49 protein-coding genes and 1 tRNA gene are annotated in these 56,929 nt (G+C 61.6%); 20 read left to right on the plus strand and 30 right to left on the minus strand.

Going from position 1 to position 56,929, the window contains the following annotated elements; genetic code table 11:
- Positions 1–46 precede the first annotated feature (46 nt).
- Positions 47–123, plus strand: a tRNA-Met gene (locus LQK83_RS20300).
- Between the two features lie 98 nt (positions 124–221).
- On the opposite strand, the gene LQK83_RS20305 is transcribed toward LQK83_RS20300, so the two are convergent.
- The 4 genes from LQK83_RS20305 to LQK83_RS20320 form a co-directional block, all read right to left on the minus strand.
- On the minus strand, positions 222–1,556 hold the full coding sequence (locus LQK83_RS20305; RefSeq protein WP_230839310.1) for a tetratricopeptide repeat protein: 1,335 nt from the start codon (positions 1,554–1,556) through the stop codon (positions 222–224).
- Between the two features lie 12 nt (positions 1,557–1,568).
- On the minus strand, positions 1,569–2,390 hold the full coding sequence (locus LQK83_RS20310) for an alpha/beta fold hydrolase (protein ID WP_230839311.1): 822 nt from the start codon (positions 2,388–2,390) through the stop codon (positions 1,569–1,571).
- Positions 2,387–3,841, minus strand: coding sequence for an APC family permease (locus tag LQK83_RS20315; RefSeq protein ID WP_230839312.1), 1,455 nt, complete (start codon positions 3,839–3,841; stop codon positions 2,387–2,389). The genes LQK83_RS20310 and LQK83_RS20315 overlap by 4 nt, the downstream gene beginning before the upstream one ends.
- A 574-nt stretch (positions 3,842–4,415) precedes the next feature.
- Complete coding sequence (locus tag LQK83_RS20320; protein ID WP_230839313.1) at positions 4,416–4,934, minus strand: RrF2 family transcriptional regulator; 519 nt, start codon at positions 4,932–4,934, stop codon at positions 4,416–4,418.
- 175 nt (positions 4,935–5,109) lie between these two features.
- On the opposite strand from LQK83_RS20320, the gene cydD reads away from it, so the two are divergent.
- The 5 genes from cydD (at position 5,110) to cydX (ending at position 11,493) form a co-directional block, all read left to right on the plus strand.
- The gene (gene cydD / locus LQK83_RS20325) at positions 5,110–6,807 is read left to right on the plus strand and encodes a thiol reductant ABC exporter subunit CydD (protein WP_230839314.1); all 1,698 of its coding nucleotides are present in this window, start codon (positions 5,110–5,112) and stop codon (positions 6,805–6,807) included.
- A complete protein-coding gene (locus tag LQK83_RS20330; protein ID WP_230839315.1) occupies positions 6,804–8,459 on the plus strand; it encodes an amino acid ABC transporter ATP-binding/permease protein in 1,656 nt (551 codons plus the stop codon). Before cydD ends, LQK83_RS20330 begins: the two co-directional genes overlap by 4 nt.
- Before the next feature lie 122 nt (positions 8,460–8,581).
- Complete coding sequence (locus LQK83_RS20335; RefSeq protein WP_230839316.1) at positions 8,582–10,183, plus strand: cytochrome ubiquinol oxidase subunit I; 1,602 nt, start codon at positions 8,582–8,584, stop codon at positions 10,181–10,183.
- A gap of 5 nt (positions 10,184–10,188) precedes the next feature.
- A complete protein-coding gene (gene cydB / locus LQK83_RS20340; RefSeq protein WP_230839317.1) occupies positions 10,189–11,340 on the plus strand; it encodes a cytochrome d ubiquinol oxidase subunit II in 1,152 nt (383 codons plus the stop codon).
- Between the two features lie 15 nt (positions 11,341–11,355).
- Positions 11,356–11,493 (plus strand): cytochrome bd-I oxidase subunit CydX, encoded by a 138-nt coding sequence (gene cydX, locus LQK83_RS20345; protein ID WP_230839318.1) that lies wholly within the window; start codon positions 11,356–11,358, stop codon positions 11,491–11,493.
- A gap of 101 nt (positions 11,494–11,594) precedes the next feature.
- On the opposite strand, the gene guaA is transcribed toward cydX, so the two are convergent.
- The 11 genes from guaA to LQK83_RS20400 all read right to left on the minus strand — a co-directional run bounded on the left by guaA (position 11,595) and on the right by LQK83_RS20400 (position 23,882).
- Positions 11,595–13,172, minus strand: a complete 1,578-nt coding sequence (guaA, locus tag LQK83_RS20350) for a glutamine-hydrolyzing GMP synthase (protein ID WP_230839319.1) — start codon at positions 13,170–13,172, stop codon at positions 11,595–11,597.
- A gap of 64 nt (positions 13,173–13,236) precedes the next feature.
- Complete coding sequence (locus tag LQK83_RS20355; protein WP_230839320.1) at positions 13,237–13,875, minus strand: 5'-methylthioadenosine/S-adenosylhomocysteine nucleosidase; 639 nt, start codon at positions 13,873–13,875, stop codon at positions 13,237–13,239.
- 60 nt (positions 13,876–13,935) lie between these two features.
- Positions 13,936–15,015, minus strand: coding sequence for a DUF1513 domain-containing protein (locus LQK83_RS20360; RefSeq protein WP_230839321.1), 1,080 nt, complete (start codon positions 15,013–15,015; stop codon positions 13,936–13,938).
- A gap of 1 nt (position 15,016) precedes the next feature.
- Positions 15,017–16,102: an imelysin family protein gene (locus LQK83_RS20365; protein ID WP_230839322.1), complete on the minus strand. Its 1,086-nt coding sequence runs from the start codon at positions 16,100–16,102 to the stop codon at positions 15,017–15,019.
- Positions 16,102–17,544 (minus strand): di-heme oxidoreductase family protein, encoded by a 1,443-nt coding sequence (locus LQK83_RS20370; RefSeq protein WP_230839323.1) that lies wholly within the window; start codon positions 17,542–17,544, stop codon positions 16,102–16,104. Before LQK83_RS20370 ends, LQK83_RS20365 begins: the two co-directional genes overlap by 1 nt.
- 149 nt (positions 17,545–17,693) lie before the next feature.
- On the minus strand, positions 17,694–18,968 hold the full coding sequence (locus LQK83_RS20375; RefSeq protein ID WP_230839324.1) for an imelysin family protein: 1,275 nt from the start codon (positions 18,966–18,968) through the stop codon (positions 17,694–17,696).
- A 110-nt stretch (positions 18,969–19,078) separates the two neighbouring features.
- The gene (locus LQK83_RS20380) at positions 19,079–20,371 is read right to left on the minus strand and encodes an RsmB/NOP family class I SAM-dependent RNA methyltransferase (protein ID WP_230839325.1); all 1,293 of its coding nucleotides are present in this window, start codon (positions 20,369–20,371) and stop codon (positions 19,079–19,081) included.
- Positions 20,372–20,455: 84 nt separating this feature from the next.
- A complete protein-coding gene (locus LQK83_RS20385; RefSeq protein ID WP_230839326.1) occupies positions 20,456–20,818 on the minus strand; it encodes a septal ring lytic transglycosylase RlpA family protein in 363 nt (120 codons plus the stop codon).
- A 338-nt stretch (positions 20,819–21,156) separates the two neighbouring features.
- Positions 21,157–22,029, minus strand: coding sequence for an SDR family oxidoreductase (locus tag LQK83_RS20390; protein WP_230839327.1), 873 nt, complete (start codon positions 22,027–22,029; stop codon positions 21,157–21,159).
- A 1-nt stretch (position 22,030) separates the two neighbouring features.
- A complete protein-coding gene (gene queG / locus LQK83_RS20395) occupies positions 22,031–23,152 on the minus strand; it encodes a tRNA epoxyqueuosine(34) reductase QueG (RefSeq protein ID WP_230839328.1) in 1,122 nt (373 codons plus the stop codon).
- 37 nt (positions 23,153–23,189) lie between these two features.
- On the minus strand, positions 23,190–23,882 hold the full coding sequence (locus LQK83_RS20400; RefSeq protein WP_230839329.1) for a glutathione S-transferase family protein: 693 nt from the start codon (positions 23,880–23,882) through the stop codon (positions 23,190–23,192).
- A 281-nt stretch (positions 23,883–24,163) separates the two neighbouring features.
- On the opposite strand from LQK83_RS20400, the gene LQK83_RS20405 reads away from it, so the two are divergent.
- Both LQK83_RS20405 and LQK83_RS20410 read left to right on the plus strand, forming a co-directional pair.
- The gene (locus LQK83_RS20405; RefSeq protein WP_230839330.1) at positions 24,164–24,970 is read left to right on the plus strand and encodes an undecaprenyl-diphosphate phosphatase; all 807 of its coding nucleotides are present in this window, start codon (positions 24,164–24,166) and stop codon (positions 24,968–24,970) included.
- Positions 24,971–25,067: 97 nt separating this feature from the next.
- Positions 25,068–25,418: a hypothetical protein gene (locus LQK83_RS20410; protein ID WP_230839331.1), complete on the plus strand. Its 351-nt coding sequence runs from the start codon at positions 25,068–25,070 to the stop codon at positions 25,416–25,418.
- A gap of 7 nt (positions 25,419–25,425) precedes the next feature.
- Here the strand turns inward: LQK83_RS20410 and cysK are convergent, their stop codons facing one another.
- Entirely contained in the window at positions 25,426–26,391 is a 966-nt protein-coding gene (cysK, locus tag LQK83_RS20415; RefSeq protein ID WP_230839332.1) for a cysteine synthase A, read from the minus strand.
- 132 nt (positions 26,392–26,523) lie between these two features.
- Positions 26,524–27,141, minus strand: a complete 618-nt coding sequence (locus LQK83_RS20420; protein ID WP_230839333.1) for a LysE family translocator — start codon at positions 27,139–27,141, stop codon at positions 26,524–26,526.
- 175 nt (positions 27,142–27,316) lie between these two features.
- On the opposite strand from LQK83_RS20420, the gene LQK83_RS20425 reads away from it, so the two are divergent.
- Entirely contained in the window at positions 27,317–27,949 is a 633-nt protein-coding gene (locus LQK83_RS20425; RefSeq protein ID WP_230839334.1) for a LysE family translocator, read from the plus strand.
- On the opposite strand, the gene dut is transcribed toward LQK83_RS20425, so the two are convergent.
- Complete coding sequence (gene dut, locus LQK83_RS20430; RefSeq protein WP_230839335.1) at positions 27,950–28,432, minus strand: dUTP diphosphatase; 483 nt, start codon at positions 28,430–28,432, stop codon at positions 27,950–27,952.
- Positions 28,433–28,557: 125 nt separating this feature from the next.
- Here dut and LQK83_RS20435 point away from each other — a divergent pair, with 125 nt between their 5' ends.
- Positions 28,558–30,141 (plus strand): peptide chain release factor 3, encoded by a 1,584-nt coding sequence (locus LQK83_RS20435; protein WP_230839336.1) that lies wholly within the window; start codon positions 28,558–28,560, stop codon positions 30,139–30,141.
- A gap of 10 nt (positions 30,142–30,151) precedes the next feature.
- Here the strand turns inward: LQK83_RS20435 and LQK83_RS20440 are convergent, their stop codons facing one another.
- Positions 30,152–30,556 carry a GFA family protein gene (locus tag LQK83_RS20440; protein WP_230839397.1) on the minus strand — a complete coding sequence of 135 codons (405 nt, stop codon included), beginning with the start codon at positions 30,554–30,556 and terminating at the stop codon, positions 30,152–30,154.
- Between the two features lie 126 nt (positions 30,557–30,682).
- On the opposite strand from LQK83_RS20440, the gene LQK83_RS20445 reads away from it, so the two are divergent.
- Complete coding sequence (locus tag LQK83_RS20445) at positions 30,683–31,660, plus strand: zinc-binding dehydrogenase (protein ID WP_230839337.1); 978 nt, start codon at positions 30,683–30,685, stop codon at positions 31,658–31,660.
- A 74-nt stretch (positions 31,661–31,734) separates the two neighbouring features.
- Here LQK83_RS20445 and LQK83_RS20450 read toward each other — a convergent pair whose 3' ends face one another.
- A complete protein-coding gene (locus tag LQK83_RS20450) occupies positions 31,735–33,555 on the minus strand; it encodes a methyl-accepting chemotaxis protein (protein ID WP_230839338.1) in 1,821 nt (606 codons plus the stop codon).
- 226 nt (positions 33,556–33,781) lie between these two features.
- A complete protein-coding gene (locus LQK83_RS20455; protein ID WP_230839339.1) occupies positions 33,782–35,005 on the minus strand; it encodes an argininosuccinate synthase in 1,224 nt (407 codons plus the stop codon).
- Between the two features lie 207 nt (positions 35,006–35,212).
- On the opposite strand from LQK83_RS20455, the gene LQK83_RS20460 reads away from it, so the two are divergent.
- The 4 genes from LQK83_RS20460 to coaBC all read left to right on the plus strand — a co-directional run bounded on the left by LQK83_RS20460 (position 35,213) and on the right by coaBC (position 38,749).
- The gene (locus LQK83_RS20460) at positions 35,213–35,854 is read left to right on the plus strand and encodes a DUF2272 domain-containing protein (RefSeq protein ID WP_230839340.1); all 642 of its coding nucleotides are present in this window, start codon (positions 35,213–35,215) and stop codon (positions 35,852–35,854) included.
- Between the two features lie 104 nt (positions 35,855–35,958).
- The gene (locus tag LQK83_RS20465) at positions 35,959–36,819 is read left to right on the plus strand and encodes an SDR family NAD(P)-dependent oxidoreductase (protein WP_230839341.1); all 861 of its coding nucleotides are present in this window, start codon (positions 35,959–35,961) and stop codon (positions 36,817–36,819) included.
- Positions 36,820–36,824: 5 nt separating this feature from the next.
- Positions 36,825–37,472 carry a LysE family translocator gene (locus tag LQK83_RS20470; protein ID WP_230839398.1) on the plus strand — a complete coding sequence of 216 codons (648 nt, stop codon included), beginning with the start codon at positions 36,825–36,827 and terminating at the stop codon, positions 37,470–37,472.
- A gap of 65 nt (positions 37,473–37,537) precedes the next feature.
- On the plus strand, positions 37,538–38,749 hold the full coding sequence (gene coaBC / locus LQK83_RS20475; protein ID WP_230839342.1) for a bifunctional phosphopantothenoylcysteine decarboxylase/phosphopantothenate--cysteine ligase CoaBC: 1,212 nt from the start codon (positions 37,538–37,540) through the stop codon (positions 38,747–38,749).
- On the opposite strand, the gene LQK83_RS20480 is transcribed toward coaBC, so the two are convergent.
- Entirely contained in the window at positions 38,731–39,543 is an 813-nt protein-coding gene (locus LQK83_RS20480) for a class II glutamine amidotransferase (protein WP_230839343.1), read from the minus strand. The two genes, coaBC and LQK83_RS20480, sit on opposite strands and share 19 nt — an antisense overlap.
- A 295-nt stretch (positions 39,544–39,838) precedes the next feature.
- Between LQK83_RS20480 and LQK83_RS20485 the strand changes: the two genes are divergently transcribed.
- On the plus strand, positions 39,839–40,759 hold the full coding sequence (locus LQK83_RS20485) for a pirin family protein (RefSeq protein WP_230839344.1): 921 nt from the start codon (positions 39,839–39,841) through the stop codon (positions 40,757–40,759).
- Between the two features lie 238 nt (positions 40,760–40,997).
- Here LQK83_RS20485 and LQK83_RS20490 read toward each other — a convergent pair whose 3' ends face one another.
- The 3 genes from LQK83_RS20490 to LQK83_RS20500 all read right to left on the minus strand — a co-directional run bounded on the left by LQK83_RS20490 (position 40,998) and on the right by LQK83_RS20500 (position 44,128).
- Positions 40,998–41,771: an ATP-binding cassette domain-containing protein gene (locus tag LQK83_RS20490; protein ID WP_230839345.1), complete on the minus strand. Its 774-nt coding sequence runs from the start codon at positions 41,769–41,771 to the stop codon at positions 40,998–41,000.
- Positions 41,771–42,829 carry an ABC transporter permease gene (locus LQK83_RS20495; RefSeq protein ID WP_230839346.1) on the minus strand — a complete coding sequence of 353 codons (1,059 nt, stop codon included), beginning with the start codon at positions 42,827–42,829 and terminating at the stop codon, positions 41,771–41,773. Before LQK83_RS20495 ends, LQK83_RS20490 begins: the two co-directional genes overlap by 1 nt.
- Before the next feature lie 273 nt (positions 42,830–43,102).
- Positions 43,103–44,128 carry a sugar ABC transporter substrate-binding protein gene (locus LQK83_RS20500; protein ID WP_230839347.1) on the minus strand — a complete coding sequence of 342 codons (1,026 nt, stop codon included), beginning with the start codon at positions 44,126–44,128 and terminating at the stop codon, positions 43,103–43,105.
- Between the two features lie 215 nt (positions 44,129–44,343).
- On the opposite strand from LQK83_RS20500, the gene LQK83_RS20505 reads away from it, so the two are divergent.
- Together LQK83_RS20505 and LQK83_RS20510 are read left to right on the plus strand one after the other, a co-directional pair.
- Positions 44,344–45,594, plus strand: a complete 1,251-nt coding sequence (locus LQK83_RS20505; RefSeq protein ID WP_230839348.1) for an ROK family transcriptional regulator — start codon at positions 44,344–44,346, stop codon at positions 45,592–45,594.
- A complete protein-coding gene (locus LQK83_RS20510) occupies positions 45,578–46,006 on the plus strand; it encodes an RbsD/FucU family protein (protein ID WP_230839349.1) in 429 nt (142 codons plus the stop codon). Before LQK83_RS20505 ends, LQK83_RS20510 begins: the two co-directional genes overlap by 17 nt.
- A gap of 79 nt (positions 46,007–46,085) precedes the next feature.
- Here LQK83_RS20510 and LQK83_RS20515 read toward each other — a convergent pair whose 3' ends face one another.
- The 3 genes from LQK83_RS20515 to LQK83_RS20525 all read right to left on the minus strand — a co-directional run bounded on the left by LQK83_RS20515 (position 46,086) and on the right by LQK83_RS20525 (position 49,572).
- On the minus strand, positions 46,086–48,581 hold the full coding sequence (locus LQK83_RS20515; RefSeq protein WP_230839350.1) for a methyl-accepting chemotaxis protein: 2,496 nt from the start codon (positions 48,579–48,581) through the stop codon (positions 46,086–46,088).
- Positions 48,582–48,890: 309 nt separating this feature from the next.
- Positions 48,891–49,130, minus strand: coding sequence for a hypothetical protein (locus LQK83_RS20520; protein WP_230839351.1), 240 nt, complete (start codon positions 49,128–49,130; stop codon positions 48,891–48,893).
- 178 nt (positions 49,131–49,308) lie between these two features.
- Complete coding sequence (locus LQK83_RS20525; RefSeq protein ID WP_230839352.1) at positions 49,309–49,572, minus strand: spike base protein, RCAP_Rcc01079 family; 264 nt, start codon at positions 49,570–49,572, stop codon at positions 49,309–49,311.
- Between the two features lie 253 nt (positions 49,573–49,825).
- Here LQK83_RS20525 and xseA point away from each other — a divergent pair, with 253 nt between their 5' ends.
- Complete coding sequence (gene xseA / locus LQK83_RS20530; RefSeq protein WP_230839399.1) at positions 49,826–51,409, plus strand: exodeoxyribonuclease VII large subunit; 1,584 nt, start codon at positions 49,826–49,828, stop codon at positions 51,407–51,409.
- A 23-nt stretch (positions 51,410–51,432) separates the two neighbouring features.
- On the opposite strand, the gene LQK83_RS20535 is transcribed toward xseA, so the two are convergent.
- Together LQK83_RS20535 and LQK83_RS20540 are read right to left on the minus strand one after the other, a co-directional pair.
- The gene (locus tag LQK83_RS20535) at positions 51,433–51,585 is read right to left on the minus strand and encodes a DUF3309 family protein (RefSeq protein ID WP_230839353.1); all 153 of its coding nucleotides are present in this window, start codon (positions 51,583–51,585) and stop codon (positions 51,433–51,435) included.
- Between the two features lie 160 nt (positions 51,586–51,745).
- A complete protein-coding gene (locus tag LQK83_RS20540) occupies positions 51,746–54,043 on the minus strand; it encodes an NADP-dependent malic enzyme (RefSeq protein WP_230839354.1) in 2,298 nt (765 codons plus the stop codon).
- Positions 54,044–54,144: 101 nt separating this feature from the next.
- Here LQK83_RS20540 and mutS point away from each other — a divergent pair, with 101 nt between their 5' ends.
- On the plus strand, positions 54,145–56,886 hold the full coding sequence (gene mutS / locus LQK83_RS20545; protein WP_230839355.1) for a DNA mismatch repair protein MutS: 2,742 nt from the start codon (positions 54,145–54,147) through the stop codon (positions 56,884–56,886).
- Positions 56,887–56,929: the final 43 nt, after the last annotated feature.

The raw sequence follows: 56,929 nt of genomic DNA on the forward strand, positions 1-56,929 counted from the left end.
ACATAAAGGGCCGCATCAGATGCGGCCGTTTCTTTTTAAAACATAACGCGGGGTGGAGCAGCCCGGTAGCTCGTCAGGCTCATAACCTGAAGGCCGCAGGTTCAAATCCTGCCCCCGCAACCAACCTCTCAACCACCAAAAAAAGCCCGCCATGGAAAAATCCAGCGGGCTTTTGCGCGTGCAGGGGCGCGTCTTGATAGCGGGTGTCCGGCGAAGTCCCTTTAGCTATGCAATACGGTCCCCCCTGAAACGCGGGCAAGCTCGGTCTCGGTCCGAGCCGTCGGACGCACGGCCAGGCGTTCCGTCAGCAGCGCACGGGCCAGGGTCCGCTGGCCTGCACGGTCCGCAGCAACAATCAGCGTCTGCGTCAACAGATCACGCTGCGCGTGGCTGCCGCCGATGCGGACGATCTTGTAGCGGATGGGAAGCAGCCGCTCGACCGTGCGGGCATAATCACCTTCCGCGAAGGCGAGCACCCCGTCGATGATCCGCCGGCCGACATCAACCGTAATCTCGTGATTGTCGCCCTGTCCATCTCGGGCATAGGCATCCAGAGACTGCTGCAGCCGTTCGACGCCTGCAGGATCGCCGGCGCGCGAGATGGCCAGCGCAATATGCAGGTCGTTGAAGACTAGCACATGGTCATCGACATGGGTGAGCCATTGCGCCGCGACCGGCGCCCAGCGATTGCCCACATCGCCGCCGGCCAGTTCGATGCGCCAGAGAAGGGCCGAGGCATCGACGAGATCAAGCAGGGAGTCCTCCGCGAGCCGCGGTGCGATGAAGCGATCGTAATCCGCCAGCACGTCCGCGATCTGTCCTTCCTCGATCAGGTAGAGCGCCAGGTGCCAGCCATTGTGGATGGACAGCGCATGCGCCTTGCTCCATGCGGGCTGCGACGCTTTCAGAAATTTGATGCCTTCGCTTTGCCGGCTCTCAGTCTCGAGCACATGGGCGACGGCATGCACGGCCCATCCATCCTCGGCGTTGCGGCTGATCGCCTCCAGACCGACCTGTTCCGCGCGCTTCGTTTCTCCCGCCTCTTCAAGGCCGAAGGCATATTGGCCGAGCACATAGCCATAGGTGTCGCTCTGGCGGTCCCACGCGGGCAGAACGCGCGCAACTGAATCGCGGATGTTCAGGGAATGGCCAAGGTAGAAATAGGTGTCATGGGCAAAGCGCAGCGCCAGGGCATCCGTCGGATGATCGAGAAGGATGTCTTCCCAAAGCCCGGCGGCATCAATGATACGGCCCTCTGACCAGGCCTTGGCGGCGGCGAGATGGCGCCGCTCGCGGCTGGTCGCGCCGCCAATGCTTGCTTCCGCCGCAGCGATCGCCCCGGTCACCGCGGGGTTGTCGCCGCGAAACCCGTTGAGTGTCAGCAGCGATGCGACGGCGCTGTGTCCGAGGCTGAAGCCTGGATCGCGATCGGTCGCCTCTCGGAGCGTGGCGACCGGGTCACCCTTCCAGGCGTAATAGTCGGCGATCGCCAGATTGAGCAGATCCGCCGAAGCGGTTGTTCCCGTTATTGCAAGTCCCTGTGCGTCCTTTGGCATCTTCTCAGCTCCTTATTCGGCGTTTGCTGGCCGGTGATGCAACGAAACGAAGCCCCTGATGTCATGGGCAACGCGTGACGGAATTTCCCAATGCGGCGCATGGCCCACATCGGTGTAATTGATGGCTGTATGCCGGGTTGCCGCGTGCGACAGCGCCAGTTGGGCCTCGCGGTCGAAGATCGTGTCCTCTTCTCCCCATAGGGTGAGAATGGCCAAATCGGCAGGCAAATCCGGCAAGCCAGCGGGTTCATCGATCAGCCCGTCGAGCGCGCCCGTCCATGTGTGGAGATCGAGCTTTGCGCTTTCCGCGACAAAGACCGCCAGTTGCGCGTCGGGCAAGGGCACTTTTGTGGTCCCGGCCTGGAACTGTTCGATGAAATCGACCGGGACGCTATTCCCCAGTTGCTTCAGTTCTTCGCGGAACTCGAGGAGGCCCGGATGTGCCCGGGCTGTGCGGGCCGGGCCGATCAGGATGAGGCTTTGCAGGAGATCGGGACGTTGTTCCGCGACGCGCTGGGCGACAATGGTGCCCAGCGAATGTCCTACCAGATGGACGGGGCCGGCAGCCAGCTGCTCGATGAAGCCGATCGCATCCGCCGCAAAATCCGCGATGCGGTAACGCTCCGCGCGCGGCGTTTCTCCGTGCCCTCGCTGGTCGAGCGCGATCAGGCGAAAGGAAGGGGCGAGCAGAGGAAAGAGGAGCTCGAAGCTTCGCCAGCTGTCGGTGTAGCCGTGCAGAAAGACGATTGCCGGGCCGGCCGCACCGTTGTCGACATAGTGAAGTGTCTGACCATTCGGCAGCGTGGCCTGATGGCTGTTGATCGGCGTGCTCATTTCTGTGCCTCCTCGCCCGTGGCCAGCAGATCGGCTTCAAGAGCGGCCAGTTCCCGTGGCGCGGTGGTCTTGATGAAGAGAAACCATGCCACGCCAAGAGCCAGCAGCACCAGGAAAACATAAGGCAGCAACGAGGTCGGCCAGGCCGGGACGGGATAGACGCTGCCGATCAGCGGTATCAGCAGAAGCAGGATGGTGAAGATGCTGACAACCGTGTGCCAAGGCTTCAGCGCGTTCAGGCGCTTGAGGAAGAAGGTCGTTCCGGCCGCAACGAGAATATAGGCAAAGAGGAAGCCGAAGGTGGCGATGGTGCCGAGCAGGCCGAACGTATCGAGCAGACCATAGCCCGATTGCGTCAGCGCCAGAGACAGAGCCGCAGCAATAATGGCCAGCAGGGTGACGGCGATATGCGGTGTCGCATTGACCGCGTGGGCCGTACTTGCGGACTTGTGAAAGAGGCCATGACGGGACAGGGCGAAGAGAACGCGCGCGCCCGCATTGAGGCTGCCCAGTGTGCAGGCAAAGAAGCTCAGTGCGACGCCGAGATCGATTAGACTGCCCACAAAGCCGATGCCAAGCTGGCCGGCGGCGGTGGTCAGCGGCGCCTCGGCTTTATCGAGCGTAACCGGAAGGCCGTGAAAGGCTTTCGTCAATCCGTAGGAGCTGATGACGAAGAGCAAGCCGATCGAGACGACGCTGATGATCACGGCGCGTGGTATGGCCCGGTAGGGCGACTTAGCCTCTGCGCCGAGCGTGGTGGCGCTTTCAAAGCCGACGAAGCTGAAAAAGGCCAGCACCAGGCCGAGGCGCAATGTGTCGGCGCTGACGCCTTCGAAATGGGTCTGCGCGGGATCGACCACCGGCCCGACGGTGAAGATCGAGCCGATCGCGACGATCAGGATCAGCACCACTGTTGCCAGTTCGATGACCAGAATGGCGCGCGTCGAGAGCAGGATGTCGCGATAAGCCAGCCACCAGGCGCCAAAGATTACCGCCAGGCTGATGACGAGTGTCAGCGGCCCGTCGAGGCCGGTCACGCCAAATGTATGAGCCAGCACGAGCAAGGAATTGACCGATCCGCCGATCACTGCGCCGGCGGTAAAGAGATAGGCGATCAGGAGCGACCAGCCCGCGATGACACCCCAGAAACCACCAAGACCCTGACCGGCGAAGACATAGAGAGCGCCCGGACTGGCAGTGCGGCGGGCGAACTGGTTGATGTTCCAGGACACGAATAGGAGAGCGATCGTGGCAAACAGATAGGCGACCCAGGTCGCATTGCCCGCCACCGCAAAAACAACCGGGATCACCAATGCAGGTGTTCCAGAGGGAGCGACGGTGCCGATGGACTGGGCAATCACCTCCGGCAAGGACAGGCGTCCCCGGGCGAGATCGCCGCGGGTATGTGCGCTGCCTTCTATTCCTGTTGTTTCCGTCCCTGAAACCGTCATCTTCTCATCTCCTGAAATAGCCATGATTGCGATGAAGAAGAGGCCTCTTCTTTTTATCTATAATATTTATGGATTTTAAGTACGAAAGGAATACGTTTTCAACATTGCCGTTCGGTCTGGAAATTCATATCGGCGAATGAATACCTTTGAGCCTGCGCTTTCGGGTGGTTCGAGAGGAATCTCTCTGATTTCTTCGCCAACAGTCTCTTCGACCGCGCACCAATCTGAAATCGATATGCGGGTGCGAAAGTCGCCTAATGGACGTCGGGCTCGGCATTTTGGTTTGATGCCGCTGTACGCAAGATGCGCAGCCGCGCTCCAGTAAGTGTCGGCGGCCAGCTTATTCTGGATCTGTTCGGTGGGTACTTCAGGCCACGTTTGATATTCTAGGCTATTGGAAGGCCGTTTCCCCTGTCGTCGTGATCCGACATTTCTCGCCTTTGAACGGAGGTCGTTTCTGCTCGACATTGGTCAGCGTGAAACAGACGGAAAACAGCCTCTTTGAGCTCGTCGGTGCGCTTCACGCCCGCAGAAGGTTAACCGCACACCCCCACCCGTACCGTCGTTCGGCGTCCTATAGCACCGTCGCCGCCTCGGAGATCACGGTCGCTCCGCCGCTCGTACTTCCGCAACCTTCGCCGAAGAAGCCGTCTGCCATGTCGCGGTCGAGGCGCAGCATATTCTCTAGCCCTTTATTTCCCTCAACAAGATCAGACAGAAAAACGCCGTCCAGAGAGCGATAAAAGGCAGCAACCGCGTCACAGATTGCGCCCCGAAGCCGGCAGACCGAGACGAGAGGGCAGTTGTTCGATCCGCCGAAACATTCCGCAAACGGTAGATCGGCCTCGAACAGCCGGAAGACGTTTCCGATGGATATGCGGGATGCTGGGCGCAACAACTGTACGCCTCCGCCTCGTCCCCGTGTGGCATCGACGAAACCGTGCTGCCCCAACAGTCGAATGACCTGACCAAGATGGTTCTCGGAGGCGTTGCATGCCTCCGCAATGTCCCGTTTGCGCACGTTGACTTGCGCATTGACGGCGCAGAACATCAGCGTTCTGATCGCCAGATTGGTTCGCATCGTGATGCGCATGGTGCCCCGTCCCCCCGGATGGACAATCTATATCTCCTTTCATGACATGACATTTGTGCGTCGGATTTGATCTACATCACGCTGCCCATCCCCCAAACTTGATCCATGTCATTTCCCGCCAGCGCGTTTCGGCTAAAGACGCATCTGAGATACATGAATTCCAGGGATGGCTGTGGTGACCTCGAGAACGAAAAGGGCTGACGACCCGGCTGCCGCGCGGCTGAAGGCCATTGAAAGGCGCGCCCTGCGGCCCTTGCGGACGGCGGGGCTTGCGGGTGTGCTCGCAACGGCGATGGTTTTGCCGCAAAGCTTCATCGTCGGAGATAGCCTTGGAGCGCTTGTGACAGGGCAAAGCGCGTTGCTGGGTCCCTTGCCGGCGGCGATTGCCTATGCGGCCCTTGGTCTTTTCCGCCATGGGCTGGATGGGCTTGGCGGGCGCATCGCCTTTCGTGCAGCACAGGAACTTGTCGCCGGCGAACGCGCCGATCTGGCCACCTCGCAAAGCCTGATTTCGCCGTTTGGCGCGGGCTCGATCCTGTCGGGCGAGGGCGCAGCCCTCATCGGCGACAAGCTGGATTTCCTCCTTGTCTATCTCACGCGCTATCACACCGCCGCCTTCAGGGCCCGGTATCTTCCATTGGCTATCCTGCTGGCGACCGCCTGGTTTTCCTGGGCTGCCGCCCTGATCCTCGTGATGTCGGGGCCGCTCATCCCGCTCTTCATGGCGCTGATCGGTTATGCGGCGCGGGATGCCAGCGCCCGCCATCTCAAGGAGACCGGAACGCTCAATGCGCTGCTTCTCGAGCGGTTGAATGCGCTGGTCGATATCAAGCTTCTCGATGGTCGAGACGTCATGCTGCGCCAGTTCTTCGCCAGTGCGGATGACCTGAAGCAGCGGACCATGGCGGTGCTGCGGATCGCCTTCCTGTCATCCACGGTGCTTGAACTTTTTTCAGCGCTCGGCGTGGCCATGGTGGCCGTCTATGTCGGCTTCAGCCTGCTGGGCACGTTCGGTTTCGGGACCTATGGGAGCGCCATGACGCTGTTGCAGGGGATTTTCCTGTTGCTGCTGGCACCGGAATTTTTCGCACCGCTGCGCGAACTCGCAGCCGCCTGGCATGACCGCGCCGCCGCCCTTGCTCTGGCCGGCGAATTGGCGGAGATCGACACCCGGCCCTCGACGGCGATCCTGGGCAAGGGACGCCGCGTGATGCCGCTCTCCGGCGCGGTGCAGATCAAGACACATGACTTGCGCTATTGCCCCGCCCCGGGCGCCATCATTTCCTATCCCGACATCGAGATCCGCGCCGGCGACACGGTGGCGGTCACCGGTCCGAGCGGCGTCGGGAAGAGCACTTTGCTTGCGCTCTTTGCCGGGCTTGCGCGCGCCCATCAGGGCAGCATTCAGGTCTGTGGGGCCGATCTGGCCGATCCTGTCGCAGATGCCTGGCGGCGGCGGATTGCCTGGGTGTCGCAGACGCCGCATTTCGCCAAGGCGAGTCTTCTCGCCAACATCGTGGGTTCCGACGAGCAGCGCGACGAGCCACGTCTGGCGGCGGCCATCAGCGCCGCCGGTCTTGAGCCGGTTGTCGCGGCCTTGCCGCGCGGCATGCTGACAACGCTCGGTGAAACCGGCAGCGGCCTGTCGGGCGGTGAAGCAAGACGGGTCATGCTGGCGCGCGCCTTCTATGCGCGGGCCGATGTCATTCTGGCTGACGAGCCGACGGCAGATCTCGATCCCGCCAATGCGGCGCGCATCACGCAGAGCCTGCTGGCCGTCGCCGGCGCCGGCAAGACGCTCATCATCGCCACGCATGATCCAGAGTTGACGGCAAAGCTCGGACGGGAGCTCCGACTGGGATGTCAGGTATGAAAAGGCTTCTGCGCATCTTCGTTCGGGTCTGGCGTCCGCATGCGCGTCAGCTGGCGCTCGGCAGCCTGTTTTCCATTCTCGTCTTTGCGGCCGGAACGGCACTGCTCGCCGTGTCCGGCTGGTTCATCACGGCAACCGGGATCGCCGGCCTTGCGGGCTTCGGACTTGCCTTCGACGTCTTCGGTCCCAGCGCCGCCATTCGCTTTCTTGCCCTTGGCCGGGCGGGTGCGCGCTATGGCGAGCGCCTGATGACGCACGAGGCCACATTGAAGGGGCTGGCGGAACTGCGCGGGCAACTGCTGGCCGCCATGACGCGCGCGCCCTTGCGCAAGCTCGCGGCGCTGAACGGTTCGGAGCGGCTCAATCATCTGACCCTCGATGTCGATGCGCTTGATGGTCTGGCGCTGCGGCTCAGCATCCCGTTTCTGGCGGCTTTCGTTGTTTCGGCCGGCTTCCTGCTTCTGATCTGGCACATCGAGAGCGGGCTTGTCGCTCTCTGGCAGGCAGCAAGCCTTGCCCTCGGATTCCTGCTGGCTGTCACGCTAATGCTGAAATGGGCGCTGCGGCCGTCCCGGCTGGCGCACAAGGCCCTGCAGGCCGTGCGGCTGAGATTGATTGATCTGTTGCGTGCGCGGCCGGAACTTGCCGTCGCCGGAACGCTGGCTGCACAGACCTCTGCCTTGCTTGATGCGCAGGCACGGCTTCAGCAGGCGCAGGCGCGTGTCGATCTGGCGGAACGACTTTCGGGCCTGCTGCTGAGCTTTGCCACAACACTGGCGGCGGCCGGCAGCCTTTATCTCGGCCTTCATCTTGCTGAGGCAAAAGCCATCGATCCTGCTCTCGCCGCGCTCGGTTTCTTCGGCGCTCTGGGTGCCGGAGAAATCATCGCGCCGGCCCATCGCGGCATCGCTGAACTCGGCCGCATCCTCAACGCTGCGCGGCGTGTCGATGCGCAAATGCAGGAGACAGGCGCAGTCAGGAGAGGCGGAGCTGCGGATGATTCTGAGACACCTGGCGATCACCCGGTTCTGTCTCTGGAAAAAGTGACATTCCGTCAGGGCGGCAGGGTCCTTGTGAAGGAGATGGACCTTGCCCTTCGATCGGGGGAAACCGTCGCTCTGGCTGGACCGAGCGGCGTGGGCAAGTCCACTCTGCTGCTTCTGGCCATGGGCCAGCTTGCGCCGGATGGCGGCCGGATCCGGCTCCAGGGGCGCGATATAGCGACCTATCACGAGAAGGACCTTTTCGCGTTGGCGACCCTGTTGCCGCAGCGAAGCGCACTGATCAGCGGCACGATCATGGATGCACTCAGACTGGCGCGGTCTGATGTCGATACGCAACAGGCCTGGGCTGTGCTGCAGGCCGTTGCGCTCGATCAGGTGGTGGCGGCAAAGGGCGGTCTGGATTTCACGCTGGGCGAAGCCGGAGCAGGCCTCTCCGGCGGCGAACGACGACGGCTGGCGCTGGCGCGCGTGCTGCTGCGCCGGCCCGCCCTGCTGTTGCTCGACGAGCCGACTGAAGGCCTCGATCCGCCAATGGCGACTGCGGTGCTTGCCGGGATACGTAGTTTCCTGCCAGACGCCGCCATTCTGATGGCGTCCCATCGCAAACCGGAACTCGCCTTTGCCGATCGCGTCGTATCGCTCGGCTGAGCCTGCGACCGATCAGCGCAAAGGTGCATTTAGAATACATCTATTTGACCTCGATCAACTCGCCGGCCGGCCGATGGCGGTAAGTATTCCCCAGACACTATGTTTCGATAGGCGAGAGCATTATGGATATCGACGTCGTCGAGCTGTCACGACTGCAATTTGCAATGACAGCGCTCTATCATTTTCTTTTTGTGCCTCTGACACTGGGACTTTCGGTCATCGTTGCCATCATGGAGACGGTCTATGTCATGACCGATCGTCCGATATGGCGGCAGATGACCAAGTTCTGGGGCACGTTGTTCGGCATCAACTTCGTTCTTGGCGTCGCGACCGGCATCACCATGGAATTCCAGTTCGGCATGAACTGGAGCTATTACAGTCACTATGTCGGCGATATCTTCGGCGCGCCACTGGCGGTCGAGGGCCTGATGGCCTTCTTTCTCGAGGCGACTTTTGTCGGTCTCTTTTTCTTCGGCTGGGACCGGCTGTCCAAGCGCGCGCATCTCATCGTCGCCTGGCTTGTCGCCATCGGCTCGAATTTCTCGGCACTTTGGATCCTCATCGCCAATGGCTGGATGCAGAACCCGGTGGGGGCGGCCTTCAACCCGCTGACGATGCGCATGGAGATGACCTCGTTCTTCGATGTCGTCTTCAATGAGGTGGCACAGGCCAAGTTCGTGCATACGGTTTCGGCAGGCTACGTCACGGCTTCGGTCTTCGTGCTCGGCGTTTCGGCCTGGTATCTGCTCAAAGGCCGCCACACCGATCTCGCCCGCCGCTCGATTGCGGTGGCCGCCTCTTTCGGTCTCGCCTCGGCCCTCTCGGTCGTCGTGCTGGGCGATGAGTCCGGCTATTCTGTCACCCTGTCGCAGAAGATGAAGCTCGCGGCCATCGAGGGCATGTGGGAGACCCAACCTGCACCGGCCTCCTTCACGCTTCTCGGCTTCCCCGACCAGAAGGCCCGCGAGACGCATTATGCGATCCATGTTCCCTATGTCATGGGTCTCATCGGTACGCGTTCGCTCACCCGCGAAATCCCCGGCATTGCCGATCTGGTGAAGCAGGCGGAAACCCGCATTCGCTCAGGAATCATTGCCTATAACGCGCTGATGGACTACCGCGCCAACAAGGGCAAGGTCGCAGACGACGTCGCCAGGACCTTTGAAGAGCACAGCAAGGATCTCGGCTTTGCCCTGCTGCTCAAGCGCTATGTCGACGATCCGCGTCAGGCAACCGATACACAGATCGCGCAGGCCGCCAATGATACGGTGCCAACCGTCTGGCCGCTCTTCTGGGCCTTCCGGCTCATGGTGGCGCTGGGCTTCTCCTTCATTGGTCTCATGGTCTGGTTCTTCTGGATGTCGTCCTTCCGCAACATGCGCTTCCCGCGCGTGGCGCTGCGGCTCGCCGTCATTCTCATCCCGGCGCCCTGGATTGCTGCTGAACTCGGCTGGTTCGTCGCCGAATTCGGCCGCCAGCCCTGGACGGTGGACGGCGTTCTGCCGACCGCGCTTTCAGCTTCGAGCCTGTCGGTGGCAGACCTCGCCATCACGCTCGCCGGCTTCGTTCTGTTCTACAGCGTGCTCTTCATCATCGAGATGGGCCTGATGGTGAAATATATCCGCAAGGGTCCGTATATCGACGTGTCCGAGACCAACCGCTGGCAATCGGACCATCGCGACCGGTTGAGCGCACCCGCACCCCTTGCCCAACCTGCGGAGTAACGATCATGATCCTCAATGAACTTGTTCCTTTCGAATTCCTGCGGGTGATCTGGTGGGCCCTGCTCGGTGTTCTTCTCACCGGCTTTGCACTGACTGACGGTTTCGATCTCGGCGTCGGCGCACTGCTTCCCTTTGTCGGCAAGACCGACAGCGAGCGGCGCGTCGCCATCAACACGATCGGCCCGGTCTGGGAAGGTAACCAGGTGTGGTTCATCCTGGGTGGCGGCGCGATCTTCGCCGCCTGGCCGCCGCTCTATGCCGTCAGCTTTTCGGGCTTCTATCTCGCCATGTTCGCGGTTCTCGCAGCCCTCATCCTGCGCCCGGTCGGCTTCAAGTATCGCTCGAAGCGGGAAAGCGCGCTCTGGCGCAACGGCTGGGATTGGGCGCTCTTCGTCGGCGGCTTCGTACCGGCACTCATCTTCGGCGTCGCCATGGGCAATGTCCTGCAGGGCGTACCCTTCCGTCTCAACGAGGACCTGAAGATTTTCTACGACGGCACATTCTTCGGCCTGCTCAATCCCTTTGCGCTGCTGACCGGCATCGTCTCTCTCTCCATGCTGATCACGCATGGCGCGGCATGGCTCCAGCTCAAGGCGGAGGGGCCGGTGCGTGATCGCGCCCGGGCCATCGGTTCGGTAGCAGCTCTCGTCACGATCGTGACCTATGTCCTGGCCGGTCTCTGGCTTGCCGGCGGCATCGGCGGCTACAGTCTCGTCGGTCAGATCGTCAGTGACGGTCCTTCGAACCCGACATTCAGCGAGACAGCGCGCACGGCCAGCTGGTTTGGCGCTTTCGCCGAACGGCCCTGGATCGCTGTTGCGCCCGTTCTGGGCCTGCTCGGCTCGCTGCTCGCCTTCTTCGGTCTGCGCGCCGGCAAGGACGTAGCGACGCTGCTTTATTCGAAGCTCGCGATCATCGGCATCATCTCGTCGGTGGGTCTGACGATGTTCCCCTACATCCTGCCCTCCTCGATCGACGCCCGGTCGTCGCTGACGGTGTGGAATGCCTCGTCGTCGCAGCAGACCCTCTTCGTCATGCTGGTTGCTGCGGTCATCTTCGTGCCGATCATTCTGGCCTACACCGCCTGGGTCTACAAGGTTCTGTGGGGCAAGGTGACAGAAGCCGACATCAACCGCGATCACGAAACCGTCTATTGAGAGGAGACCTCGATCATGTGGTATTTTGCCTGGCTTCTCGGCCTGCCGCTCGCCGCGCTGTTCGCCGTCGTCAACGCCATGTGGCTGGAAATGCAGCAGGACCGGCAGATGATGAACGGAACGCATGACAAGCGCGACGACCCGCGAAGGTAATTTGCGCCGAACAAAAACCGAGCCGTCCGTCATCCTGAAAGCAAGACGCCCGCAAACATATCGTTGCGGGCGTTTTCAGTCTGGGATCTTTCAGAACCCGATCATTCCCACTCGATCGTTCCCGGCGGCTTGGATGTCACGTCGTAGACCACGCGGTTGACGCCCTTGACCTCGTTGATGATGCGGGTCGCGGTGCGGCCGAGGAAGGCCATGTCGTAGGGGAAGAAGTCGGCGGTCATGCCGTCGACGGAGGTGACGGCGCGCAGTGCCAGAACCCGGTCATAGGTGCGGCCATCGCCCATGACGCCGACCGTCTGGACCGGCAGCAGGACCGAGAAGGCCTGCCAGATCTTGTCGTAGAGGCCGGCCTTGCGGATTTCCTCGATATAGATCGCATCCGCCTTGCGCAGGATGTCCAGCTTTTCGCGGGTCACGCCACCGGGGAGACGAATGGCAAGGCCCGGACCCGGGAACGGGTGGCGGCCGATGAAGCTTTCCGGCAGGCCGAGTTCGCGGCCGAGCGCGCGGACTTCGTCCTTGAACAGCTCGCGCAGCGGCTCGACCAGCCGCATGTTCATGCGGTCGGGCAGGCCGCCGACATTGTGGTGGCTCTTGATGGTGACGGAGGGGCCGCCCGAGAAGGAGACGCTTTCGATGACGTCCGGATAGAGCGTGCCCTGCGCCAGGAAGCGCACCGGGCCCTTGCCGTCGGTGGCGATCTTGCGGGCTTCTTCCTCGAAGACTTCGATGAAGAGGCGGCCGATGGTCTTGCGCTTCTTTTCAGGGTCCGCCTCGCCTTCGAGCTGGCCGATGAAGAGATCGGAAGCGTCCACATGGACAAGCGGGATGTTGTAGTGGTCGCGGAACATGCCGACGACCTGCTCGGTCTCGCCCTGACGCATGAGGCCGTGATCGACATAGATGCAGGTCAGCTGATCGCCGATGGCTTCGTGGATCAGCACGGCCGCCACGGAGCTATCCACGCCGCCGGACAGGCCGCAGATGACGCGTTCCTTGCCGACCTGATCGCGGATCTTCTGGACCATCTCGGCGCGGTAGGCCGACATGGTCCAGTCGGCATGCAGGCCGACGATCTTGTGCACGAAATTGGCAATCAGCTTGCCGCCATCCGGCGTGTGAACCACTTCCGGGTGGAACATGGTCGTGTAGTAGCGCTTCGCCTCGTTGACGCAGATAGCGAAGGGGGCGTTTTCGGACACGCCGATGATTTCGAAGCCTTCCGGCGCCTGCGTGACGCGGTCGCCATGGCTCATCCAGACCGGATATTCGCCGCCGACTTCCCAGAGGCCGTCGAAGAGCGGGGAGTTCTTGAGGATTTTCACATCCGCACGGCCGAATTCGGCGGCATGACCACCTTCAACGACACCGCCCAGCTGCACGGCCATGGTCTGCTGGCCGTAGCAGATCGCCATGATCGGAATGCCGGCGTCGAACACGTCCTGCGGCGCGCGGGGACTTCCCTCGCGGGTGACGGAGTCAGGGCCGCCGGAGAAGATCACGCCCTTGGGCTTCAGCTTCTGAAATCCTTCGCCCGCCTTCTGATACGGCCAGATTTCGCAATAGACGCCCGTCTCGCGAATGCGCCGGGCAATCAGCTGCGTGACCTGGCTGCCGAAATCGATGATGAGGATGGATTCAGAATGGGCGTCGTGTGACATGAACAGCCTTTGCTAAGAGGCCGCGGAGGCGTGCGCCACCGGGCAGGGGCTCCAAAACCCGCCCTTACAGCATCAGGCTCCCATTGTCCAAGGCCTCTTCGATGGTGCGGACGGCTTTTGCGAGTTTTTCATCGATGACATGGAGATATTCCGTCCAGTCGCCGACATGTTTCAGCTCTTCCTTGCCGTCCGAAATCCCGCGAAGCCCGATCAGCGGAATCCCGAAATGCTGAGCAGCCCGCAGAATTGCAAAGCTTTCCATGTCCACCATGTCTGCATCAATTGCGTCATAGGCAGCGCCCGACACGATATTCGCACCCGTGGAAAGCCGCGCCGAGGGAATGCCCGCGACCGAAAGCGGCAGCGGTACAGCCTTCGGCAGATCGAGGAACGGCGTCAGGCCCTTCTCGAAGCCGAGTGCAGAAGCGTCCATGTCGCGATAGCTCACGGATGAGGCCTGATAGACTTCCGTCTGTCCAAGCGTCGCCGAGCCTGCCGAGCCAAGCGAGACAATGAGGTTCGGCTTGTGACCGGTTGCTTCCAGCGTCGCAAGGGCCGCCGTGAGCACCACAGCGGCCTCGACGGGGCCGACGCCCGTCATCAGCGGCGCGATATGCCCCCGCAGATGGATGCCATATTCGGCATCCACCGCCATGACGTAAAGAATGCGCTTGTTCGCAACGGTCTTGAGTTCGAAATCCATGAAGCCTGCCGCCTGTTGAAATCGCGTGGACCGTGCCACGTGAACGTGACGCCGGCAAGATCAACCGACGCGAACGACGTGCTGGTCCCAATTGACCGGCGACTGCCGGCCGTTGAAAAGGCCGCCCTCCGTCGAAATGCCGAAGCCGCGGGGGCCGGCGGCGACGCCCGAGGCCCCGGCCAGCTTGACCTCCTGAACCAGCGTGCCCGAAACCGCATCAAGCACGACATAGGATCCACCCCGCGGCGAGGTCGCAGCGACAATGCCTTCCTTGCGGTTGATGGCGATGGCGCCGACATAGTTGTCCAGATTGCGCGCCGTCTGTTCCGGCAGGTAGATGAATTCAAGGGCCTCGCCGGGGCGGAACCGGCCGATCAGCGGCGGCAGGTCGTCGCGCGCGCCTTCATACTGGCAGGCGAACCAGATTTCGTGATGGCCGGCCAGCGCGATGTGGCGGGTGGAAAGCTGCCTGAAATCTGGCGGCAATTCGTGCTTTTCGATGAGCGAGCCGGTGGCCGCATCGATCAGCGCCAGCGATGGCTCCATCCGGTCGAGGTTCAGTTTCGTGCGGCCGAAATCCGGATGGGTCTCGATCCCGCCATTGGCGGCGATCAGGGTCGTGCCGTCGAAGCTGATGGAGAGATCGTGCGGACCGACGCCATAGGTCGGGTACTCGCCGATACGGGCGAAACTGTCGGTTGCATCATAAATACCGATCACACCGCGCGCGTTGTCGAAATCGTTCTCGCTGGCATAGAGTACGCGTCCGTCGCGGGAAAATGTGCCGTGGCCGTAGAAATGCCGCCCCTCAGGCGAGGCGATCACGATCGGGGCTGCCTGGCCGTTGAGGTCGAAGATCGCCGCGAACGTGCCGGGCCGCCGCGCAAAGGCGACGACGCGGTTGTAGTTGCGGTCGAAGGCCAGTCCATGCGCCCGGTTGGGCAGCGGGCTCCGATCGATGATGGTCCCCTCCTCCGTCAGGGTCGCCAGTCCAAAATGGCCGGCTGCGTCCATGAAGGCGGCGGCGAACACGGCGTCGGTGCGCTCAAGAGCAAAGAGCTTTTCCGGTGCAAGGCCAGCCAGAAACGTCGCGCCGGCAGCGTGAATGAAGCTGCGTCGGCTCAAAAGCGCGCTACGCATCTCAATCCCCGTCCGAGAAGGTGAAGCCCGCCGCAAGACCCATGGCGCGGCCGTAATCATTGTTCAGCCGCGCCTGCAGGTCGGCGATCGTCATGACCAGGAATTCAAGCCGCGAATGCGCCTTCTCGTCGGCAAGAATGGTTTCCACCGGCATGTCAAGCTTGCCAGCCGTCACAATCGCGGTGCGGAAGTCGAAATTGATATTGGTCGTGATCGCTGAGCCTTCTCCGCGGATGATGTATTGCATCCCGCTCTTTTCCCAGAAGGCCTGCAGACCCTTCAGATTGTCCTGGACAGAACGCAGCGTGAGGCCCGAGCGCCAATAGAGCGCCTTCCGGGCATTCGCGCCGCCTTCGCCGGACGAGAAGATCATCAGCCGCTTTTCATTGGTGGTTTCCAGCCCGCGCACCAGAGTGCCGAGAAGCGCAATCAGTGCCTCCTCGCCATTGCGGAAGACCGGATTGTCGGGGCCGGGCTTGCGCCACTTGTCGGCAATGCCGTCCGGCGCGTTCCAGGCATCTGAAAGTTCCCCTGCCAGAACCGCAATATTGGCGGCGATCGCGCGACCCACATGGCAGCGGAAATTGTCCTTGCCGGCCAGAAGCTCCTCGTTGCCGGTGCCGGTCAGGACGAATTCAAGCCCCGTCAGACCCTGGATCGCCACGCTCTTCGACTTCATCGAAGCTCCGGCGATCTCGTTTTCGTCCTTGGAGGCAAGCAGCGTCTGGATCTGCTTCAGAGCCAGACCCTTGCGGTCGGGGAAGAAGAGAATGCGCTCGAACACGTTGTTGTCGAGCACCGGCCCGTCGCGCAGGACCTCGATCGTGGACCATGCCGAGACCAGATCTGCAAAGGCCTTCCGTGCGCCTTGATAGGAGGATGGATCGTTGGCTATGCAGAGCCTGTTCATCGCTGCGCCGGCCGCCTCCGCCGCGTTGCGGAAGTTGCTGTAGCCCGGAATGATGACGTCATCGACGGTCCTTTGCATGACAGGTTCGATCTCTGCATCGCTGACATAGGCGGCCCTTGCGGCCGGCGCAAACGACGCCATGGCCACGGCGGTCAGGAGGACAACGAATCTTTTCATCACAGGGACCTCAGAAATTTCAAAAGCTTTTGCCGATCGGCACGCGCCAGTGCGGCATAGGCGTTTCGCGCCCGCTCGGCTTCGCCGCCGTGCCACAGGATGGCTTCTTCCAATGTACGGGCGCGACCGTCATGCAAGTACGATTCATACCCGTTCACGGTTTGCGCGAGACCTATACCCCAGAGCGGCGCCGTACGCCATTGCCTGCCGCCGGCTTCCCCCACTTGCTGACCGTCCGCCAGCGCTTCGCCCATATCGTGAAGCAGAAGATCGCTGTAAGGCCAGATCAGCTGGAAGGCATGTTGCGGCTCGGCCGTGACGCGAGCGGTCACGAATTTCGGCCGGTGGCAGTCGGTGCAGCCCGCGCCATAGAAAAGTGCCTTGCCGGCGAGCACGTCGGTGTCATCCACCTCGCGCCGCGCCGGCGGGGCGATATTGGCGGTATAGGCGGTTAGGAGATCGAGGATCGGGTCCGGCGCTTCGGTGTCGCCAAGCCGCGGCTGAACGCCTGTGGGCATTTTCAGGCACGCCGTTTCCGCCTTGGTGCAATCCCCATAGGGATCGGGTGCGTCGGGTGATGAAATCCCGATATCGGTTGAGAGGGCCGCTGCCGCCTGCGCCCGCACTGTCGGGTTCTGCGCCTTCCAGCCGAAGCGTCCCAGCACGATCGCGCCGGTCTTGGGATCGCGCACACGGTTGGCGACGCCATGGATGCCGCGGCCCGCCTTCGCCTGACGCTCGGCCTCGGCCAGAATTTCGCTTTCGGGAATTGCCTCCAGAAGCCCCATACCGGCAAGGCTCTGGGCAATACGGGGCGAAAGCGTCGTAGTCGGGTCGAGCGGCCCATAGGCAAGCGCCGTCACGGCATCATGCGGCGCGCGCAGCGTCAAGGTGTCGCCATCGGCAAGCGTCACGGTCTTTTCGCTATAGGTGACGACCGGGCGGCCCTCGCCGGCAAGCCCGGTCACACCCTTGTCCTGCAATTGCTGGCCATAGATCGGATCGGGAAAATTGAGCCGCTGATGCGCGGAAAGCGTGGCGCGCTCGGCATCATTCGCCGGGCTGCGCGCGAGACGAAACAGGAAGGACTGGCTGTCCACCCCGCCCTCGGGTGGCCGCCCCCGGCCGTCGCGCAGATGGCAGCTCTGGCAGGATCGGGCATTGAAGAGCGGGCCGAGGCCATCGGAGGCTTCGGTGGAGGAGGGGGCCTGGGCCCACATTTTCTTGAACAGCGCAAAGCCGAGCCTGAAGCGCTCGACGCCCTTGTCGTCGAGTGTTGCGTCAGGATGGCTCATGGCCTTGGCATCGGGTCGGCCCATGAAGGTGCCCGCCCCGCCGGAAAGCGTCTCATGCGCTTCAGGCCGCGTGAAATCCGTCGTCGGCGCGGTCACCGCGCTGACGCGTTCGGCGTCGGCGGCTGAATAGCCGTTACCCCCGGCCATCACTGCGCCGGCCGCGATGACACAAACGCCAACGGCCCCCGCAGCGACGCGGAGGGCCGTGTTTCGTTTCTGAGGGCGAGAAGATTGGTCGATCATCCCTGACATAAAAACAAGCAGCCGGCTCCGATGCCGAAGCCGGCTTCCCGGTCTCACTTGAAGACCGCGTTGGGATTGTCGAGGCTCTTCGAAGTGCCAACCTTGATCTCGTCGAGGCCGAGCGCCGTCACCGCGCGCTGGATCGACTTCGTCTGATCGATCAGGCCGTCGATGCCCCGCTGAACCGTGGCATTGCCTTCCTTGTTGCCCTCGGCGATCATCTGGTCATAGGCTTCGACCGTTTCGCCGCGCTTCTTCAGCGCTTCCATGGCAGCCATGGTCACGTCGAGCTTGCCCTGAAGCTCCTTGGCGACAGCCGGATCCTTTTCCTGCAGCAGATCGCGGATCGAGGGACCCGTCATCTTCGTGCCGTCGAGGCGGGTATAGTTGCCGGTATAGCCGGTCATGATGCCGACCATGTCGTAATAGTGCGAATTGTAGGTGTTGTCGGAGAAGCAGTCCTGCTCCTCTTCCGGATCATGCAGCAGCAGGCCGAGCTTCATGCGCTCGCCCGCCAGTTCACCATAGGAAAGCGAGCCCATGCCGGTCAGAAGCGCGGTGAGCCCCGCCTTCGGATTGTCGGTCAGCACCTTGGCCGCCGCACCGTCCGGTTCGAAAGCCTTGACGATATAGTCGAGGTCGGAGACCAGCAGCGACGCGGCCGAGCGCAGATATTCGGCGCGGCGGTCGCAATTGCCATGCGTGCAATTCTTCAGGTCGTAGTCGGTGTAGGGCCGGTTGCCGGCGCCCGGGCCGGTCCCGTTGAGGTCCTGACCCCAGAGCAGAAATTCGATAGCATGATATCCTGTCGCCACATTCGCATCAATGCCATTGGCCGAATGCAGCGTGTTGGCGAGAAAGTCCGGTGTCAGATGCGAGGCATCGACCGGCTTGCCGTTGATGGTGATCGTCTTGTTTGCAATCACATTGGCCGTGTAGAGCGGGTTCTCGTCGCTTTCCGTGCCGTATTTGGCCGTGTCGACATAGTCGATCAGCCCCTCGTCGAGCGGCCAGGCATTGACCTTGCCTTCCCATTCATCAACGACCGGATTTCCGAAACGATAGTGTTCCGTCTGCAGATAGGCGGGGCGCGCCGCAATCCAGGCCGCCCGTGCGGCCTTCAGTCCGGCCTCGGAAGGTGCGGCGAGGAAATCGTTGATCGCCTTGTCCAGACGCTTCGCCCCCGTCAGCGCGTCCTGATAGTCCGCGTGCGCGATCTCGCGATAATGCGCGACGACGGCAGCCGGGCTGGTGTCGGCGTGCGCGGCCAGCGGTTGAATGGCGGTAGCGGCAAGGACAGCCGCGCCGGCAACAAATTGTCTCATCATGAAAGCCCCTTCAACGGCCCGGCGGTCCGGGATTGATACGGCGCTTTCATGACCCACAAAAAAACTTGTGTCAAATACTCTCGTTTTGAACCATTCCAGAGTTTTTGCTCTTATTGCGGCCGGCGCTGCATCAGGCAGAAATAGAAGCCGTCGGTGTCGCTGGTTGCCGGAGACAGCGTGATGCCGGTCCCGGCAGCGTCGAGTGGCTTGAGGTCGGTCTGCCGGGTGAGGCGGGCAAAATCGTCAAAAGACGAACGCAGCTCGAATTCGGGATGGTCTGCAAGGAAGCTCTGCACCTGCTCCTGGTTTTCCTGCGGCAGCAGCGAGCAGGTGACGTAAGCTAGGTGCCCGCCTGGGCGGAGATAGGAGGAGGCCGCTTCGAGAACGTCGCGCTGCTGCGTCACGCGCTCGCCAAGGTTCTTTTCCGTCAGCCGCCATTTCGTGTCGGGCCGCCGCCGCCACGTTCCCGTTCCGGTGCAGGGCGCGTCGATCAGCACGCGATCGAATTTGCCGGAGAGCGGCTTCAGCGACCCCAGACCGTCGTGAACCTGCACATTGCGTGTGCCGGCCCGTTTCAGGCGCTCAATGATGGGAGAAAGGCGCTTGCGGTCCGCGTCATAGGCATGGACCTGGCCCTTGTTGTGCATCACGGCCGAAAGCGCGAGCGTCTTTCCGCCGCCACCGGCGCAATAATCGAGAATCTGCTCGCCTTCCTGCGCCATCACCAGACCGGCGACGAGCTGCGAGCCCTCATCCTGCACCTCGAACCAGCCCTTCGCGAAGGAAAGTTCAGCCGTCACATTGGGCAGACGGTCGGAAAGCTTGCCCGCTGCAACCCGCACACCGTCCGGCGCCAGGCGGCATGCTTCGGCGCCGGCACGCTCCAGCGCCTTGACCACCTTGTCGCGGTCGGCCTTCAGCGTGTTGGCGCGCAGATCAAGAGACGGCCGCGCCGTCAGCGCCTTCGCCTCGGCCAGCCATTGATCGCCGAAATTCCGCTCAAAGTCAGCGACGACCCATTCTGGAATGTCGCCCTGAACGTGAAGCGGCGCATCCTCGATCCGTCGGGCAGCAAGAGCCTGCAGTTGCGCATCGGGAAGCGGGGGTGGCGCAAAGCGGTCGCCAACAAGCTCGGCAGCAAGCGTTTCCGGCGTAAAGCCCCATTGGCGGAACATGACGGCATGGCCGAGCGTTAAAGCGCTGTCGTCATCGAGGAGCCAGGCATGCGAAAGCTTCATGCGCAGCGCGTCATAGACAATATTGCCTATGGCGGCCCGGTCGCCGGAGCCGGCGAAGCGGTGGGAAAGACCCCAGTCCTTCAGCGCGTCGGCCACAGGGCGTCGTCTGGTCTCGATATCGTCAAGAACCTCGATCGCCCCCGCCAGCCGTCCGCCAAGTCGCATGTCTGCTCGTCTCCGTCTTCGCCCGTCAGGGCACTTTCATCGCTTCGTTAACGACGAAACGACGCAAGAGCAAGGAGAAGCGGATCAGCCAAGGACTTCGTAGCAGACTTTCGCCGTGCCGGTGGCGATCATGTGGAGCGAGTTGGCAGCACCACGCGACAGGTCCAGAACACGGCCGCGAATGAAGGGTCCGCGATCATTGACGCGCACGACGACGCTGTTGCCGTTGCGCATGTTGGTGACTTTGATCTTTGTTCCGAAGGCCAGCGACCGATGCGCGGCGGTGAGATGCGAGGGGTTCATGCGCTCGCCCGAGGCGGTCTTGGAATGCGCCGCATACCAGGAGGCGCCGCCACAGCCACGCGCGGCATATGCCTCTCCGGTTGTAGACACCAGGCCGAGACCCATTGAAAGGCCGAGGGCCAAAGTGCGAAAACGGAATGCCATTTCTAGAACTCTCCAGATGAGGAAAAAATTTCTCTGGGGCGAGCTTCAAAGGGTCAAAAATGGCTGAAAAGTGCCACAACCAATCACGGAACATTACAGTCTGAAATATTTTGCGCAAACGAATTGCGGATCAAAAAAACTTCGTATTCCGTAGTTTTTGGAATTTATCTAGAAGATTCAATGTTTCCTATATGGAGGCCGCAGATTGGGAGATGATTATTCCAATTCCGCAGCCGCTCACGGAATCCCGTGACATTCCTTGCTCAGACGCGGACAAGGAGCACGTATTCAAGGTTAAGAAATTGATAATTACACTTTTTGGTAGTTAAAATTTGAGATTAAGGCAGCCAGTTGCCACAATTCCAGAGGTTTTCGAGCGAGGACCGGTAGTTCGGATGCCCGAAACCAAAGCCAAGTCGCCGGATTTTGGCGTTCGAGACCCGCTTGTTCTCTCCATAAAAGGAGCGCGCCATGGGGCTGAGTTCGGCGGTTGCAAAGTCGGTTTCGGGCGGCGGTTCGACGCCCATCAGCTGTGCGGCGAAGGCCACGACATCCTGCGGCGGGGCCGGTTCGTCGTCGGTGACATTATAGATGCCGCCAAGTTGACGCTCGGCCAGAAACCGCGTTGCCGCGCCGATATCCTCGACGCGAATGCGATTGAAGACCTGGTGCGCCTTGACGATGCGCTTGGCGGTGCCCTCTTTCAGATTGACGAAGGCGTTGCGCCCCGGCCCATAGATACCCGAGAGCCGGAGCACGGCGACGGGCAAACCTGAAGCGGCGGCAAAGGCCTGCCAGCCGGCTTCCGCCTCCGTCCGCTCCACGGAGCGCCGCGACACAGGCCGGCATTCGGTCTCCTCGTCGACCCAGGCCCCGTCATGATCGCCGTAGACGCCGACGGTGGAAAGATATCCCACCCATTCCAGCTTCGGCATCAGAGAGGAGAGCCGCGCTGCGCCCCAATGCAGCAGGGGGTCGCCTTCCGGGCCGGGCGCGATTGACTGGACGAGATGCGTGGTCTGCGAAAGACGGGCGCAAAACGCCTCATCCGGTTCGCCGCCGGCATAGAGATAAGCGTCAACGCCTTTCGCCTTCAGTCGCTCGGCCTTGTCCGGCGTGCGCGTCGTTCCGGCAACCGGGCCCAGGAGATCGCTGCAGGCCTCGGCAATCGCCTTGCCCGAATAGCCGCAGCCGAAGATCGTCAATGTCATTTCAATGTCCCAGCGAATCCCGTTCGCTGAGTACTATAGGATCGCTTTCCCCCTTGGGAAGGGCCCTCAGCGCAGCGTCCGGACCTTCGAGCGATGCGACGGCCCAAAGCGCACTGGCCCGCACGACCGGATCGTCATCCGCGAGCAGGCCCTGGCAGAGGGGGAGAAGGCTGGGGTCTGCGGAATTCCCCGCGGCGATCAGGCAATTGCGGATGAAGCGGTTTCGCCCGATCCGCTTGATCGGCGAGCCGGTGAAGAAACTGCGGAATGCGGCGTCGTCCAGCCCCAGCAGAAAATCGAGCCGTGGAGCCGCAAGTTCGGGACGCGGCTGCAACTTCATCTCGCGTGCCGTCTGGGCAAACTTGTTCCACGGACAGGCGGCAAGACAATCGTCGCAGCCATAGATGCGGTTTCCCATCGCCGCGCGGAACTCTGCGCCGATCATACCCTTGTGTTCGATGGTCAGGTAGGAAATGCAGCGCCGCGCATCGATCCGGCCGGGCGCCGGAAATGCCTGTGTAGGACAGGCGTCGAGACAGGCGCGGCATGAGCCGCAATGATCCGTCTCGGTGGTGTCGGGCGCGATCTCCGTGGTCGTGAAGATCGAACCGAGGAAGAACCAGGAGCCAAGTTCCCGGCTGACGAGATTGGTATGCTTGCCCTGCCAGCCAAGCCCCGCCTGCATGGCGAGCGGCTTTTCCATGACAGGCGCGGTATCGACGAAGACCTTCACGTCTTCGCCCGTTCGCGCGGCAATCTTGCCGGCCAGTTCCTTGAGCTTGCCCTTGATAATGTCGTGATAGTCGCGATTGCGGGCATAGACGGAGATATTGCCGCGATCCGGCATCTGCGTCGTTGCCAGCGGGTCGCCGTTCGGGCCATAATTCATGGCAAGCACGACGACGCTGTTGGCTTCCGGCCAAAGCATCCTGGGATCGGCGCGCCGCGCGGCCGTCTCCACCATCCAGTCCATGGTCCCGTGAAAGCCGGCGCTGACAAAGCCGGCCAGATCTTCAGCCAGCCGGGGCGAGGCCTCTGCCGGCGCAATCCGCGCCGCAGAAAAGCCGAGACGCAAAGCCTCGGCCTTGATGAATGCTCTCAGCTTGTCCGTTGTCTCTGCCATGGGGCGAGTTTACGCGTTCCCGTGCAGCCCGGCGAGATCAGAAATCGAGATCGGCATAATGCGATACCGGTGTCACCCCGCGCACACGCTCCGAGAGAAGCTGGCGGAACGAGGGGCGCGACTTGATGCGCTGATACCAGTCGCGCGCTTGCGGAGATTCCGCCCAGGTGATTTCGCCAAGATAATCAAGCTCGGAAAGCGCCGCGGCTGCGGCCAGATCCGCATAGCTCAGCCGACTGCCGGCGAGATAGCTGCGCGACCCTGCGAGCCAAGAGATATATTTCATGTGCTGGCGGATATTGCCGCGCGCCATGCGCAAGATCTTCGAATCCGGTGCGCCGCCGCCGAGCGTCGGCGGCATCTGCAGCTTGAAGATCCGCTCGCGCACCAGCGGCTTCGTGACGTCGGCTTCCATCTTGACCAGGAACCACTCGACCAGCCGGCGGATTTCTGCCCGCTGAAAAGGGTCTTCGGCGAGCAGTCGCTTGTCCCGCTTCAGAATGCCGGAGGTCTCGTCAAGGAACTCGGAAATCACCGTTGCGCCGCACAGGACGCGCATGTTGTCATCGACAAGCACAGGCAGCGTACCGGACGGATTGAGCTTGATGAAATCCTTGCGCATTTCCCAGGGCTGCTCTTCCGTGAGCTCGACAGGCAGGCCGTACTCGCCGAGAACAAGGCGGATGAACCGCGAGGCGGACGACATGGTGTGATGATAAAGTACTGGCATTGATTCCGTTTCGGTCCGGTTCGGCGCTCCTGGGGTGGCTCGCCCGCATTCGTTTACAAAATCCTAGCGCCCAGGGTTTAAGAAAAGCTATAGCTTTTGCCAATTCCGCGATTCGCCCGTCCTTCAGCATTTTCAAATCTCATAAAGAGGTCATTTCATGACACGCCGCTCTGAATGATCCGGATGGCCGCTTCCTTGCGCCTTTCCCCCGGCCAGGAGCTGCCTCTTTCTCGTCATCCAGCCGGTTGTCCAACTGCAATCATGGTCCCACGGAGAGATCGATGGACTATATCAATGCAATTCTTCTCGGCATCATCGAAGGGATCACGGAATTTCTCCCGATCTCCTCGACCGGCCACCTTCTGATCGCCGAACAATGGCTGGGCGACCGGTCCGACACGTTCAACGTCGTCATCCAGGCCGGCGCGATCCTCGCCGTTACCTTTATCTATTGGCAGCGCATTCTCTCGCTCCTTCTCGGCTTCCGCGATCCTGAAAACCGCGATTATCTGCTGAAGCTGATTGTCGCCTTTCTCATCACGGCCGTGCTTGGCCTGATTGTCACGAAAATGGGCTTCAAGCTGCCTGAAAGCGTCGTTCCGATCGCCTGGGCGCTGATCATCGGCGGCATCTGGATGATTGTTGCCGAGCAGATTGCGGCGCGCCGCCCGGCCAGCTCCAAGGTGACATGGCCCGTCGCCATCATCGTCGGCCTCGCCCAGATCGTCGCGGGCGTTTTCCCCGGCACATCGCGTTCCGGCGCCACCATCTTCGCGGCGATGCTCTTCGGCACCGGAAACCGTGCTGCGGCAACCGAGTTCGCCTTCCTCGTCGGCATCCCGACCATGTATGCCGCCAGCGGCTATGAGCTGCTGAAGTCTATCAAGGCCGCCAAGCTCGAGAATGCCCCGCCGGAAAACTGGACGCTGCTCGGCATCGCCTTCGTTGTTTCGATGATCGTCGCCTTCGTCTCGGTCAAGTGGCTGCTCGGCTATATCCGTTCCAACCGCTTCACGGCCTTTGCGATCTACCGCATCATCCTCGGCGTCGCGCTTTTCGGCATGCTCGGCCTCGGCTGGGTTAAGTAAGATCAAGGACGAATAGTCCGATAGCGAACAGGATGCTCCAGGCATTGCCGGGAGCATTACGGAACCACCCGGCAGCAAAACAGGCTCGGAGACGGCCATGCGCCCTCGGATCATCATGCTGACAGGCGTCACCCACGCCAATCGCCATCAGGTTACCGCCGATATCAACGACGCAGTCGTGTCCGCCGGGGGATGGGTCAGCGATCACACCTTCCTCTCCAACATCGCGACCAATTTCCGCATGGTGCTGCCGCCGCAGGGGCTTGCGCGGTTCCGCGATCTGGTAACGACGGCGGGCGTCCATCTGGATGCCGAGAGCGAGACGGCCGTCGCAGACCTGATCGCCAACGAAAAAGGCCTGCCGGAAGAGCTTCCGGCAAGCCTCAATGTCACCTTCATTCATGATGAGCCCGATCTGCGGCGCGAGGTTCCGGCCGTTCCGGGGTGAGAACGGTTTATGCCAGACCGTCGAAAAGCGCCGTCGACAGATAACGTTCGGCAAAGGACGGGATGATCACGACAATCGTCTTGCCGGCATTTTCCTCGCGGGCTCCCACCTTGATCGCCGCCGTCAGCGCCGCGCCCGACGAAATTCCGACCGGTACGCCCTCCAGGCGAGCCACGAGACGGGCGGTTTCGAAAGCCTCGTCATTCGTGACCGTCACCACTTCATCATAGACCGACGTATCAAGTACCTTCGGGGTGAAGCCCGCGCCGATGCCTTGGATCTTGTGCGGGCCGGGCGCGCCGCCGGAAAGAACCGGGCTGTCGGCCGGCTCGACCGCGATGACCTTAACTGAGGGCTTTCGCTCTTTCAGCACCTGTCCGGTGCCGGTAATGGTGCCGCCCGTGCCGATGCCGGACACGAAGATATCGACACCGCCATCGGTGTCGTTCCAGATCTCCTCGGCCGTCGTCTTGCGGTGGATTTCCGGGTTGGCCGGGTTTTCGAACTGCTGCGGGATGATCGCGTCGGGCAGGGTGGTGGCCAACTCCTCGGCCTTGGCAATCGCACCCTTCATGCCCTTCGGGCCTTCCGTGAGCACGAGTTCGGCACCCAGCAGCGCCAGCATCTTGCGGCGTTCGACCGACATGGTTTCCGGCATGGTCAGGATCAGCTTGTAGCCCTTGGCGGCAGCGGCAAAGGCGAGCGCAATGCCGGTATTGCCGGACGTCGGCTCAACAAGCGTGGTTTTGCCGGGCGTGATCTTGCCCTGCGCTTCCAGGCTTTCGATCATGGCGACGCCGATGCGGTCCTTGACGGAGGCGATGGGGTTGAAGAATTCAAGCTTGGCGAGAAGGTTCGCCTTCACGCCCTTTTCCTTCGCCAGCTTGTCGAGGCGGACAATGGGCGTATCGCCGATGGTCTCGATGATCGAATTATAGACGCGGCCACGTCCCGGCTTCTTTGCCGCCATCATGTGTCTCCCAGATTGAATGTCTTGGAATGCAAGATAGGCACAAACGGAAACCCTCGCCAGAACCGAATGATCGGGGGAGCGGGCGCGAAGAGAATTTTCTGCCAAATTCGGCCCGTTTGGCGAATGTCCGTGTTACGCGGCGCGTGCGGCAATGTAGACGGCGGTGCCGGCCAGAATGCCGCCGGCCGCGCGGTTCAGCAGTTTCAGCGCCGAAGGCTCCTTGAGAAGCTCGCGCGCCTTGGCCGCGAGAAGGATATAGGGAACGAGCACGAGCAGCAGCACGACTGCCGTCACGATGACCAGAGCGGCGTAATCCTGCGGGCCGATCTGGGCAAGCGGGATCAGCGTCGGAACCAGCGCGACATAGAAAAGCATGGTTTTCGGGTTGCCCAACGTGACGAGCAGACCGGACATGAAAGATGCCCCCAGGCCACCTGCTCGCTTCGCCTCGATCTTCTGGCCCAACAGCCCTGCCGTCCAGAGTTTCCAGGCGATATAGCCCAGATAAAGCGCGCCGGCGAATTTCAGCACCATGAAGGCAGTCGTGAAGGTCTGCGCCACATAGGCAAGGCCGAGAACGACGGCTGTCAAATAGACGACATCCCCCAGGATGAGCCCGAGCCCCATGAAGAAGGTCGGCCGGAAGCCGGAGCCCAGGGCGCGCGCGACAATCGCTGTGATCCCGGGACCGGGAATGGCGGCGGCAACGAAGAGTGCGAAGGCATATGTGAGAAGATTGGCGGCGGTCATGAAAGTTCTCCCGCCGACTTCATGCCTCAGATGCAAAAAGGAGGCAATTGGGAAGATGTCACGGAACCGCCGTTCGGACCATTCGTCGCCTTAAATCTTGTCTCCGTGTCAATTCCTGACTTGCGGGCATGATTGCGGGAACTACGTTTCGTGACATCAAGCACCGGAGCCGCTTATGCCGTCAGCCGCAACCCTTGCAGCCTTTGCCCTCGTTGCGCTGGGCATGGTTCTCACGCCCGGACCGAACATGCTCTACCTGATTTCGCGGTCGCTGAGCCAGGGTCCGAAGGCCGGGCTGGTTTCGCTATGCGGCGTGGCTTGCGGCTTTGTCGTCTACATGTTGGCCGCTGCTTTCGGGATCACGGCCATTCTCTTCGCGGTCCCGATTGCCTACGATGCGCTGCGTTTTGCCGGTGCAGCCTATCTCGCATGGCTCGCATGGAACGCGCTGAAACCCGGCGCCCGGCCGATCTTCGAAACGCGCGATCTACCGATCGACGGGCCGCGCCGCCTCTTCTTCATGGGTTTGATCACCAATCTTCTGAACCCGAAAGTCGCGGTTCTCTATCTCTCGCTGCTGCCGCAGTTCATCGAGCCGGCAAAGGACCATGTTCTGGCGCAGTCGGTTGTCCTGGGATTGGTGCAGATCGCGATCAGCGTTTCCGTCAACGCGACAATCGCCATTTCCGCCGGCTCGGTTGCCGTGTTCCTGAAAGAGCGCCCCTTCTGGGCTCAGGTTCAGCGCTGGCTGATGGGAACGGTTCTGGCCGGTCTTGCGGCGCGGATGGCGCTGGAAAGCCGGCGCTGATCAGACGCCTGTCGACCCGAAGCCGCCTGCGCCCCGCTCGGTGTCGGAGGTTTCGTTGACCTCGCGCACGCGCACCTGCGTCACCGGTGCGACCACCATCTGGGCGATGCGCATGCCGCGTTCGATGAGGAATTCCTCTTCGCCGAGATTGATCAGCAGGACCTTCACTTCGCCGCGATAATCGCTGTCTATCGTTCCGGGCGTGTTGAGGCAGGTGATGCCGTGCTTGAAGGCGAGGCCGGAACGGGGGCGGATCTGCGCTTCATAGCCTTGCGGGATTTCCATGACGAGGCCGGTCGGCACCAGCGCGCGCTTGCCGGGTATCAGCATCAGCGGCCGGTCTTCGGAAACGGCGGCGCGCAGGTCCATGCCGGCAGCGCCTGCCGTCTCGTAAGACGGAAGATCGAGGCCATCGGCGTGAGAAAGCCGGACAAGACCCAGAACCGGCTCAAGCGCAGGGGTGGCATGAGGATGCATGTTCATCGGCCGCACTCCGCTGACTGTTTGAGGATAGATGACTAGTATCTAGCGCCCGGATGTGACGGGTCAATTGAACTTTGCCTCCGAAGCCGGTAGAAGGCGGCCAATTCACAGGATTTGAACGTCATATGACCGAGACTTTGGCCGAGGCGGTTTCGCGCCGCCGCACCTTCGCAATCATCGCCCACCCGGACGCCGGCAAGACCACGCTGACCGAAAAGCTGCTGCTGTTCGGCGGCGCGATCCAGCTCGCCGGGGAAGTCAAGGCGAAGAAGGACCGCATCCAGACGCGGTCCGACTGGATGAAGATCGAGCGCGAACGCGGCATTTCGGTCGTCACCTCGGTGATGACCTTCGAATATGAAGGCAATGTCTTCAACATTTTGGACACGCCCGGCCACGAGGATTTTGCGGACGACACCTATCGCACGCTGACCGCCGTCGACGCTGCCGTCATGGTCATCGACGCCGCCAAGGGTATCGAGCCGCGCACGCTGAAGCTCTTCGAAGTCTGCCGCATGCGCGACATTCCGATCATCACCTTCATCAACAAGATGGACCGCGAAAGCCGCGATCCCTTTGAAATCCTGGACGAAGTGGAAGAAAAGCTGGCGCTGGACACGGCCCCGGTCACCTGGCCGGTCGGTCGTTCCAAGACCTTCTGCGGCTCGTTCAATCTCGCCAACTCGACCTTCCGCGGCAGCGACACACAGGTCGAGCCGCTGGCCGTGAACGGGCCGGAAAGCATTGCCGACCGCCTGCCGGAGAATGAACGCTCCGCCTTTATCGACGAGCTGGAACTGGCCCGCGAAGCCTGCCGTCCGTTTGATCGCGCAAGCTTCCTCGAAGGGCATATGACGCCGGTCTTTTTCGGTTCGGCGCTCCGGAATTTCGGCGTTCGCGATCTCATCAACGCGCTCGGCGCTTACGCACCGCCGCCGCGTGACCAGGTGGCGGATACGCGCACCGTTCATGCAGCCGAAGACAAGATGACCGCCTTCGTCTTCAAGATCCAGGCCAACATGGACCCCAACCATCGCGACCGCATTGCCTTCGCCCGCATCTGCTCCGGCAAGCTGGAGCGCGGCATGAAGGCGCGACTGGCCCGCACCGGCAAGCAGATGGGGCTCACCGCCCCGCAATTCTTCTTCGCCTCGCAACGCCAGCTGGCCGACACGGCCTATGCCGGCGACGTGGTGGGCATTCCGAACCACGGAACCTTGCGCATTGGCGACACACTGACCGAGGGCGAGGCGCTGGTTTTCCAGGGTGTGCCGAACTTCTCGCCGGAAATCCTGCGCCGTGTGCGTCTCGAAGACGCGATGAAGGCCAAGAAGCTGAAGGAAGCGCTCCAGCAGATGGCCGAAGAGGGCGTCGTGCAGCTCTTCTCGCCGGAAGACGGTTCGCCCGCCATCGTCGGCGTTGTCGGCGCGCTGCAGCTTGATGTGCTGAAGGAACGCCTGCAGCAGGAATATGGCCTGCCGGTCTCGTTTGAGATGTCGCGCTTCTCCGTCTGCCGCTGGATCTCCGCCGACAATTCGGCCGATCTCGAAAAGTTCATCACCACCAAGCGCGGCGATATCTGCCGAGACCTCGACGGCGATCCGGTCTTCCTGGCGCAGGACAGCTTCTCACTGCGATACGAGGCAGAACGCGCACCGGCCATCAAGATGGCGGCGATCAAGGAATATCACGTCCAGAAGGCGGCGTGATCCTGAACGCTCAATCTCCGGGCCTGCCGGGCAGGTTCGGGATGCCGCTCAGCCAGTCGACGGCGGAGCGGCACCAGATCTTGTGCTTTGGCTTCAACTGGCTGCGCTGGTTGATGGAGCCCCAGCGGATGCCGACCGTTTCCGCATCCTTGCCCTCGCCCGTCGTGTAGATCGGTGAGCCGCAATCGCCGCAGAAGAATTGTAGCCGCCGCGCGCCGTTATCGGCGCGTTTTTCGTAGCGTTTGGGCGGTTTTCCGGTCAGCCGGAACTGATCGGCGGGTGTTGACACGGTCACGCGAAAGGCCGATCCGGTGAGCCTTTGGCAATCCGTACAATGGCAGATGGAAACGTCTTCAGGCTCGATTTCCGCTTCGTAAGTCACTGTTCCACAATGGCATTGTCCGTCTATCCGCATCATCTCAGCACCATTCCTTTATTCGTGCCGGGAACTTCCGGAAGCCTCTGCTTCTTATAATTGACAGCAAAAGCCTCTAAGTAGGTTTTTGTTGCATCATGGATTGAAGAGCAGAGGGAGAGACTTATGCGCGTGATCGAATACAAGGCTTTCGGGGATCCGGCCGAGGTTCTGGTAGCTGGCGAACGTCCCATGCCCGAGCCGGGTCCGGGAGAAATCCGCGTCCGCATGACGCTATCACCGATCCACAATCATGATCTGTGGACCATTCGAGGCAGCTATGGCGTCAAGCCGCCGCTGCCCGCTGTCGGCGGCACGGAAGCCGCCGGTGTTGTCGATGCGCTGGGCGCCGGCGTGACCAATCTTTCCGTCGGTCAGCGTGTCATGGCCGCAGGGCTTACCGATACCTGGGCCGAATATTTCCTCATGAAAGCGCAGCGCGCGATTCCACTGCCGGACTCGGTGCCGGACGAGCTCGGCTGCCAGCTCATCGCCATGCCTATCAGTGCGCTGATGGCGCTGGATGATCTTGGCGTGAAGCCCGGCGAGTGGCTGATCCAGAATGCCGCGACCGGCGCTGTGGGCAAGACGATCGCGATGATCTGTCAGGCGCGCGGCATCAATGTCATCAACGTCGTGCGCCGCGATGCGGGCGTCGGCGAACTGGAAGCACTCGGGATTTCCAATAATGTCTCGACGCAGGATCCGGGCTGGATGGACAAGGTGAAGATGTTCCCCGGCAGCGACCCGATCCTCTACGCCATCGACAGCGTCGGGGCCAAGGAAAGCGGCCAGCTGATGAGCCTGCTCGGCGAAGGGGCAACGCTCATGTCCTTCGGCACGATGAGCGGTGGCAATATGGAGATTTCCTCCGGCGACCTGATCTTCAAACAGGCCAAGGTCATCGGCTTCTGGGGCGCCAAGCGCTCGGGCAAGACAAGCCCCGCCGATTACGCCCGCATGATCGGCGAACTGATCACGCTCGCCTCCAATGGCCAGCTGAACCTGCCGGTCGAAGAAATCTATGGCCTTGAAGACGGCGCCAAGGCCGCCGCCGCCAGCATGGAACCTGGCCGCAAGGGCAAGGTTCTGATCCGCGGCTGAGGCCGATGGATCCATGAAACGAAAACGGGGCGGAAAAACCGCCCCGTTTTTTGTTTGTCGGGTCGAGACTTTGATCAACCGGCCTTACGGTAACCCTGTGCCGGAGCCTGACCGCCAGAAACGCGGAAGCGCTCGATGAGCTCCAGCAGCGTGCCGGTGTCGTTGGCGAGCATTTCCGCAGATGCCGTCGTTTCCTCGGCCATGGCCGCATTTTTCTGGGTGGCGAGGTCCAGTTCGTTCATCGAGGACGAGATGGAGCGCAGCGTCGTGTCCTGCTCGTTGGCGCGGTGGGCGATCTGAATGACGATCTCGTTGGCGCTTTCGACCTGCTGGGAGATCCGCTTCAAGGCTTCGCCGGCCTCGCCGACCAGCTGAACGCCATCGCCGACCTGCGCCGACGACTTGTTGATCTGTTCCTTGATCTGCTTGGCAGCGGCCGCAGAGCGCTGCGCCAGTTCACGCACTTCCTGTGCGACCACGGCAAAGCCCTTGCCGCTTTCCCCGGCTCGCGCCGCCTCGACGCCGGCATTCAGCGCGAGGAGGTTGGTCTGGAAGGCAATCTCGTCGATCACGCCGATGATATTGCCGATTTCCTGCGAGGACTGTTCGATCCCGCTCATGGCGTTGATCGCCTTTTCGACCACGCGGTCGTTCTTCTCGGCTTCGGACCGCACTTCGCCCACGCGGCCTGCGGCTTCGCGCGCGCCATCCGCGGTCTGGCGAACGGCCACCGTCAGTTCATCCAGCGCCGCCGAGGTTTCCTCAAGGCTTGCCGCCTGCCGTTCGGTACGCTGCGCCAGTTCATTCGAGGCGCGGCGGATTTCTTCCTTGCTGACGCCAATATCGGTGCCGCGTTCCTTGATCAGCGTCATTGTCCGCTCAAGCTGGCTGATGGCGCCGTTGAAGTTGTCGCGCAGTTCCGCATAACGGTTGCCCAGATCGCCGCAGCGCACCGTGAGATCGCCCTGGGCGAGCTGTTCCAATGCCTGACCGATCGTACGAACGACGCGCGCCTGTGTTTCCGCTTCCGTGGCCTGAAAATCGGCGTTCTGTTGGCGCTCGGCATCGATCTGGCGCTTGTGCTCGGCTTCCCGCTCGGCCATGGCGCGCCGCTCGCGCACCTTCTCCTGAAGCTCGGCCGTGGCTTTCGCCATCATCCCCACTTCGTTTGACATCTCGCGATGCGGAACGGGCGTATCGATATCGCCTTCGGCAACCCGATGCAGGGTTTCGCGAATGGCATCGAGCGGGCGTGTAATGCCGCGGATCAAAGCGTAGGCTGCAACCAGGGCCAACACGAAAATTACCGCCGACACCGCCACGATCTGGATGATCTGCTGTCGGATCTGGGCGTTCAAGTCATCGACATAAAGGCCGGTAGCGACGACCGCCTTCCACGGCTCATAGGCCTTGGCATAAACCGATTTGGGATAGGTGTAGTCGTTCGGGTCCTTGCCGGGCTTGGGACCGATCAGATTGACATATCCGCCGCCTTCCTGGCCGACTTTCACGATGGCATCACGATAGGCAAAGCCCGTCTGGTCCGCCTTGCCCTTGAAATTCTGCCCGACCAGCTTCTGGTTGATGTGGAAGAGCATGTTGACGTCATAGTCATAGCCGAAGAAATAGCCATCGGGATCGTAGCGCAGCTTCGAAAGGAGATCATAGGCACGCTTCTTGGCCTCTTCGACCGTGAATTCACCAGCCTTCGCACGGTCATCGAAGTCCTTCATCACCGAAAGCGCGGTTTCGATCTCGGTGCGAAGCGTTTGGTTACGCTCGTTATAGATGGTTGCCGTTGCCGATCTCACTTCGAAATAGGTTGCTACCGCAAACGCGGCCATCAGGCCTCCGACTAGGATGAATAGCTGCACCGATATCTTGAGATTCTTCATGCCAAAAACCCAGTCCTCACGTCTCGACACAGTCATAAAGAGAGGCCGCGTGCGACGCATTAATTTATTAATAACTAATATATATAGTTATCGAAATATTCTTAAGGAAATCTTATAGGCATCCCTGAATTCTAAAGGGCACCTCCCAAGCAGAAAGCGGCCCTCCCTTGTGGCGAACCGCTTTCCAATCTTCTGTCAATTTGGCGAACCGGACTTGAAGCGGGGCTCAGCCCTTCTGGTTGCGCTTGGCGAGCGTGCGCAGGCGAAGGGCGTTCAGCTTGATAAAGCCGGCAGCATCCTTCTGGTCATAGGCGCCCTGGTCGTCCTCGAAGGTGACGAGCTTGTCGGAATAGAGCGACTTGTCGCTCTCACGGCCGATGACCATGACATTGCCCTTGTAGAGCTTCAGCGTCACTTCGCCTTCGACATGTTCCTGGCTCTTGTCGATGAGGGCCTGGAGCATTTCGCGTTCCGGCGAGAACCAGAAGCCGTAATAGATGAGCTCGGCATAGCGCGGCATGATCTCGTCCTTGAGATGCGCGGCGCCACGGTCGAGCGTGATCGATTCCATCGCACGGTGCGCAGCTAGAAGGATCGTACCGCCGGGCGTTTCGTAGACGCCGCGCGACTTCATGCCGACGAAGCGGTTTTCCACGAGGTCGAGACGGCCGATGCCGTTGTCGCGGCCATAGTTGTTAAGCTCGGCGAGCAGCGTGGCCGGGCTCATCTCGACGCCGTTGATGGAGCAGGCATCGCCCTTGCGGAAGCCGACCTTGATGGTGGTCGCCTTGTCCGGTGCGGCTTCCGGCGAAATCGTGCGCATATGCACGTATTCGGGGGCTTCCTGTGCCGGGTCTTCGAGAACTTTGCCTTCTGACGACGAGTGCAGCAGGTTGGCATCGACGGAGAAGGGAGCCTCGCCCTTCTTGTCCTTGGCAACCGGGATCTGGTTCTGTTCGGCAAAGGCCAGCAGATCGGTGCGGCTCTTGAACGACCAGTCGCGCCACGGCGCGATGATCTTGATATCGGGGTTCAGGGCGTAAGCCGAAAGCTCGAAGCGAACCTGGTCGTTGCCCTTGCCGGTTGCGCCATGGGCAATCGCATCTGCGCCGGTCTTTTTCGCGATCTCGATCAGGTGCTTGGAGATCAGCGGACGGGCAATCGAGGTGCCGAGCAGATAGACGCCTTCATAGACGGCATTGGCGCGGAACATCGGGAAGACGAAATCGCGCACGAACTCCTCGCGCACGTCCTCGATGAAGATTTCCTTGATGCCGAGCATCTCGGCCTTCTTGCGCGCCGGCTCCAGTTCCTCGCCCTGGCCGAGATCGGCCGTGAAGGTGACGACTTCAGCGCCGAGCTCGGTCTGCAGCCATTTCAGGATGATGGAGGTGTCGAGACCGCCGGAATAGGCGAGAACGACCTTTTTCACGTCTTTGGGAAGCGCCATGTCGATAGTTCCGTTTGATGAACAAGGGTTCTGACTATCCGAACCCGGAATGGCGGCACTTTTAGCCGGTTTCGCGTGCTGTGCAAGGCCACTGCGCGATTTCAGGCACGGCAGGCGCGAACCCCATTTTCTTATTTTACTTTTACGTGTATATCTTCGTTCCTCAATCATTAGGTGCATATTTCAACGCTTTTGGGAGGACTTCAGATGTCAGATTTCACAGACAACCTCGTCGCACAGGCCATGCACGAATATGAGAAATTCGAGAACGGCAAGGGACGTGAGACCGATGATCCGTTCTGCCAGTATGTCGGCAACTACTGGAGCGTGGGTCTGAAGAACTCCCACATTGATGGGCGCACGACCTATCAGGATTCCAAGGGCAAGTCCTACCGTCCGGCATGGTCATCCGCCTTTATCAGCTATGTCGTTCGCTGCGCCGGCGCGACGGAGTCCCAGTTTCTGTTCAGCGAGGGACATATCCATTACGTCGTTGACGCGATTCGGGACGCGGCAGCCCACAACACGACGGTCGCCTATCTTGGCCGTGATCCGAGGGTCTACGTGCCGAAAGTGGGCGACCTAATCAATGCGGGGCGCGGCAGCGCCGCCGATGTGACTTATGCCACCGTGCTTCAAGCCTACGGGCCCGAGGCTGCGCCAAAAGGCAATTTCATGCCCTCACATTCGGATATCGTTGTCGAAGTCGATCCACAGAAGGGCAAACTCGTTACGATCGGAGGAAATGTCGCGGTCGATACGGTGGGCCGAAAGGTGTGGCAACTCGATCAGGCCGGGCGGCTCGCCAAGGGCGCGACGCTGATTTCCGTGCTGGAATGCATGTTGTGAGCGAACCCCGCCAGCGCACCTGCGCCGCAGTTCAGCGTTTGACAGCGGAGACAAACGGGACATAGTGCGCCTGCAATGATGCCCATCTTGCAGGAGACTCATGCATGACCAATCACCCTGTCTTCAAGCCCGGCAACACAGCCGTTATCACGGGGGCGGCGTCCGGCATAGGCCTTGCCGCCGCGAAAGCCTTTGCGGGGCTCGGGCTGAACGTCGTGCTGGCCGATCTGGCGGGCGAACGGCTGGAGAAGGCGACAGCGGAGGTCGTCGCCGTATCGCCGCGCGGCGCGGACGCCGTGCTGGCGGTTGCGACCGATGTCAGCCGTCTGGAGGATGTCGAGGCGCTGGCGGAGGCTGCAACCAAGCGGTTCGGCGCGATCCATGTTGCGATGAACAATGCTGGCATCCAGCCGGGCTCCTCGCTTTTCGGGCCGTTTGAAAACTGGCAGCGCGTGCTCGACGTCAATCTCGGCGGCGTCATTCATGGCTCGCGCGTCTTCGGCAAGGCGCTGCTTTCGCATGGCGAACCGGCGATCATCATTAATACCGGCTCCAAGCAGGGCATCACCACGCCGCCCGGCGACCCGGCCTATAATGTCGCCAAGGCCGGCGTGAAGGCGTTGACGGAAGCGCTGGAGCATGAACTTCGCAATACCGAAGGCGGCAAGGTCAGCGCGCACCTGCTGATCCCGGGTTTCGTTTACACTGCATTGACCGCCAATGGCCGCACGGAAAAGCCGGCTGGCGCCTGGACGCCCGAGCAGACGGTGGATTTCATGATGGAAAGCCTGGCGACGGGCGATTTCTATATTCTCTGCCCTGACAACGATGTCAGCCGCAAGTTGGATGAGAAGCGCATCGAATGGGCGGCGCATGACATCATCGACAACCGCCCGCCGCTGTCGCGCTGGCACAAGGACCATGCGCCCGCCTTTGCCGCATTCCTCAAGTCGAACGGACTGTGATGCCGATGACCTTCATCCCCGATCTCGATACGCTGATCACCTTCACGCTCGCCGGTCTTCTCCTGAGCCTCACGCCCGGCCCGGACATGACGCTGCAGATCAGCCGCTCGCTGCGCGACGGACCGGTGGCCGCCTTGGGCGTGATTGTCGGCACGAATATCGGGCTTTGCGTCCACACGACGCTGGTGGCGCTCGGCGTTTCCGCGCTTATCGTCGCCTCGCCGATGGCCTTTCTGGTCCTGAAGATCGGCGGGGCCGCCTATCTGCTCTGGCTTGCCGTGCAGGCGGTCTTCAAAGGTTCGACCTTCCAGCTGGATGACAATCCGGATGCGCCGAAGCGTGGTTCCTTCACCTCCGGCCTTTTGAACGGCCTGTGGGTCAACATGCTCAATCCCAAGGTCATCATCTTCTTCATGACCTTCCTGCCGCAATTCGTGAAGGCGTCCGATCCGCATGTGACGGGCAAGCTCTTCTTCCTCGGCTTCTATTTCATCCTCATCGGCCTGCCCGTCGCCTTCGGCGTGGTCTTCGGCGCGCATGGTCTGGCCGGGTGGCTGAAAGCGAACCGGAAAGTGCTGCGGGGGCTGGATTATACTTTCGGCGGCGTCTTCTCGGCTTTCGCGGTCAAGATCCTGATGACGCAGGCGCGTTGACACACACGCTTTTCATTTTGCGCGCGAGGGGGTAGGGTCTGGCCGAATTCGGGCGGGAGCGTTCCATGATATTGACGAACAAGCGGATTCTGCTGATCGTTGCCGGTGGCATCGCCGCCTACAAGAGCCTGGACCTCATCCGCCGCTTTCGCGAGCAGGGGGCCAATGTGCGCTCGATCATGACGGCCGGCGCGCAGGAATTCGTGACAACGCTCGCCGTCGGTGCGCTCTCCGCCTCCCATGTTTATACCGATCTCTTCTCCCGCGAGGACGAGCAGGATGTCGGCCATATAAGGCTCGCGCGCGATTGCGATCTGATTGTCGTGGCCCCCGCCACTGCCGATCTGATGGCGAAGATGGCGAACGGGCTGGCAGACGATCTTGCCTCCACCGTGCTGCTCGCCACCGACAAGCCGGTTCTGGTTGCCCCTGCCATGAACCCGAAAATGTGGTCGGCCAAGGCGACTGAGCGCAATGTCGCGACGCTGAAAGCCGATGGCATCCATTTCATCGGTCCGGAGCGCGGCGAAATGGCCGAAAGCGGAGAGTCGGGGCTTGGCCGCATGAGCGAGCCGATGCAGATCCTGCAGGCGGCGACGCTTCTTCTGGATGGAAACCCGAAGCCGCTGCTGGGTCGCAAGGCGATCGTGACCTCCGGCCCGACGCATGAGCCGATCGACCCGGTGCGCTATATCGCCAACCGTTCTTCGGGCAAGCAGGGTCATGCGATTGCGGCGGCATTGGCGGCGCTCGGTGCAGAAGTCACGCTGGTCTCCGGCCCCGTGACCATTCCCGATCCGCTGGGTGTCCGCACGATCCATGTCGAGCGCGCCGAGGAGATGCGCGATGCCGTACTGGCCGCCCTTCCGGCAGATATCGCCGTCATGGTGGCCGCCGTTGCCGACTGGCGCGTTGCCTCATCGGCTGGCGAGAAGATCAAGAAGCAGCCCGGCGAAGCGCCCGCGCCCCTGCATCTCGTTGAAAACCCGGATATCCTGAAGACCATCGGCCATCACGCCATGCGGCCGAAACTGGTCTGCGGCTTTGCCGCCGAAACGCAGAGCGTGATCGAAAACGCCCGCAAGAAACTGGAGACAAAAGGCGCGGACGTGATCGTCGCCAATGATGTCAGCGCCGAAACCGGCATCATGGGCGGCGAGCGCAATTCCGTGCGCGTGATCAGCCGCGACGGCGTCGATGTCTGGCCGGACATGCCGAAGGGCGAAGTGGCTGAAAAACTGGCGGAAAAGATCGCGTCCTACTTCGCAACCAGCTGAAGCTCCGGCACGCGGCGCTCATAAAGCCAGCCGCCGAAGGGCTGGACGGCAATTTCGTGACCTTCGATGACGACGACGCTGCCGTCCGGGATCGCCACCCAGGCATCGCGGTCATCGTTGAGCGGCTCTGAAACGAGGCAGTGTCCGCGTCCGAGCGGCGCGGAATAGAGCGTCGGCGCCTTGCGATCGGATGCATAGCGCACTGCGTAGAGACGCGCGCCATCGGAAAAGGCGGCGGTGAAGCGAATGACAGTCTCGAAGCCGAGCCGGTCGGCCTCGCTTTCCACATGCTTCAACATGGTCTCGATCGCCGTGACCGGATCGCGTTCGAGACCGAAATGCAGCGCCAGAAGAAAAAGCAGTTCGGAATCCGTCGTGCCGACGCGGGCGGAATAGAGCCGGTCGCAGAGCTGTGCCTCCAGGGGGCGGCGCAGGCGCTCGAAGCCGGAGACCTGTCCGTTATGCATGAAGGACCAGCGGCCGTGAACGAAGGGATGGCAATTGTCGCGCCGCGTGCCGCCGCCGGTCGCTGCCCGCACATGGGCGAGAAACAGGCTGGAGCGGATCTGCCGGGCAAGAGACTTGAGATTGCAGTCGGACCAGGCGGGCAGGATATCCCGGAAGAGGCCGGGTTCCGGCCGGTCGCCGTACCAGGCGATGCCGAACCCGTCGCCATTGGTCGAGGTTTTGGCCTCGGTCGCGTGATGCGATTGCTCGATCAGCGAATGGGTCTGGGAGGAAACGATATGCTCAAGATAGATCGGTTCACCGCTATAGGCAGCCCAACGACACATGTAAAAACGTCCACAAAAACAAGGCGTCGACTCTTTTGATCGACGGAAGCACTCATGATCCCGAAACATGGGTAAAATTGTGTTAACAATACAGTCACAAATGGTTTCCAGCCGAAAGACTGGATGAGGCGTAAAGCGGAATTTTGTGAACACTGAGTTGATGGGCGTTCCATTTGGCTGAAATGCCCACACACGCTATCTTGTGCACGAAAAGAGGCGTTCGTTCAGTTTTGTTGAACGCCTTCGACATTCGAGAGCCGAGGCGCGTGCTTCGGACTGGGAAAGGATCAAAAACATGTCCATACGTCCCGTAAAGCATGAAAGCGTTGCCGTGCCCGCCCGTGAAGGGGCCGGCGTTCATCTCCATCGCGTCTTCGGCTTCGGCGATCCGTCGCTGACCGACCCGTTCCTGATGATGGACGATTTCCGCAATGACGACCCGGCGAAGTACCTCAAGGGTTTCCCCTGGCATCCGCATCGTGGCATCGAGACGATTACTTACGTTCTGGCAGGCTCCGTCGAGCATGGCGACAGCCTCGGCAACCGCGGCACGCTGGGGGCTGGCGACGTGCAATGGATGACGGCCGGCTCCGGCATCATGCACCAGGAAATGCCGCGCGGCGATTTCGCCGGCAAGATGCATGGCTTCCAGCTCTGGGCCAACCTGCCGTCTTCGATGAAGATGACCAGCCCGCGCTATCAGGATGTGAAATCGGCCGATATCCCGGTCGTCGTCGATGACGACGGCACGGCGGCGCGTATCATCACGGGCGAGTTCTGGGGGAAGAAAGGTCCGGTCGACGGCATCGCCGCAGAGCCCGTCTATCTCGACATCTCGGTGCCGCCGGGCAAGCGCAAGACCTTCAAGGTCGACACCTATCGCAAGGCCTTCGCCTATATCTTCGCCGGCTCCGGCACGTTCCGCGATGCCTCGACGCCCATCGGCGTGAAGGTGGAGAAGGAATTCAACGGGGAGGAGCTGAACATCCGCGACATGAGCGGCAACCGCACGCTCGTCGTCTTCGACACCGGCGATGAGGTGACCGTGCAGGCCGGCGATCAGGGCATCCGCTTCCTGCTGGTCTCCGGCAAGCCGATCGAGGAACCGGTTGCCTGGCACGGCCCGATTGTGATGAACTCGCGCGAGGAACTGATGAAGGCCTTCGAGGAACTGCAGACGGGGCAGTTCATCAAGGAAGGCGCGGTGTTTGCGTGAGGTTTCCCTCGCACTCCGTCATGCCGGACTAGATCCGGCATCCTTCCAGCCCGCGTCTGCGGGCTGGAAGGACTGATTTCATCAAGGGAGTCTCTCGCGCGATAGACATCGCGCACTGGATCCCGGATCAAGTCCGGGATGACGGAGGAGAGGGTTGCGCGCCCGCAAAACACTCATGAACGCAAAACCCCGCCCGGTTTGCACCGAGCGGGGTTTTTATTTTCAAACTCAACCAGCCTTATGCCGCTTCCTTCGGGGCCATCGCGCCCGTCATTAGCGCCACGGCATCCGACATCGTGTATTCCTTCGGATTGATCACCGTGAGGCGTTTGCCCAGCCGGTGGATGTGGATGCGGTCGGCGACCTCGAACACATGCGGCATGTTGTGGGAGATCAGAACGATCGGCAGGCCGCGCGAGCGGACGTCGAGGATGAGCTCGAGAACGCGACGCGATTCCTTCACACCAAGGGCAGCGGTGGGTTCGTCCATGATGACGACCTTGGAGCCGAAGGCTGCGGCACGCGCCACGGCAACGCCCTGACGCTGGCCGCCGGAGAGCGTTTCCACCGCCTGGTTGATGTTCTGGATTGTCATCAGGCCGAGCTCGGAGAGCTTTTCGCGGGCAACGCGCTGCATTTCCTTGTGGTCGAGCAGGCGAAGCACATTGCCGAGCGGTCCCTTGCGGCGGATTTCGCGGCCGAGGAACATGTTGTCGGCAATCGACAGGGCCGGCGAGAGCGCGAGGTTCTGGTACACCGTTTCGATACCGGCTTCGCGCGCCTGCATCGGCGAGGTGAACTGCACCTTCTGCCCGTCGAGATGGATCTCGCCATCGTCCGGCGTCACGGCGCCCGAAAGCGCCTTGATGAGCGAGGACTTGCCGGCGCCGTTATCGCCGATGACGGCGAGGATTTCGCCCGGATAGAGGTCGAAATCGGCGTTGTCGAGCGCGGTCACGCGACCATAGCGCTTGACGAGACCACGGGCCTTGAGAATGGGTTCCTGAGACATTAGCCAGCCACCTTTCTGATCCACTGGTCAACGGCAACAGCCGTGATGATGAGAACACCGGTCAGGAAGACCTTCCACTGCGGGTCTGCACCCAGCATATTGAGACCCATCGAGACGACGCCGACGATCATGGCGCCGATCAGCGTGCCGAGGATAGAGCCGCGTCCGCCGAAGAGCGAGATGCCGCCGATCACGGCTGCTGTGATGGATTGCAGGTTATATTCGGTCACGGCCGAAGAGGGCGAGATCGAGCCGTTACGGCCGATGGAGACCCAGGCGGCGAGCGCCGCGATGATGCCGGCGAGCATGTAGGTCGACATCAGAACGCGCTTGGTACGGATACCCGCGAGTTCCGCTGCGTCCGCGTCGTCGCCGACTGCATAGAGGTGGCGGCCCCAGGCCGTGTGGTTGAGCGCGATCCAGAGACCGATCACAAGCACGACCATCATGACCACGCCGAAGGTGAAGACCGCACCGCCAACCGAAAAGCTCTTGCCGAAGAAGTGTAGGAACTCGGCATTGGCCGTGATGTCCGCGTCGCGGATCGTCGCGTTGTTGGAATAGATGAAGTTCGTCGCCATGACGATGTACCAGGTGCCGAGCGTCACGATGAAGGGCGGCAATCGCATATAGGCGACCAGGAAGCCGTTCAACAGGCCGGCAACCGCGCCCACGGCAAAGCCGATGCCGATCGCAATCGGGGCCGGAAGCCCGTAGACCACGGCGCAATTGCCCATGATGACGGTCGATATGACCATGACCACGCCGATCGACAGATCGATGCCCGCGACCAGAACGACGAGCGTCTGGCCGGCGCCAAGAATACCGACGATGGCGATCTGCTGAAGGATCAGCGTCATGGTGTAGGTTGAGAAGAAGCGTTCGCCCTTCAGCACACCAAAGATGATGATGGCCGCCACGAGAACAATGGCGGGAACCGCAGCCGGCGTCGAATGCAGGAAATGCTGCAGGCGCTGGATGGGTGTATGTTGTTTGAAGCTGGCGACATTCTTGTCGCTCTGCTCGATGACTTTTTCGAATTCCTGCATCGCTGCCATGGCGAATTATCCTCCCCTTTTTGTCCGGAGCTGTCTTCGCTTGTTGGTGGGAATGCGCATATGGCTTGCATCAAGCCGGGGCGCCCCCCGCTCTTCTTTATCAGCAGTTCCGGAAGCGGAAGCGTGACACACTTCGATCGGAATTGCTCGATTTCTTTTCCAGTCAATCCGGCAGGCGACACCGCGCCGGCACCGCCGGGATTGCCTTAATGAAAAGGGCGGCCGGAACCGCCCTTTCCCTCATTCCATGAAATTGCCGTCAAAGACCGGGCATCAGCCCCAGCACTTCGCCAGGCCTTCCTTGACGCTGATCGAGGGAACGCCCTTGGCCGGCTTGTCGGTCACGAGGTTCACGCCGGTGTCGAAGAAGTTCTTGCCGTCCGTCGCCTTCGGCTTGGTGCCGTCCTTGGCGAAAGCGGCAATGGCTTCGATGCCCTTGGAGGCCATCAGGAGCGGGTACTGCTGCGAGGTCGCGCCAATCTGGCCGTCCTGAACAGCCTTGACGCCCGGGCAACCGCCGTCAACCGACACGATCAGCACGTCCTTTTCCTTGCCGACAGCCTTCAGGGCCTGGTAGGCGCCAACAGCGGCCGGCTCGTTGATCGTGTGGATCACGTTGATGTCCGGATCCTTCTGGAGAAGGTTTTCCATGGCGGTGCGGCCGCCTTCTTCGTTACCGTTGGTGACGTCATGGCCAACGATGCGCGGGTCGGTTTCGTCGCCGATCTTGTTCGGGTCCTTCGGGTCGATACCGAAGCCGATCATGAAGCCCTGGTCGCGCATGACGTCAACGGACGGCTGCGACGGGGTCAGGTCGAGGAAGCCGACCTTGGCGTCCTTCACCTTGTCGCCGAGCGTTGCCTTGGCCCATTCGCCGATGAGCTTGCCGGCCTGCAGGTTGTCGGTGGCGAACGTCATGTCGGCAGCGCTGATCGGCTCAAGCGGCGTGTCGAGCGCGATGACGAGAAGACCGGCGTCGCGCGCCTTCTTGACCGAGGGAACGATCGCCTTGGTGTCGGAAGCGGTGATCAGAATACCCTTGGCGCCATCGGCGATGCAGGATTCGATCGCAGCAACCTGGCTTTCGCTGTCGCCGTCGATCTTGCCGGCATAGGTCTTGAGGTTGATGCCGAGTTCCTTCGCCTTGGCCGTCGCGCCTTCCTTCATCTTGACGAAGAAGGGGTTCGTGTCGGTCTTGGTGATGAGGCAGGCGGATGTGCCGGCGGCCATGGCCGGAGCGCTGAAGGCAACGCCGAGCGCAAGCGCGCCGACGGCGGCAGAAATGTTGAGCTTTTTCATATTGTTCCTCCCGAGAACAAAAGTGCCTTGCGGCAGTTGAATGGCCTCCCCGCCATGATCGTGGTCCCGCAGGAGGCCTGGCCGATCCATGGGCGGGATGCTGACATCAAAGCTCTAAAAAAAGCACTTGTCAATAAATAAATCGAATTGAATTATTAAAAAATATCTGGCAGGCTCTGAGCCGCTGACTATGCCAACGGGAGGAGGCATCGGCCATGACCACTCAAAAAGCACCGGAATCGGGTGACGGCGAAGCCGCACGAATTGTGATCCCTTCGGGCGGCGCAAATCAGGTGCGGGTGAGAGCCTATAACGAACGTCTTGTCCTGTCACTCGTGCGAAGTCACGAGGCGCTGTCCAAGGCGGATATCGCGCGCGCGTCGGGTCTTTCGGCCCAGACTGTGTCCGTCATCATGCGCGCGCTCGAAAAGGACGGATTGCTGATCAAGGGCGAACCCGTGCGCGGCAAGGTCGGCCAGCCATCGGTGCCGATGTCGCTCAATCCGGAAGGCGTTTTTGCCTTCGGCCTGAAAATCGGCCGCCGCAGTGCCGATATGATTCTCATGGATTTCGTCGGCGGCGTCCGCGCCAAGCTCCGGCGCATCTACGCCTATCCCACGCCGCATGAAATCTTGGCCTTCGTCAAGGAAAGCCTGGTTTCACTGGAAGCCTTGATGAGTGGAGTGCAGCTTTCGCGGCTCGCCGGTCTCGGCGTCGCGGCTCCGTTCGAGCTCTGGAACTGGGCCGACAATGTCGGCGCGCCGCAAGGGGAAATGGACGCCTGGCGCGATTTCGATCTGCGCGCCGAGATCCAGGCCCTGACATCCTATCCGGTCTATCTGCAGAACGACGCGACAAGCGCTTGTGGTGCCGAACTCATGTTCGGACGCGGCAAAGCCTATACCGATTATGTCTATTACTTCGTCGGCACCTTCATTGGCGGCGGCATCGTGCTGAATTCCTCGGTCTTTACCGGCCGCACGGGCACCGCCGGCGCAATCGGTCCGCTGCCCGTGCGCGACGAAAACGGCAAGACGCGACAGCTGATCGGCGTCGCCTCCATCTTCGTGCTGGAAAACCTGCTGAAAGAACGCGGCATCGATCCCCGCCCGCTTTGGTATTCGGCCTCGGGCTGGACGGATTGGGGCGAACCGCTTGACCGCTGGATCTCGATGAGCGCCGAGGCTCTGGCGCAGGCGATCATCGCCGCCGCCTCCATCATCGATTTCCCCGCAGCCATCATAGACGGCGGATTTCCGGAATGGGTGCGCACACGTCTGGTCTCGGCCACACGCGCGGCGCTCGAGCGTTACGATCTTCAGGGGATCATCGTCCCCGATATCATAGAGGGGCTGGTAGGGGATCAGGCGCGCGCCATCGGCGCGGCGAGCCTGCCGCTGTTTGCCCGTTATCTCACCGACCAGAATGTCTTGTTCAAGGAGTTGTCCAGTGCTGAAGGGGATTGATCCTATCCTGAGTCCGGAATTGTTGTTCACGCTGCGTGCGATGGGCCACACGGACGAAATCGCCATCGTCGATGGCAATTATCCGGGGCTGGAACATGCCCGCCGGCTGGTGCGCACCGACGGCCACGGCGTTATTCCGGTGCTCAATGCCATTCTCTCCGTGATGCCGGTCGACGACTTCGTGCCGGAAGCCATCTTCCGCGCGATTCCGCGCGGCGACATGGAAGCGCTCGACCCGGTGCATGAGGAAATGGTTGCCTGCTGTGCCATCCACGAACCGAAACTGAAGGTCGTGCCGCTGGCTCCGGCCGATTTCTATAACCGCGTGCGCGCCGCCCACACGGTCGTCCAGACCAGCGAACCGCGCCTCTATGGCAATATCATCCTGCGCAAGGGCGTCATCTACCCTTGAGCGGATCAGGCAATCGCTGAAACGAAAAATGCCCGGGCGATGTCGCCCGGGCATTTGCGTCTGGAGAGGTCGCTGCCGATCAGGCGGCGTAGGCCTGTCGCTGCTCTTGTTTCAGCCGGAACTGGCTGATAAGCTGCATCAGATGGTCGCCCTCATGCGCCAGCTGCTGAGACACGGCGTTGGCCTCTTCCACCATCGCGGCATTCGCCTGCGTCATCTGGTCCATCTGGTTGACTGCGGTGTTGACCTCCTGCAGGCCCGCAGATTGGTCGTGCGCGGCCTGGGCGATCATCTGAACATGTTCGTAAAGCTGCGCGATGCGGGTGGAAATATCGCTCAGCGCCTCGCCGGTGCGCTGGACGTGGCGCACACCGGTCGTCACTTCATGCGTTGCCGTATCGATCAGGCTCTTGATCTCGTTGGCCGCACCGGCTGAGCGCTGGGCAAGCTCGCGCACTTCCTGCGCGACGACAGCGAAACCCTTGCCGGCTTCACCAGCGCGCGCCGCCTCGATACCGGCATTGAGCGCCAGAAGGTTGGTCTGGAAGGCGATGTCTTCGATCACGTCGATGATCTGCTCGATCTTGCGCGAGGCCTCTTCGATCCGGGTCATCGCATCGACGGCGTCGGCAACGATCTCGGAGGAGGCTTCGGCATTCTTGCGGGTATCCCGCACGATGGTGTTGGCTTCTCCCGCGCGGCTTGCCGTTTGGCGCACCGTAACCGTGATTTCGTCCACGGCAGCGGCCGTCTGTTCCAGCGAGGCCGCCTGCGTTTCGGTGCGGCGCGACAGCTCGTCGGCCGAAGCGCGCATTGCATTGCCATTGGCTTGGATGTTGCGCGCATCCTGACGGATCTGTGCCAGCGTCTCGTTCAGTCGCTCCAGCGAACCGTTGAAGTCCTGGCGGAGCTGATCGAGCCCGCCGCTGAAGGGGGTGGAAATGGCGCAGGTCAGGTCCCCGTCGGAAAGCTGGCGCAGCGATTGCGCGAGCTGGCGGACGGCAAAGTCGATCTGTTCCTGGCTCGCCTGCTTTTCGGCGTCGTTGCGGCGGCGCTCTGCCTCTGCGGCCAGACGCTGTTCTTCGCTCACGTTTTCGACTCGGAGCTTTTCCAGCGCATTGGCCTTGAAGATGCCGAGCGCGCGGGCCATGTCGCCGATTTCGTCGCGGCGATTGTCGCCCTGGATCGACGTATCGAGCACGCCTTCGGCAAGTCGGCGCATGGCGCTGGTGATCTGCCCGATCGGCCTGCGGAAGATCAGGATGAGACCGATGCCGGCCAGGATGGCGATGATGATGCCCGCAACCACGACGCTGATCGAGATGCTGTTGGCTGACATGCTCTCAGCCTTGGCCTGATCCTTCTGCTGGTCGGCAAATTGTGACAGCAGGCTCCAGGTCTGGTCGATCTGAGTGGCAGCGGCCGAAAACTCGGTGTTTTTCCGGTTGAAGATGTCCAGAAGAGCTGCGGCGCTGTCGGAAAACTTGTCCAGCACCGGCTTGATGCCGTCTGCCATGGCCTTGAATGAGGCGTCATCCGGAGCCGTGGCGCCGATATCGTCCAGCGTCTTGCCGAAGAGATAGATGTCCGACTGTGTCGTCGCCAGTTGTTCCTTGGTCGGAGCAGCCGTCAGCTTTGCGATACCGATTTCGATATTGCTGCGCGCCGTCATCAGTGCCGCGATCTTGCGGTTCATCGAGTTGGCCAGCGTGATGCCCTTGTCCGCATTTGTCAGCTCGATGACTGCCTTGTGCATCATGTCGCTGGCCATCTTGTTCATCTGGGCAGACAGGAAGAGAAGATCGGCGCCTGCGGTGCTCGCTGCACCCTCGCCGGCCTGATTGTCTTCCTTCAGTTTCTTCAGCGTGGCGTTCAGCGTGACAGCCAGTTCCTTCTTGTCGGCAGGCAGAGATCCGGCGAGCCTGTTGAGGTCGGGATCGGCCCGCACGGCGTCGATTGCTGCCAGGCGTTCGTTTGCATCTGCCGAGTTGTTGAGCTTGGAAAGGAGATCGGACAGCTTGCGGCCCTGTGAATCGATATCGACGCTGGCTTTCAACTCGGCCTTTTGCGCGTTCTGAATGCGCGTTGCATCGGCGACAAGCTTGAACACCGTCTTTGAGGCGGCATTCTGCACATCGTCCATGCTCTTGAAGTTCTGGGCAATGTCGGCAAGAACCCCGGTGCGCTGCTGCTCCAGCTTCCACAGCCCGTTATTGTTTTCGGCGATTTTGTCCGTCTGGGTCAGGGCCTGATCCAGCAGCGAGACATCGGTCTGCCCCTGAAGGGTCGCCACCACCTCCGCAAGGCGCGCCTTCTGTTGCGCGACATCCTCGGCTGCCTTGTCGAATTTTGCCCTCACCGGTTCACGGAGGAAGCCGCTGATGCTGGCGAAGACCTGCTTGTAGCCGTTCATCGACTGCAAGACGACGTTCGAAATCTCGATCCGCCCGCGCAGTATTTCGTTGGAATAGAGGCTGACGAAACCGACCAGCAGGATGCTGAGCACAAAGGGTGTCACCATCAGGAAGATCTTGGTTTGGATGCGGAAGCGGGAAAGCAGGCCGTCGATATTCATTCGGAATGATCCACACAATGGGGGCGGGGTGTTTGGGACCGACTGTAAGCAAGGCGGGTAAGCGATCTGTTAAGGTTACCTCGCGAAATCCAGCAAGTGTCTGAAACTTCGGTCGGCCTGCCCAGCGGTCAGACGTTCAGGCTTTGGCGGTTTTCTGTACGGTGCGGGGTGCGGGGTGAGGGCTGATCCGGAGACATGTCCGCGCACAAGTCGCCGTCGAGCCAATGGTGCTTGCTCTCCATCGCTCAAATCAACGCGTCCGGCGCGAGAGCCGCACCGTGACGGGACAGGAGTGACCGGAAGACGGTATCAGTTGCGGGCCAGGCGTCGCCGCACGGTTTCGATCAGTGTCAGCACGAAGACATCTGCCGCAATCCCGAAGTTGAACAGTAGAACAGCTTCGGTAAGCAGCAGCCATCTGGCGCCACCTGAAACAAGAGCGGCCGCGCCGAACGCGATGAAGATCAGCATGGCGATGAGCGTATAGGCGGCGACTGAACGCAATTGTACGGCAATCAATCCCATTGCGATGGATGTCGCTGCAATCATTGCCATCTCCTCTCAAAGCGAAAGCTCTTTGAAGCCGAGATTAGAACCCGGCTTCTGAAGAAATGCCTAACGCCTCGTCCCATTTGTATCCGGTGTCGTGCTGAAACGGCACAGCGCCGGATACGATCTTCCCCCAAGGTGAAGATTACCACGCCGGGCTTGCGCCTGTCATGCGCGATCAGACCAGGCCAACAAGCGCGTTGGCTGTGGTTCCCGCCGCGGCGATCTTTGTGGCGCGCACCGGAAGAACCGCTCCGGCCGGCACATTGGTGAAGATAACCGCCGCCCCGGACGCAAGTGTGGCGGCGATGTCGCCACCAACGCCGCAATAGAGCGCGCGAATGGTCTCGGCGAGACTGGTGGTGTCGCTGGGTGTGATGGGGAATGCGTGGGATGCCGGCCCGGCGAGAGAGGGCGCATTGTCTGCAAATCGGTCTGCCATGATGAAGCCTTTCCTGATGGTTGTGGAAGGGCCGTATTGTGAGCCTGCGTGATGGAGCGGGGAAAATGAAGGACCGGTTCTGCTGAAAGAGGTCACCCTCTCTTTTGCCAAGTCTTTGGAAACGCAGGTGCGGGGGCGATGGGGCGGATGGAAAAAACCGGAAGCGTCACTTTTCCCGTCCCCGGTGCTTTCCCCGTTGAAACAGGAGGTGTGCGCTTTGCGCACTGCGTCCGAGCGTGTATTTCTTGAGGTCATGAGCAATCTCTTCGATGCCGATTCGGCGACAAATCTCTACGAATATTCGGTTTCGGAACTCTCCGGATCGATCAAGCGCACGGTCGAAAATGCCTTCGACCATGTGCGCCTGCGCGGCGAGATTTCAGGCTACAGAGGGCCGCATTCGTCGGGTCACGCCTATTTCAGCCTGAAGGACGATCGCGCTCGCATCGATGCCGTCATCTGGAAGGGCAGTTTCTCCAAGCTGCGGTTCCGGCCGGAAGAGGGCATGGAAGTGATCGCGACCGGCAAGGTCACCACCTTTCCCGGCTCGTCAAAATACCAGATCGTCATCGAAAACCTCGAACCGGCCGGTGCCGGTGCGCTGATGGCGCTCATCGAGGAGCGTAAGCGCAAGCTTGCCGCCGAAGGCTTGTTCGACGAGGGGCGCAAGCAATTGCTGCCCTACATGCCGAAGGTCATCGGGGTCGTGACCTCCCCGACCGGCGCCGTCATCCGCGATATCCTGCATCGGATCTCCGACCGTTTTCCCGTCCATGTCATCGTCTGGCCGGTGAAGGTTCAGGGCGAGGGCTCCGGCGACGAAGTGGCGAATGCCATTCGCGGCTTCAATGCGCTGGAAGAGGGTGGCCCGATCGCGAGGCCCGATCTTTTGATCGTCGCCCGCGGCGGCGGCTCGCTCGAAGACCTCTGGAGCTTCAACGACGAGGCTGTCGTTCGTGCAGCTGCAGAGAGCGAAATCCCGCTGATCTCGGCCGTCGGCCACGAGACCGACTGGACGCTCATTGACTATGCCGCCGACGTCCGCGCGCCCACGCCCACAGGCGCTGCCGAAATGGCGGTGCCGGTGAAGGCTGATCTGGAGGCGCAGGTGGCCACTCTTTCGGCACGGCTCAAGGCCGCCGTGACGCGCCAGATGGAGGCGAACCGGCAATCGGTCCGCGCCCTCGTTCGCGCGCTCCCGTCGCTCGACCAATTGCTGGCGCTGCCGCAGCAGCGGCTCGATCGTGCCGCCTCCAGCCTTGGCCGCGGATTGGAACTCAACACACTGAACAAGCGCCGCACTTTCGACACGGCCGCCGGCAAGCTGCGCCCTGACATGCTGGCGAACCGCATTGCCGAGCGGCGGCAGATGCTGGATCAGCGCATGGCGCGCGCCGAGCGCTCTGTGGAACGGCTTGTCGACCGCAGCCGCTCACGGGTCCACCGGGCGGATGCGGCGCTGTCAGGTCTTCCCGGGCGACTTGCGCATGAAATCGGTCGCTCAGGCGATCGGCTCAAGGGGCTGGCACTTCGTGCGGATACGGCACTTTCGACCCGGCTTTCACGCGAACGCTCGGCACTGGCAGCGCATGAGCGCATGCTGCTGTCGCTGTCCTACAAGAATGTGCTGAAACGCGGTTACGCAGTGATACGCGATGAGAAGGATGCAGTTTTGTCGTCCGCGGCGGCTGTTTACGAGGGGCAGGGGCTTTCCATCGAGTTTGCCGATGGACGGATTTCGGCCACCGCTGGCGATGGCGGACCCGTTCCCGCGCGGCCGAAGAAAGGCGAAAAGCCCGCCCCGGTGAAAAAGCCGGAGCAGGGCTCACTTTTCTAATTTCTGACCGAGAAATCGCGAGATCAGATTCGTCCCATCAGCAGAAGGACGATGACGATCACCAGGACCAGGCCGATACCACCCGACGGGCCATAGCCCCAGCCGCGCGAGTGAGGCCAGCTCGGGATAGCACCGAGCAGCAGCAGAACCAGAATGATCAGCAGGATTGTACCCATCTCGAAACTCCTCTCCGAAACTCTTGGCGGAAGGAGAACGAATGTTCGCTGGCGAGCCTTCCGCGGGAAGAAGAAGTCCTTCTTCCTTGCGGGGTCTAACGCGAGCGCATGCTAAAATGTTCCGGGTACGGCAACCGCACCCGGAACGGCGCGCCAAAGCTCAGGCGCCTGCGCTATAGGCGGCAATCGCGGCCATGTTGACGATGTCGCTGTCCTTGGCTCCGATCGGGACGATCTGGACCGATTTTTCAAGCCCCACCAGGATCGGACCGATGACGGTCGAGCCGCCTAGCTCCTGCAGCATCTTGGTCGAGATCGAGGCCGAGTGGAACGCCGGCATGACGAGGACGTTGGCCGTTCCTGACAGACGGCAGAACGGATATTGCTCCATCACCTTCGGATTGAGCGCCACATCGGCAGCCATCTCGCCGTCATATTCGAAATCGACACGACGGCGATCAAGGATCTTCACCGCTTCGATGACGCGATCCGAACGTTCACCGGAGGGATGACCGAATGTGGAATAGGCGAGCATGGCGACGCGGGGTTCGTAGCCCAGCCGCCGGGCCATGCCGGCGGCTTCCTCGGCGATATCGGCCAGTTGCTCCGAATTCGGCATGTCGTGGACGGCCGTGTCGGCAACCAGAACCGTGCGGCCACGGGCGAGCACGATGGAGACGCCGATCATGCGGTGGCCGCTTCTGACATCGATGCAGCGCTTCACGTCTTCGAGAACGGTGGAATAGTTGCGCGTCGTGCCCGAGACCATGCCGTCCGCATCGCCGAGCGCCACCATGCAGGCAGCGAAGTGGTTGCGGTCGTTGTTGATGAGGCGCTGGACGTCGCGATAGAGATAACCCTGCCGCTGAAGCCGTGCATAGAGATAGTCCGTATAGGCCTCGTTGCGGGTCGAAAGGCGGGCATTGACAATTTCGATGCCAGGCCGGTTGAGATCAACGCCGGCCTTTTCCGCTGTCTCGCGCATCTGCTCCTCGCGGCCGAGCAGAATGGCCGTGCCAAGCTGCTGGTTCACATAGGAGAGAGCGGCGCGCATGACCTGCTCCTCCTCGCCCTCGGCGAAGACGACGCGCTTCGGATTGCGCCGAACATATTGATAAAGCCGCTGCAGGGTCGAGGCGATGGGGTCGCGCCGCGCATTCAGTTCGCGGGCATAAGCCTCCAGATCGAGGATCGGTTTGCGGGCGACGCCGGATTCCATCGCAGCCTTGGCGACGGCAACCGGGATGGCCGAGATGAGGCGCGGGTCGAAGGGCACAGGAATGATATATTGTGGCCCGAAGCGCGGACGGTTGCCCTGATAGGCGGCGGCCACATCGTCCGGCACATCGGCGCGGGCGAGATCGGCGAGCGCATTGGCAGCCGCAATCTTCATGTCGTCGTTGATGGTCGAGGCGCGGACATCGAGCGCACCGCGGAAAATGTAAGGGAAGCCCAACACATTGTTGACCTGGTTCGGATAGTCCGAACGGCCGGTCGCGACAATCGCATCGCCACGCAGCCGTGCGACATCTTCCGGCGCGACCTCCGGATCGGGGTTCGCCATCGCGAAGATGATCGGGTTCGCCGCCATGGAAAGAACCATCTCATCCGTCAGCGCGCCCTTACTGGAAAGCCCGAAGAAGACATCGGCCCCGACCATCGCTTCCTTCAGCGAACGGCGGTCCGTCTTCACCGCATGGGCCGACTTCCACTGGTTCATGCCCTCGGTGCGACCCTGATAGATCACGCCTTTCGTGTCGCAGAGCGTGACGTTTTCCGGCGCAAAGCCCATGGATTTGATGAGTTCGATACAGGCAATCGCCGCAGCGCCCGCGCCATTGCAGACGAGCTTCGTGGTCTTGAAGTCGCGCCCCGTCAGCGCCAGCGCGTTGATGAGACCGGCGGCCGCAATGATCGCCGTGCCGTGCTGGTCGTCATGGAAAACCGGGATGTCCATGATCTCGCGCAGCCGCTGCTCGATGATGAAGCATTCCGGCGCCTTGATGTCTTCCAGATTGATGCCGCCGAAGGAGGGGCCGAGGAAGCGGACGCAGTTGATGAACTCATCCGGGTCTTCGGTATCGACTTCGAGGTCGATGGAATCGACATCGGCAAAGCGCTTGAAGAGGACCGACTTGCCCTCCATCACCGGCTTCGACGCCAGCGCGCCGAGATTGCCGAGGCCGAGGATGGCCGTGCCGTTGGAAATGACCGCAACCATGTTGCCGCGTGTCGTATAATCATAGGCGCGCGACGGATCGTCGGCGATGGCCTTCACCGGAACGGCAACGCCCGGCGAATAGGCGAGCGACAGGTCGCGCTGCGTCGCCATCGGTTTGGTCGGTGCGATTTCGAGCTTGCCGGGGCGTCCGCGCGCGTGAAAATCGAGCGCTTCCTGTTCCGTGACGGACGCGAGATTGCGCGTGCCCTTGTTCCCGCTCTTATCGTTGCCGGCCATGTTTCCTCACCTTTTTACGCTGGCGGCCTTGTGGCCCCCTCTCCATTATCATTTATAGTTCGCCGACCCGACGTCCGACCTTGAAGACCAACCCTCCTACCATGGTGGCCACCATTTCCGATCATCGTCAAACCGTGCTCACCGCAGAATTACTGGCATCGGAGGAGAGCCGTCAATCGGCCACGCCGATGATGGAGCAATATATCGAGATCAAGGCCAACAATCCGGGCTCGCTGCTTTTCTACCGGATGGGCGATTTCTACGAGCTGTTCTTCGAAGACGCCGTGGACGCCTCACGGGCGCTCGGCATCACGCTCACCAAGCGCGGCCAGCATATGGGCCTCGACATTCCAATGTGCGGCGTGCCGATCCATGCGGCCGACGACTATCTGCAAAAGCTGATTTCGCTCGGCTTCCGCGTTGCCGTCTGCGAACAGGTTGAGGACCCGGCGGAGGCGAAGAAGCGCGGCTCGAAATCCGTCGTTCGGCGCGATGTGGTCCGGCTCGTGACGCCGGGCACGCTGACCGAAGAAAAGCTGCTCTCGCCGTCCGAATCCAACTATCTGATGGCGCTTGCCCGCATCAAGAGTGGGTCAGAGCCAGCTTACGCTCTGGCCTGGATCGACATTTCGACCGGTGTGTTTCGCCTTGCCGAAACCGCGCGCGAGCGCATGCTCGCCGATATTCTGCGCATCGACCCGAAGGAACTGATCCTCGCCGATCAGGTCTTTCACGATCCTGATCTTCGCCCGGTCATGGATGTGCTCGGCCGCACTGCCGTTCCCCAACCGCAGGTATTGTTCGACAGCGCGACCGCCGAAAACCGTCTCGCCCGCTATTTCGATGTCGGAACGCTGGACGGGTTCGGGACCTTTACCCGCGCCGAGATTGCCGCTGCCGCCGCCGCCGTCGCCTATGTCGAGAAGACGCAGATCGATGCCCGTCCGCCGCTTGGCCGCCCGGAGCGCGAAAGCAGCGCCTCGACGCTCTTCATCGACCCGGCGACCCGCGCCAATCTGGAGCTTGCCCGCACGCTGTCCGGTAGCCGCGATGGCTCACTCCTGAAAGCCATCGACCGGACCGTCACCGGCGGCGGCGCGCGCCTGCTCGCCGAACGGCTGATGTCGCCGCTAACGGATCCGGACGCCATCAACTTGCGGCTCGACAGTGTCGCCTGGCTGATGGATGCCACCACGCTCACCGATGATCTGCGCGACGATCTCAAGCACGCGCCCGACATGACCCGCGCTTTGTCACGTCTGGCGCTCGGGCGCGGCGGCCCGCGCGATCTCGGCGCATTGAGGCAGGGCTTGCAGGCGTCGCGCATGATCGCCGCCCGGCTGGAACGGGAAATCCTGCCGCCGGAGCTTCTGGATGCGCAGAACGCGCTTCAGCAATTGCCGGTCGATCTCGCTGCCGAGCTGGAAGCCGTGCTCGGCGATGAACTGCCGCTTTTGAAGCGCGATGGCGGTTTCGTGCGCGCAGGCGCGATCGCCGAACTTGATGAGGTCCGCGCGCTGCGTGACCAGTCGCGGCAGGTGATTGCCGGGCTGCAGCTCGATTACATCGAGGAAACCGGCATCAAGTCGCTGAAGATCAAATATAACAATGTTCTCGGCTATTTCATCGAGGTGACGGCGGGCAATGCCGGCGCGATGACGGACACGAACGAGGGCCGCGCGCGCTTCATCCATCGCCAGACGATGGCGAATGCGATGCGCTTCACGACGACGGAACTGGCCGAGCTTGAAAGCAAGATCGCCAATGCCGCCGACCGGGCGCTCACGCTGGAACTGGGAGCCTTCGACGCTCTGACGACGCGCGTCGTGTCGCATGCCGAAGCGATCAAGGCGGCGGCGCGGGCGCTCTCGATCATCGATGTCTCGGCGGGTCTCGCCACGTTGGCCGGTGAACAGGGCTATTGCCGCCCCATGGTGGACGACAGCAACGCCTTTGCCATCGTCGCCGGCCGCCATCCGGTGGTCGAGCAGGCGCTGCGCCGGCAATCGGCCGAACCCTTCGTCGCCAACGATTGCGATCTGTCGCCGCCGAAGGGCGCGAAGGACGGCGCGATCTGGCTGCTGACCGGTCCCAACATGGGCGGGAAGTCGACCTTCCTCCGGCAGGCGGCGCTGATTGCCATCATGGCGCAGATGGGCTCCTTCGTACCCGCCGGTTCGGCGCGGATCGGCGTGGTCGATCGCCTATTTTCCCGCGTCGGCGCCTCAGACGATCTGGCCCGCGGCCGCTCCACCTTCATGGTCGAGATGGTTGAAACCGCTGCAATCCTCAATCAGGCCACCGAGCGCTCGCTGGTCATCCTTGACGAAATCGGACGCGGCACGGCGACCTTCGACGGCCTTTCCATCGCATGGGCGGCGGTCGAGCACCTGCATGAAGTCAACCGCTGCCGGGGCCTCTTCGCCACGCATTTCCATGAATTGACCGTGCTGTCGGAAAAGCTCGACCGCTTGTCCAACGCGACGATGAAGGTGCGCGAATGGAAGGGCGAGGTGATCTTCCTGCATGAGGCGGGACCGGGTGCGGCCGACCGCTCCTACGGCATTCAGGTCGCCCGCCTCGCCGGATTGCCTGCCGCCGTGGTTGCCCGCGCGAAGGACGTGCTGGCAAGGCTCGAAGACACCGCGCGGAAATCGCCGGCGAGCCAACTCATTGACGACCTGCCACTGTTCAAGGTTGCTGCCAAGCAGGTCGAGGAAAGCCGTGCTGCCGGACCGTCAAAGGTCGAGGAGGCGCTGGCCGCACTCGATCCGGATGAAATGACGCCGCGCGAAGCGCTGGACGCCCTGTACGCGTTGAAGAAAGAACTTCGCAAGGCTTGAGCGCTATACCTGTCACTCCGACATAAAAACGCCTATAGAGCGG

The organism is Rhizobium sp. C1 (genome assembly GCF_021026335.1).
Taxonomy (GTDB): Bacteria; Pseudomonadota; Alphaproteobacteria; order Rhizobiales; family Rhizobiaceae; genus Ensifer_A.

Bases quoted from the DNA above. Each gene is read 5' to 3' on its own strand.
- cysK (WP_230839332.1), bottom strand. From the start codon at position 26,391: ATGATGGCGGCAAAGAAGCCGGGACGTGGCCGCGTCTATAATTCGATC.
- cydX (WP_230839318.1), top strand. From the start codon at position 11,356: ATGTGGTATTTTGCCTGGCTTCTCGGCCTGCCGCTCGCCGCGCTGTTC.
- LQK83_RS20440 (WP_230839397.1), bottom strand. From the start codon at position 30,556: ATGCGGATAGACGGACAATGCCATTGTGGAACAGTGACTTACGAAGCG.
- LQK83_RS20335 (WP_230839316.1), top strand. From the start codon at position 8,582: ATGGATATCGACGTCGTCGAGCTGTCACGACTGCAATTTGCAATGACA.
- LQK83_RS20360 (WP_230839321.1), bottom strand. From the start codon at position 15,015: ATGCGTAGCGCGCTTTTGAGCCGACGCAGCTTCATTCACGCTGCCGGC.
- LQK83_RS20385 (WP_230839326.1), bottom strand. From the start codon at position 20,818: ATGGCATTCCGTTTTCGCACTTTGGCCCTCGGCCTTTCAATGGGTCTC.
- LQK83_RS20330 (WP_230839315.1), top strand. From the start codon at position 6,804: ATGAAAAGGCTTCTGCGCATCTTCGTTCGGGTCTGGCGTCCGCATGCG.
- LQK83_RS20495 (WP_230839346.1), bottom strand. From the start codon at position 42,829: ATGGCAGCGATGCAGGAATTCGAAAAAGTCATCGAGCAGAGCGACAAG.
- LQK83_RS20540 (WP_230839354.1), bottom strand. From the start codon at position 54,043: ATGGCCGGCAACGATAAGAGCGGGAACAAGGGCACGCGCAATCTCGCG.
- LQK83_RS20310 (WP_230839311.1), bottom strand. From the start codon at position 2,390: ATGAGCACGCCGATCAACAGCCATCAGGCCACGCTGCCGAATGGTCAG.
- LQK83_RS20435 (WP_230839336.1), top strand. From the start codon at position 28,558: ATGACCGAGACTTTGGCCGAGGCGGTTTCGCGCCGCCGCACCTTCGCA.
- LQK83_RS20305 (WP_230839310.1), bottom strand. From the start codon at position 1,556: ATGCCAAAGGACGCACAGGGACTTGCAATAACGGGAACAACCGCTTCG.
- LQK83_RS20380 (WP_230839325.1), bottom strand. From the start codon at position 20,371: ATGCGACTTGGCGGACGGCTGGCGGGGGCGATCGAGGTTCTTGACGAT.
- LQK83_RS20455 (WP_230839339.1), bottom strand. From the start codon at position 35,005: ATGGCGCTTCCCAAAGACGTGAAAAAGGTCGTTCTCGCCTATTCCGGC.
- LQK83_RS20480 (WP_230839343.1), bottom strand. From the start codon at position 39,543: ATGTGTCGTTGGGCTGCCTATAGCGGTGAACCGATCTATCTTGAGCAT.
- LQK83_RS20450 (WP_230839338.1), bottom strand. From the start codon at position 33,555: ATGAAGAATCTCAAGATATCGGTGCAGCTATTCATCCTAGTCGGAGGC.
- LQK83_RS20515 (WP_230839350.1), bottom strand. From the start codon at position 48,581: ATGAATATCGACGGCCTGCTTTCCCGCTTCCGCATCCAAACCAAGATC.
- LQK83_RS20370 (WP_230839323.1), bottom strand. From the start codon at position 17,544: ATGGCCGGGGGTAACGGCTATTCAGCCGCCGACGCCGAACGCGTCAGC.
- LQK83_RS20320 (WP_230839313.1), bottom strand. From the start codon at position 4,934: ATGCGCATCACGATGCGAACCAATCTGGCGATCAGAACGCTGATGTTC.
- LQK83_RS20465 (WP_230839341.1), top strand. From the start codon at position 35,959: ATGACCAATCACCCTGTCTTCAAGCCCGGCAACACAGCCGTTATCACG.
- LQK83_RS20315 (WP_230839312.1), bottom strand. From the start codon at position 3,841: ATGACGGTTTCAGGGACGGAAACAACAGGAATAGAAGGCAGCGCACAT.
- LQK83_RS20400 (WP_230839329.1), bottom strand. From the start codon at position 23,882: ATGCCAGTACTTTATCATCACACCATGTCGTCCGCCTCGCGGTTCATC.
- xseA (WP_230839399.1), top strand. From the start codon at position 49,826: ATGAGCAATCTCTTCGATGCCGATTCGGCGACAAATCTCTACGAATAT.
- dut (WP_230839335.1), bottom strand. From the start codon at position 28,432: ATGAACATGCATCCTCATGCCACCCCTGCGCTTGAGCCGGTTCTGGGT.
- LQK83_RS20390 (WP_230839327.1), bottom strand. From the start codon at position 22,029: ATGACATTGACGATCTTCGGCTGCGGCTATTCGGGCAAGGCGATTGCC.
- LQK83_RS20490 (WP_230839345.1), bottom strand. From the start codon at position 41,771: ATGTCTCAGGAACCCATTCTCAAGGCCCGTGGTCTCGTCAAGCGCTAT.
- cydB (WP_230839317.1), top strand. From the start codon at position 10,189: ATGATCCTCAATGAACTTGTTCCTTTCGAATTCCTGCGGGTGATCTGG.
- LQK83_RS20520 (WP_230839351.1), bottom strand. From the start codon at position 49,130: ATGATTGCAGCGACATCCATCGCAATGGGATTGATTGCCGTACAATTG.
- LQK83_RS20535 (WP_230839353.1), bottom strand. From the start codon at position 51,585: ATGGGTACAATCCTGCTGATCATTCTGGTTCTGCTGCTGCTCGGTGCT.
- LQK83_RS20505 (WP_230839348.1), top strand. From the start codon at position 44,344: ATGACCACTCAAAAAGCACCGGAATCGGGTGACGGCGAAGCCGCACGA.
- LQK83_RS20525 (WP_230839352.1), bottom strand. From the start codon at position 49,572: ATGGCAGACCGATTTGCAGACAATGCGCCCTCTCTCGCCGGGCCGGCA.
- mutS (WP_230839355.1), top strand. From the start codon at position 54,145: ATGGTGGCCACCATTTCCGATCATCGTCAAACCGTGCTCACCGCAGAA.
- LQK83_RS20375 (WP_230839324.1), bottom strand. From the start codon at position 18,968: ATGATGAGACAATTTGTTGCCGGCGCGGCTGTCCTTGCCGCTACCGCC.
- LQK83_RS20355 (WP_230839320.1), bottom strand. From the start codon at position 13,875: ATGGATTTCGAACTCAAGACCGTTGCGAACAAGCGCATTCTTTACGTC.
- coaBC (WP_230839342.1), top strand. From the start codon at position 37,538: ATGATATTGACGAACAAGCGGATTCTGCTGATCGTTGCCGGTGGCATC.
- LQK83_RS20425 (WP_230839334.1), top strand. From the start codon at position 27,317: ATGCCGTCAGCCGCAACCCTTGCAGCCTTTGCCCTCGTTGCGCTGGGC.
- LQK83_RS20470 (WP_230839398.1), top strand. From the start codon at position 36,825: ATGACCTTCATCCCCGATCTCGATACGCTGATCACCTTCACGCTCGCC.
- queG (WP_230839328.1), bottom strand. From the start codon at position 23,152: ATGGCAGAGACAACGGACAAGCTGAGAGCATTCATCAAGGCCGAGGCT.
- LQK83_RS20445 (WP_230839337.1), top strand. From the start codon at position 30,683: ATGCGCGTGATCGAATACAAGGCTTTCGGGGATCCGGCCGAGGTTCTG.
- guaA (WP_230839319.1), bottom strand. From the start codon at position 13,172: ATGTCACACGACGCCCATTCTGAATCCATCCTCATCATCGATTTCGGC.
- LQK83_RS20410 (WP_230839331.1), top strand. From the start codon at position 25,068: ATGCGCCCTCGGATCATCATGCTGACAGGCGTCACCCACGCCAATCGC.
- LQK83_RS20460 (WP_230839340.1), top strand. From the start codon at position 35,213: ATGTCAGATTTCACAGACAACCTCGTCGCACAGGCCATGCACGAATAT.
- LQK83_RS20420 (WP_230839333.1), bottom strand. From the start codon at position 27,141: ATGACCGCCGCCAATCTTCTCACATATGCCTTCGCACTCTTCGTTGCC.
- LQK83_RS20405 (WP_230839330.1), top strand. From the start codon at position 24,164: ATGGACTATATCAATGCAATTCTTCTCGGCATCATCGAAGGGATCACG.
- LQK83_RS20500 (WP_230839347.1), bottom strand. From the start codon at position 44,128: ATGAAAAAGCTCAACATTTCTGCCGCCGTCGGCGCGCTTGCGCTCGGC.
- LQK83_RS20485 (WP_230839344.1), top strand. From the start codon at position 39,839: ATGTCCATACGTCCCGTAAAGCATGAAAGCGTTGCCGTGCCCGCCCGT.
- LQK83_RS20365 (WP_230839322.1), bottom strand. From the start codon at position 16,102: ATGAAAAGATTCGTTGTCCTCCTGACCGCCGTGGCCATGGCGTCGTTT.